This is a genomic window from Phenylobacterium sp., from assembly GCF_965284355.1.
GTDB lineage: Bacteria > Pseudomonadota > Alphaproteobacteria > Caulobacterales > Caulobacteraceae > Phenylobacterium.
In genome coordinates, this window is sequence record NZ_OZ260078.1 from 664,865 (window position 1) to 718,900 (window position 54,036).

At 66.5% G+C, this 54,036-nt stretch carries 63 protein-coding genes and 3 tRNA genes (2 of these 66 only partly in view); 3 read left to right on the forward strand and 63 right to left on the reverse strand.

What is annotated here, in order from left to right; genetic code table 11:
- From ACQ66R_RS03310 to rpsL, 39 genes are all read right to left on the reverse strand, one after another.
- Positions 1–645, reverse strand: the 5' portion of a protein-coding gene (locus ACQ66R_RS03310; protein WP_430419227.1) for an MFS transporter. Its footprint begins 600 nt before the window's first position; only the first 645 of its 1,245 coding nucleotides appear in the window; it begins with the start codon at positions 643–645; the stop codon falls past the left edge of the window.
- A gap of 24 nt (positions 646–669) precedes the next feature.
- Positions 670–1,140, reverse strand: a complete 471-nt coding sequence (locus tag ACQ66R_RS03315; protein WP_430419229.1) for an SRPBCC family protein — start codon at positions 1,138–1,140, stop codon at positions 670–672.
- On the reverse strand, positions 1,137–1,469 hold the full coding sequence (locus tag ACQ66R_RS03320) for an ArsR/SmtB family transcription factor (protein ID WP_430419231.1): 333 nt from the start codon (positions 1,467–1,469) through the stop codon (positions 1,137–1,139). Before ACQ66R_RS03320 ends, ACQ66R_RS03315 begins: the two co-directional genes overlap by 4 nt.
- Positions 1,469–1,843: a cupin domain-containing protein gene (locus tag ACQ66R_RS03325; protein ID WP_430419233.1), complete on the reverse strand. Its 375-nt coding sequence runs from the start codon at positions 1,841–1,843 to the stop codon at positions 1,469–1,471. Before ACQ66R_RS03325 ends, ACQ66R_RS03320 begins: the two co-directional genes overlap by 1 nt.
- Complete coding sequence (locus ACQ66R_RS03330; RefSeq protein ID WP_430419235.1) at positions 1,843–2,298, reverse strand: VOC family protein; 456 nt, start codon at positions 2,296–2,298, stop codon at positions 1,843–1,845. The genes ACQ66R_RS03325 and ACQ66R_RS03330 overlap by 1 nt, the downstream gene beginning before the upstream one ends.
- A 46-nt stretch (positions 2,299–2,344) precedes the next feature.
- Entirely contained in the window at positions 2,345–3,556 is a 1,212-nt protein-coding gene (locus tag ACQ66R_RS03335) for an ectonucleotide pyrophosphatase/phosphodiesterase (protein ID WP_430419237.1), read from the reverse strand.
- Between the two features lie 121 nt (positions 3,557–3,677).
- On the reverse strand, positions 3,678–4,097 hold the full coding sequence (rplQ, locus tag ACQ66R_RS03340; protein ID WP_293364404.1) for a 50S ribosomal protein L17: 420 nt from the start codon (positions 4,095–4,097) through the stop codon (positions 3,678–3,680).
- A gap of 239 nt (positions 4,098–4,336) precedes the next feature.
- A complete protein-coding gene (locus ACQ66R_RS03345) occupies positions 4,337–5,353 on the reverse strand; it encodes a DNA-directed RNA polymerase subunit alpha (protein WP_421935780.1) in 1,017 nt (338 codons plus the stop codon).
- 73 nt (positions 5,354–5,426) lie between these two features.
- Complete coding sequence (rpsK, locus tag ACQ66R_RS03350; RefSeq protein WP_293353380.1) at positions 5,427–5,816, reverse strand: 30S ribosomal protein S11; 390 nt, start codon at positions 5,814–5,816, stop codon at positions 5,427–5,429.
- Positions 5,817–5,828: 12 nt separating this feature from the next.
- Positions 5,829–6,197, reverse strand: a complete 369-nt coding sequence (gene rpsM / locus ACQ66R_RS03355) for a 30S ribosomal protein S13 (protein WP_430419239.1) — start codon at positions 6,195–6,197, stop codon at positions 5,829–5,831.
- 322 nt (positions 6,198–6,519) lie between these two features.
- Positions 6,520–7,089 carry an adenylate kinase gene (locus ACQ66R_RS03360; RefSeq protein ID WP_430419241.1) on the reverse strand — a complete coding sequence of 190 codons (570 nt, stop codon included), beginning with the start codon at positions 7,087–7,089 and terminating at the stop codon, positions 6,520–6,522.
- Positions 7,090–7,152: 63 nt separating this feature from the next.
- Positions 7,153–8,499 carry a preprotein translocase subunit SecY gene (gene secY / locus ACQ66R_RS03365; protein ID WP_430419243.1) on the reverse strand — a complete coding sequence of 449 codons (1,347 nt, stop codon included), beginning with the start codon at positions 8,497–8,499 and terminating at the stop codon, positions 7,153–7,155.
- 84 nt (positions 8,500–8,583) lie between these two features.
- Entirely contained in the window at positions 8,584–9,069 is a 486-nt protein-coding gene (gene rplO / locus ACQ66R_RS03370) for a 50S ribosomal protein L15 (RefSeq protein WP_430419245.1), read from the reverse strand.
- A gap of 134 nt (positions 9,070–9,203) precedes the next feature.
- Entirely contained in the window at positions 9,204–9,380 is a 177-nt protein-coding gene (rpmD, locus tag ACQ66R_RS03375; RefSeq protein ID WP_293364410.1) for a 50S ribosomal protein L30, read from the reverse strand.
- 4 nt (positions 9,381–9,384) lie between these two features.
- On the reverse strand, positions 9,385–9,978 hold the full coding sequence (gene rpsE, locus ACQ66R_RS03380; RefSeq protein ID WP_293364411.1) for a 30S ribosomal protein S5: 594 nt from the start codon (positions 9,976–9,978) through the stop codon (positions 9,385–9,387).
- Between the two features lie 9 nt (positions 9,979–9,987).
- Positions 9,988–10,344, reverse strand: coding sequence for a 50S ribosomal protein L18 (gene rplR / locus ACQ66R_RS03385; RefSeq protein ID WP_430419247.1), 357 nt, complete (start codon positions 10,342–10,344; stop codon positions 9,988–9,990).
- Positions 10,345–10,347: 3 nt separating this feature from the next.
- Positions 10,348–10,881: a 50S ribosomal protein L6 gene (gene rplF, locus ACQ66R_RS03390; protein ID WP_430419249.1), complete on the reverse strand. Its 534-nt coding sequence runs from the start codon at positions 10,879–10,881 to the stop codon at positions 10,348–10,350.
- Position 10,882: 1 nt separating this feature from the next.
- On the reverse strand, positions 10,883–11,278 hold the full coding sequence (gene rpsH / locus ACQ66R_RS03395) for a 30S ribosomal protein S8 (RefSeq protein ID WP_293364414.1): 396 nt from the start codon (positions 11,276–11,278) through the stop codon (positions 10,883–10,885).
- A 10-nt stretch (positions 11,279–11,288) separates the two neighbouring features.
- The gene (gene rpsN, locus ACQ66R_RS03400; protein WP_293364415.1) at positions 11,289–11,594 is read right to left on the reverse strand and encodes a 30S ribosomal protein S14; all 306 of its coding nucleotides are present in this window, start codon (positions 11,592–11,594) and stop codon (positions 11,289–11,291) included.
- Positions 11,595–11,615: 21 nt separating this feature from the next.
- Positions 11,616–12,182, reverse strand: a complete 567-nt coding sequence (gene rplE, locus ACQ66R_RS03405) for a 50S ribosomal protein L5 (protein WP_430419252.1) — start codon at positions 12,180–12,182, stop codon at positions 11,616–11,618.
- Positions 12,175–12,489, reverse strand: coding sequence for a 50S ribosomal protein L24 (gene rplX / locus ACQ66R_RS03410; RefSeq protein WP_430419254.1), 315 nt, complete (start codon positions 12,487–12,489; stop codon positions 12,175–12,177). Before rplX ends, rplE begins: the two co-directional genes overlap by 8 nt.
- Positions 12,489–12,857: a 50S ribosomal protein L14 gene (gene rplN, locus ACQ66R_RS03415; protein WP_111516382.1), complete on the reverse strand. Its 369-nt coding sequence runs from the start codon at positions 12,855–12,857 to the stop codon at positions 12,489–12,491. The genes rplX and rplN overlap by 1 nt, the downstream gene beginning before the upstream one ends.
- Positions 12,858–12,869: 12 nt before the next feature.
- On the reverse strand, positions 12,870–13,118 hold the full coding sequence (rpsQ, locus tag ACQ66R_RS03420) for a 30S ribosomal protein S17 (protein WP_293364418.1): 249 nt from the start codon (positions 13,116–13,118) through the stop codon (positions 12,870–12,872).
- Between the two features lie 13 nt (positions 13,119–13,131).
- Positions 13,132–13,326 carry a 50S ribosomal protein L29 gene (gene rpmC / locus ACQ66R_RS03425; protein WP_293364419.1) on the reverse strand — a complete coding sequence of 65 codons (195 nt, stop codon included), beginning with the start codon at positions 13,324–13,326 and terminating at the stop codon, positions 13,132–13,134.
- Positions 13,326–13,754, reverse strand: coding sequence for a 50S ribosomal protein L16 (rplP, locus tag ACQ66R_RS03430; protein ID WP_293364420.1), 429 nt, complete (start codon positions 13,752–13,754; stop codon positions 13,326–13,328). The genes rpmC and rplP overlap by 1 nt, the downstream gene beginning before the upstream one ends.
- A gap of 12 nt (positions 13,755–13,766) precedes the next feature.
- Positions 13,767–14,522 (reverse strand): 30S ribosomal protein S3, encoded by a 756-nt coding sequence (gene rpsC / locus ACQ66R_RS03435; protein WP_430419257.1) that lies wholly within the window; start codon positions 14,520–14,522, stop codon positions 13,767–13,769.
- The gene (gene rplV / locus ACQ66R_RS03440; RefSeq protein ID WP_430419259.1) at positions 14,522–14,902 is read right to left on the reverse strand and encodes a 50S ribosomal protein L22; all 381 of its coding nucleotides are present in this window, start codon (positions 14,900–14,902) and stop codon (positions 14,522–14,524) included. The genes rpsC and rplV overlap by 1 nt, the downstream gene beginning before the upstream one ends.
- Position 14,903: 1 nt before the next feature.
- Complete coding sequence (gene rpsS, locus ACQ66R_RS03445; protein ID WP_293364423.1) at positions 14,904–15,182, reverse strand: 30S ribosomal protein S19; 279 nt, start codon at positions 15,180–15,182, stop codon at positions 14,904–14,906.
- 3 nt (positions 15,183–15,185) lie between these two features.
- Positions 15,186–16,022 (reverse strand): 50S ribosomal protein L2, encoded by an 837-nt coding sequence (gene rplB, locus ACQ66R_RS03450; protein WP_430419261.1) that lies wholly within the window; start codon positions 16,020–16,022, stop codon positions 15,186–15,188.
- 4 nt (positions 16,023–16,026) lie between these two features.
- Entirely contained in the window at positions 16,027–16,323 is a 297-nt protein-coding gene (locus ACQ66R_RS03455) for a 50S ribosomal protein L23 (protein ID WP_293364430.1), read from the reverse strand.
- Positions 16,324–16,328: 5 nt separating this feature from the next.
- On the reverse strand, positions 16,329–16,967 hold the full coding sequence (gene rplD, locus ACQ66R_RS03460) for a 50S ribosomal protein L4 (protein WP_430419263.1): 639 nt from the start codon (positions 16,965–16,967) through the stop codon (positions 16,329–16,331).
- Positions 16,967–17,752 carry a 50S ribosomal protein L3 gene (gene rplC / locus ACQ66R_RS03465; protein WP_430419265.1) on the reverse strand — a complete coding sequence of 262 codons (786 nt, stop codon included), beginning with the start codon at positions 17,750–17,752 and terminating at the stop codon, positions 16,967–16,969. Before rplC ends, rplD begins: the two co-directional genes overlap by 1 nt.
- Before the next feature lie 13 nt (positions 17,753–17,765).
- A complete protein-coding gene (gene rpsJ, locus ACQ66R_RS03470; RefSeq protein ID WP_068876686.1) occupies positions 17,766–18,071 on the reverse strand; it encodes a 30S ribosomal protein S10 in 306 nt (101 codons plus the stop codon).
- A 316-nt stretch (positions 18,072–18,387) separates the two neighbouring features.
- A complete protein-coding gene (locus tag ACQ66R_RS03475) occupies positions 18,388–19,233 on the reverse strand; it encodes a GIN domain-containing protein (RefSeq protein WP_430419268.1) in 846 nt (281 codons plus the stop codon).
- An 87-nt stretch (positions 19,234–19,320) separates the two neighbouring features.
- Positions 19,321–21,366, reverse strand: coding sequence for a DUF3857 domain-containing protein (locus tag ACQ66R_RS03480; RefSeq protein ID WP_430419270.1), 2,046 nt, complete (start codon positions 21,364–21,366; stop codon positions 19,321–19,323).
- Positions 21,367–21,538: 172 nt separating this feature from the next.
- Positions 21,539–22,729, reverse strand: a complete 1,191-nt coding sequence (gene tuf, locus ACQ66R_RS03485) for an elongation factor Tu (protein ID WP_430419272.1) — start codon at positions 22,727–22,729, stop codon at positions 21,539–21,541.
- 109 nt (positions 22,730–22,838) lie between these two features.
- Positions 22,839–24,917 carry an elongation factor G gene (gene fusA, locus ACQ66R_RS03490; protein WP_430419274.1) on the reverse strand — a complete coding sequence of 693 codons (2,079 nt, stop codon included), beginning with the start codon at positions 24,915–24,917 and terminating at the stop codon, positions 22,839–22,841.
- A 105-nt stretch (positions 24,918–25,022) separates the two neighbouring features.
- Positions 25,023–25,496 (reverse strand): 30S ribosomal protein S7, encoded by a 474-nt coding sequence (rpsG, locus tag ACQ66R_RS03495; protein ID WP_293361953.1) that lies wholly within the window; start codon positions 25,494–25,496, stop codon positions 25,023–25,025.
- 11 nt (positions 25,497–25,507) lie between these two features.
- Complete coding sequence (rpsL, locus tag ACQ66R_RS03500; RefSeq protein WP_430419276.1) at positions 25,508–25,879, reverse strand: 30S ribosomal protein S12; 372 nt, start codon at positions 25,877–25,879, stop codon at positions 25,508–25,510.
- 397 nt (positions 25,880–26,276) lie between these two features.
- On the opposite strand from rpsL, the gene ACQ66R_RS03505 reads away from it, so the two are divergent.
- Entirely contained in the window at positions 26,277–27,002 is a 726-nt protein-coding gene (locus ACQ66R_RS03505; protein ID WP_430419278.1) for a hypothetical protein, read from the forward strand.
- Here ACQ66R_RS03505 and ACQ66R_RS03510 read toward each other — a convergent pair whose 3' ends face one another.
- The 20 genes from ACQ66R_RS03510 to ACQ66R_RS03605 all read right to left on the reverse strand — a co-directional run bounded on the left by ACQ66R_RS03510 (position 27,003) and on the right by ACQ66R_RS03605 (position 50,761).
- A complete protein-coding gene (locus tag ACQ66R_RS03510) occupies positions 27,003–28,109 on the reverse strand; it encodes a ferritin-like domain-containing protein (RefSeq protein ID WP_430419280.1) in 1,107 nt (368 codons plus the stop codon).
- Positions 28,110–28,217: 108 nt separating this feature from the next.
- On the reverse strand, positions 28,218–28,547 hold the full coding sequence (locus ACQ66R_RS03515; protein ID WP_430419282.1) for a zf-TFIIB domain-containing protein: 330 nt from the start codon (positions 28,545–28,547) through the stop codon (positions 28,218–28,220).
- 64 nt (positions 28,548–28,611) lie between these two features.
- Positions 28,612–30,558 (reverse strand): alpha/beta hydrolase family protein, encoded by a 1,947-nt coding sequence (locus tag ACQ66R_RS03520; RefSeq protein ID WP_430419284.1) that lies wholly within the window; start codon positions 30,556–30,558, stop codon positions 28,612–28,614.
- 161 nt (positions 30,559–30,719) lie between these two features.
- Positions 30,720–34,910 carry a DNA-directed RNA polymerase subunit beta' gene (gene rpoC, locus ACQ66R_RS03525; protein WP_430419286.1) on the reverse strand — a complete coding sequence of 1,397 codons (4,191 nt, stop codon included), beginning with the start codon at positions 34,908–34,910 and terminating at the stop codon, positions 30,720–30,722.
- 98 nt (positions 34,911–35,008) lie between these two features.
- The gene (rpoB, locus tag ACQ66R_RS03530) at positions 35,009–39,082 is read right to left on the reverse strand and encodes a DNA-directed RNA polymerase subunit beta (protein WP_430419288.1); all 4,074 of its coding nucleotides are present in this window, start codon (positions 39,080–39,082) and stop codon (positions 35,009–35,011) included.
- A gap of 426 nt (positions 39,083–39,508) precedes the next feature.
- On the reverse strand, positions 39,509–40,324 hold the full coding sequence (locus tag ACQ66R_RS03535; RefSeq protein WP_430419290.1) for a sterol desaturase family protein: 816 nt from the start codon (positions 40,322–40,324) through the stop codon (positions 39,509–39,511).
- Between the two features lie 90 nt (positions 40,325–40,414).
- The gene (locus ACQ66R_RS03540) at positions 40,415–41,488 is read right to left on the reverse strand and encodes a helix-turn-helix domain-containing protein (RefSeq protein WP_430419291.1); all 1,074 of its coding nucleotides are present in this window, start codon (positions 41,486–41,488) and stop codon (positions 40,415–40,417) included.
- A 66-nt stretch (positions 41,489–41,554) separates the two neighbouring features.
- Positions 41,555–42,172 carry a hypothetical protein gene (locus tag ACQ66R_RS03545; protein WP_430419293.1) on the reverse strand — a complete coding sequence of 206 codons (618 nt, stop codon included), beginning with the start codon at positions 42,170–42,172 and terminating at the stop codon, positions 41,555–41,557.
- A gap of 235 nt (positions 42,173–42,407) precedes the next feature.
- A complete protein-coding gene (gene rplL / locus ACQ66R_RS03550) occupies positions 42,408–42,794 on the reverse strand; it encodes a 50S ribosomal protein L7/L12 (protein ID WP_430419295.1) in 387 nt (128 codons plus the stop codon).
- Between the two features lie 42 nt (positions 42,795–42,836).
- Positions 42,837–43,352 carry a 50S ribosomal protein L10 gene (gene rplJ / locus ACQ66R_RS03555; RefSeq protein ID WP_430419296.1) on the reverse strand — a complete coding sequence of 172 codons (516 nt, stop codon included), beginning with the start codon at positions 43,350–43,352 and terminating at the stop codon, positions 42,837–42,839.
- Positions 43,353–43,642: 290 nt separating this feature from the next.
- Positions 43,643–44,074 carry a hypothetical protein gene (locus tag ACQ66R_RS03560; protein WP_430419298.1) on the reverse strand — a complete coding sequence of 144 codons (432 nt, stop codon included), beginning with the start codon at positions 44,072–44,074 and terminating at the stop codon, positions 43,643–43,645.
- 1 nt (position 44,075) lies between these two features.
- Entirely contained in the window at positions 44,076–45,272 is a 1,197-nt protein-coding gene (locus ACQ66R_RS03565; protein WP_430419300.1) for an acetyl-CoA C-acetyltransferase, read from the reverse strand.
- A gap of 63 nt (positions 45,273–45,335) precedes the next feature.
- Positions 45,336–46,160 carry an enoyl-CoA hydratase-related protein gene (locus ACQ66R_RS03570; RefSeq protein ID WP_430419301.1) on the reverse strand — a complete coding sequence of 275 codons (825 nt, stop codon included), beginning with the start codon at positions 46,158–46,160 and terminating at the stop codon, positions 45,336–45,338.
- On the reverse strand, positions 46,160–46,672 hold the full coding sequence (locus ACQ66R_RS03575) for a GNAT family N-acetyltransferase (protein WP_430419303.1): 513 nt from the start codon (positions 46,670–46,672) through the stop codon (positions 46,160–46,162). Before ACQ66R_RS03575 ends, ACQ66R_RS03570 begins: the two co-directional genes overlap by 1 nt.
- A 72-nt stretch (positions 46,673–46,744) precedes the next feature.
- Positions 46,745–47,434 carry a 50S ribosomal protein L1 gene (gene rplA / locus ACQ66R_RS03580; protein WP_430419305.1) on the reverse strand — a complete coding sequence of 230 codons (690 nt, stop codon included), beginning with the start codon at positions 47,432–47,434 and terminating at the stop codon, positions 46,745–46,747.
- A 4-nt stretch (positions 47,435–47,438) separates the two neighbouring features.
- Positions 47,439–47,870: a 50S ribosomal protein L11 gene (gene rplK / locus ACQ66R_RS03585; protein ID WP_293363011.1), complete on the reverse strand. Its 432-nt coding sequence runs from the start codon at positions 47,868–47,870 to the stop codon at positions 47,439–47,441.
- Positions 47,871–48,022: 152 nt separating this feature from the next.
- Positions 48,023–49,714, reverse strand: a complete 1,692-nt coding sequence (locus tag ACQ66R_RS03590; protein ID WP_430419307.1) for a hypothetical protein — start codon at positions 49,712–49,714, stop codon at positions 48,023–48,025.
- Between the two features lie 12 nt (positions 49,715–49,726).
- Positions 49,727–50,296: a transcription termination/antitermination protein NusG gene (nusG, locus tag ACQ66R_RS03595; RefSeq protein ID WP_421935790.1), complete on the reverse strand. Its 570-nt coding sequence runs from the start codon at positions 50,294–50,296 to the stop codon at positions 49,727–49,729.
- Positions 50,297–50,306: 10 nt separating this feature from the next.
- Entirely contained in the window at positions 50,307–50,609 is a 303-nt protein-coding gene (gene secE, locus ACQ66R_RS03600) for a preprotein translocase subunit SecE (RefSeq protein ID WP_430419310.1), read from the reverse strand.
- A gap of 76 nt (positions 50,610–50,685) precedes the next feature.
- A tRNA-Trp gene (locus tag ACQ66R_RS03605) sits at positions 50,686–50,761 on the reverse strand.
- 121 nt (positions 50,762–50,882) lie between these two features.
- Between ACQ66R_RS03605 and ACQ66R_RS03610 the strand changes: the two genes are divergently transcribed.
- Positions 50,883–51,176: a hypothetical protein gene (locus ACQ66R_RS03610; protein WP_430419312.1), complete on the forward strand. Its 294-nt coding sequence runs from the start codon at positions 50,883–50,885 to the stop codon at positions 51,174–51,176.
- Here ACQ66R_RS03610 and ACQ66R_RS03615 read toward each other — a convergent pair.
- The 4 genes from ACQ66R_RS03615 to ACQ66R_RS03630 all read right to left on the reverse strand — a co-directional run bounded on the left by ACQ66R_RS03615 (position 51,173) and on the right by ACQ66R_RS03630 (position 53,799).
- Positions 51,173–52,015: a GIN domain-containing protein gene (locus ACQ66R_RS03615; RefSeq protein WP_430419314.1), complete on the reverse strand. Its 843-nt coding sequence runs from the start codon at positions 52,013–52,015 to the stop codon at positions 51,173–51,175. The genes ACQ66R_RS03610 and ACQ66R_RS03615 overlap by 4 nt on opposite strands.
- 283 nt (positions 52,016–52,298) lie before the next feature.
- Positions 52,299–53,489 (reverse strand): elongation factor Tu, encoded by a 1,191-nt coding sequence (gene tuf / locus ACQ66R_RS03620; protein WP_430419316.1) that lies wholly within the window; start codon positions 53,487–53,489, stop codon positions 52,299–52,301.
- Positions 53,490–53,532: 43 nt separating this feature from the next.
- Positions 53,533–53,606 (reverse strand) — tRNA-Gly (locus ACQ66R_RS03625).
- Positions 53,607–53,712: 106 nt separating this feature from the next.
- Positions 53,713–53,799, reverse strand: a tRNA-Tyr gene (locus ACQ66R_RS03630).
- Positions 53,800–54,023: 224 nt separating this feature from the next.
- Here ACQ66R_RS03630 and rlmB point away from each other — a divergent pair.
- Positions 54,024–54,036, forward strand: the 5' end (the start) of a protein-coding gene (gene rlmB, locus ACQ66R_RS03635; RefSeq protein WP_430419318.1) for a 23S rRNA (guanosine(2251)-2'-O)-methyltransferase RlmB. 830 nt of this gene lie beyond the right edge of the window; only the first 13 of its 843 coding nucleotides appear in the window; its start codon is at positions 54,024–54,026; the stop codon falls past the right edge of the window.

Below are 54,036 nucleotides of genomic sequence, written 5' to 3' on the forward strand. Positions count from 1 at the left end.
CAGCGACCCCAGCGGATTGGCGCGTTTCCAGTCATAGGCCTTGGCCCGCCGCTCGGGCGGCAGCGACTCAGGCAGCACGAAGAGGCCGTACAGGAAGTTGACGAAGGTCAGCGCCGCCGCCGCCAGGAAGGGCAGCCGCAGGTCGTCGCCGCCCAACAGGCCGCCGAGAACCGGTCCGATCAGGAAGCCGAACGAAAAGGCCGAGCCCATCCAGCCGAACACCTTGGCTCGATCCTGCGGCGCGGTGACGTCGGCCAGATAGGCGTTGGCGGTCGAGAAACTGGCCGCCGTCGCCCCGTTCAAGAGGCGCCCCAGCAAGAGCCACCACAGCGTCGGCGCAAACGCCATGAACAGGAAATCGACCCCCAGCCCCAGCAGCGACAGCAACAGCACCGGCCGGCGGCCGAACCGATCCGAGAGCATGCCCAGCAGGGGACCGCAGAAGAACTGCATGATCCCCCACGAAGTGGCGAAGACCACGTTCCACTCCGACGCCGCGGCGGTGTCGCCCCCCGCCAGCGCCTTGATCAGGTTGGGAAGGATCGGGATCATGATGCCGAACGACACCGAGTTCATCACCGCCAGCGCGAAGATGAAGCCGAAGCTGGCGCGGCGGCCGGCGGCTGCTGTCGTCGGATCACTCACGGGGCAGGCGCTCCAGTCGGAATCTCATGGCGTGACCGTATCGCGGATCGCGCGCAGTTGCGCCTGCCAGTACTCGGCGAGTTTGGTGAGCAGCAGGGCGTTGGGGAAGCCATGGCGGGCGGCGCTGTCGGCGGGCGCCTGGTGGAAGCCGCGGTGCTCGACGCTGACCCGCGTCTCGTCGCCGACGGCCTCGAACGACACCTCGACCTCGGTGTGCATGTCCGGCGGGAAGTTCGCCTGGCGCCAGGACAACACCAGCCGCCCGGGCGGCTCCCAGATCAGCACCCGGCCGATCTCGAACACCTTGCCGTTGGCCAGCGTCTCGGTGAAGCGCCCGCCCTCGCCCGGCTCGATCGCCATCACGCCCGGCGCACGCGGGGTGGTCTGGAACAGCGCGCTGGGCCGCCACCAGGCGCCGATCTCCTGCGTGAACACCTCGAACGCCCTCTGGGGAGAGGCCTTCACGCGCAGCGCCACATAGACCTTGGACGTCATGCGCCCTTCTCGATGTGGGCCTTGAACGCGAGCAGCTGGGCGCTCCACAGCCGTTCGCTCTCTTCCAGCCAGCGCAGCAGGTGGACCATTGGTTCGGGCCTCAGGGCATAGATTCGGACGCGTGCGTCGAACTCGGGATGGCTCTCCTCGACCAGTCCGCTGGCCCGCAGGGTCCGCAGATGGCGGCTCATCGCCGGCGCCGAGATCTCCAGCTCCCGCGCCAGCTCGCCCGCCGCGCGCGGACGCTCCGCCAGCAGGTCGACGACGCGACGGCGGTGCGGATCGGCCAGGGCGGCCAGGGTCTGGTCCAGAGCTACGGCAGCGGCCATCACAGCGGCCTGTGGGTCGTACCGGGCCCATAGGTGATGGCGATGAAGCGGCTGGGCTGCGGGACCAGCGCCCGGTGCCAGACCCCCTTCGGCACGATGCAGGTGGCGCCCGGCGCCATCTCCACCCGCCGCTCCCCGCCCGGCTCGTCCAGGATCAGGGTCATGCCGCCGTCGATCAGCACCAGCGCCTCGTCGCCGCCGGGGTGCATCTCCCAATTCGGCCAGTCGGTTTCGCTGACATAGGCCGAGACCAGCGTGTCGAGCGCGCCGGGGTTGGTGTCGACGGTCTCCCAGAAGCCCTCGACGGCGTGGACGTTCAGGCCGCCCCTGCCGTCCAGGGTGAGGTAGGTGTGTTCCAGATCGAGCCGCGGCATCAAATCCAGCCCGTGATCTTCAGGCCGCTGACGACCTCGGCCTCCTCGCGCGTCACCGCCTGGACGTTCTGGGCCACGGTCCAGATGTGGCCCTCGGGGTCGCGGGCGCGGTAGGTTCGGTCGCCATAGAACTGGGTCGCCGGCTCCATCAGGATCTCGAAGCCCGCGGAGCGCGCGCGGGCGCAGTGGGCGTCCACGTCGCTGTCGATCTGGATGTGGACGGTCTGGGTGTTCTTACCGCCGAGCGACGACGGGCTCTTGTGGTCCTCGGACCATTCGTGGCCGATCATGATGGCGGCGTTTCCGAACCGCATTTCCGAGTGAACCAGGGCTCCCTGGTCGTCCTCGATCAACATGGCCAGCTCGAAGCCGAACGCTGCCTCCAGGAACGTCAGGGCCGCTTTGGGGTCGCGGTAACAGACTGCCGACATCAGCGGCGCACGCCAATCGCTCACGGGCGGCTCCCTTCTTTATTTCTGCAATATTTAACGCATATCGCAATTATCTCGTCAAGGCGTCCGCGACCTGCCGGAGGTCGCCGTCGTTCTCCTCCGGGGCGACGCCCAGCAGCTTCGCCAGCATCGGATAGACGCTGACGTTGTCGAACGGCGCCAACATCACGCCCGTCCGGATGCCCGGCCCATTCGCCACGAAGATCGCCGCCATCGCCGGGCTGTCGGGATCGAACCCATGGGCGCCGCGCTCGGGCTTCGACGGCTTGTAGTCCCGCGTGCTCAGTCGCCACCCTGTCTCCGGCAGGCAGACGTAGGGCGCGACGCGCGGATTCTTGCCGTAGTGGAAGCGCGCCGGAATCTCGGCCTTGCGCCAGCACTGGAAGTGCTCATGCGGCCGGATGAGCGCGCGGTCGAGCTCAGCCTCGCGGCCCTTCTCCGGGTAGAGGGTCACAAACGCCCCGCCCGCGAGCACCCGGAAAGCCTCCCGTGGCGCGACGTCGTCGAGGAACACCTCGCGCGCCGTAGACATCGGCGCCATCCCGTGATCCGCCACCACGATGACGTTCGCGACGATCCCCCTCGCCTTCAGACCGGCCGTCAGCCGTCCCAACGCGCCATCCACGCGGGCGACCGCGGCATTGAGCTCGGCGCTGTCGGGGCCGTAGTCGTGGCCGGCGGTGTCCACGTCGTCAAAGTACAGCGCCACCAGCCCCGGCCGTTGCGCCCTCGGCAGGTCGAGCCACCCTAGCACCTGGTCAACGCGGGCCTCGGGCGGGACCGATTGATCGAAACGCCGCCAGTAGCTGGGCCGCACGCCGCGCACCGCCGCCTCTGATCCCGGCCAGAACTGGGCGCCCGCCACGATCCCCGCCCGCTCGGCCGTCACCCATATCGGCTCGCCCTGATCCCACCAGCGCGCGTCCTGCACCGCCGGCACGTTCGACATCCTGAACGTGACGCCGGGAATCTCCGGGTCCTCAATGTTGTTCTCCACGATCCCATGCCGGTCGGGCCGCAGCCCCGTGACCAGGGTGTAGTGGTTGGGGAAGGTCTTCGAGGGAAACGACGGCCGCATCATGCCGCGCGCGCCGGTCTTCGCCAGCTGGGCAAGGACAGGCGAGCCGCCGCGGTCCAGGTAGTCGGCGCGGTAGCCGTCGATGGAGATCAGGATCACGAGCGGCCGGCTGGCCGGCCGCGGCGCCGACGTGGCGCAGGCCGTGAGCAACAGGGCGAAGAGCAGGATCAAGCAGCGACGCATGCCGCCACCCTACCGTCGCCGTGCGACAGCTTCACCGGGGGGAGACGTCTCACGGCCCTAATGCAAAGAGCCCCGGAAGCGGCGCTTCCGGGGCTCTTCAGAACCTTGGTGTCAGATCGGACTATTCGTCCGAGCCGAACATGCCTTCCGCGGTAGGGCCCGAGTCCTTGCCCTTTTCGGCTGGATCGCGGTCGACGAATTCGATCACCGCCATCGCGGCGTTGTCGCCGTGACGGTAGCCGGCCTTCAGGACGCGGATGTAGCCGCCGTTGCGGGTGGCGTAGCGCGGGCCCAGCACGCCGAACAGCTTGCCGACCTGCTCGACGTCGCGGACCTGGCTGATTGCCTGACGGCGGGCGTGCAGGTCGCCGCGCTTGGCCAGGGTCACCAGCTTCTCGACGAAGGGACGCAGTTCCTTCGCCTTCGGCAGCGTCGTGACGATCTGCTCGTGCTTGATCAGGCTGGCGGACATGTTGGCGAACATGGCCGTGCGGTGGGCGCTGGTGCGCCCCAGTTTGCGGTGGGCTTTGCCGTGACGCATCTCGTATCTCCCGGGTCACCTGGACCCACCGGACGCTCCCGATCTCCTGGAAGCCGTCCTGCCTAACCAAGTCCCAGCCCGTCCCCGCCTGGGTCACTGCGAAGCGCCGGGGCCCTCCACCGCGGTTGCGGCTTCAACGGGCCCAGACCGCCTCCCGAAGGAGGCAGCCCGGAATTGGCGCGTGGAGCACATGCTCCTTGTTTCAGATCCAGGACCCGCCAGGCGAATCCCGGGGCGTCCTACATCTGGTCTTCGAACTTCTTCGCGAGCTCTTCGATGTTCTCGGGCGGCCAGTTCGGCACGTCCATGCCGAGGTGGAGCCCCATCCCGGCCAGAACTTCCTTGATCTCGTTCAGCGACTTGCGGCCGAAGTTCGGGGTGCGGAGCATCTCCGCCTCGGTCTTCTGGATCAGGTCGCCGATGTAGACGATGTTGTCGTTCTTCAGGCAGTTGGCCGAACGGACGGAGAGCTCGAGCTCGTCCACCTTCTTCAGCAGCGCCGGGTTGAACGGCAGTTCCGGCTTGGCCTCGCCTTCGACCTTCTTCTTCGGCTCTTCGAAGGTGATGAAGATCTGCAGCTGGTCCTGGAGGATGCGCGCGGCGTAGGCCACGGCGTCAACAGGGCTGATGGCGCTGTTGGTTTCCACTTCCATGATCAGCTTGTCGTAGTCGAGCGACTGACCCTGGCGGGTGGGCTCGACGCGGAACGCGACGCGCTTGACCGGCGAGTAGAGGGCGTCGACGGCGATCAGGCCGATCGGGGCGTCCTCGGGACGGTTCATCTCGGCGGCGACATAGCCCTTGCCGGTCTGGACCGTGAATTCCATGCGCACGTTGGCGCCCTCGTCCAGCGTGCACAGCACGTGGTCGGGGTTCAGGATCTCGATGTCCGACGGGGCTTCGATCTGGCCGGCGGTCACCGGGCCAGGGCCGGTGGCGCGGAGCGTCATGCGCTTCGGGCCTTCGGCGTGCATGCGCAGCGCGAGCGCCTTGATGTTGAGGACGATGTCGACAACGTCTTCGCGCACGCCTTCCAGCGAGGAGAACTCGTGGACGACGCCGTCGATCTGCACCGCGGTCACCGCCGCGCCTTGCAGAGAGGAGAGAAGCACGCGACGCAGGCTGTTGCCCAGGGTCACGCCGAACCCGCGTTCGAGCGGCTCAGCCACCAGACGCGCCTTGCGGCTGGCGTCGGCGCCGGTCTCGATTTGCGGCTTCTCGGGACGGATTAGTTCATTCCAGTTTCGTTCGATCACGTGTGTCCCTCGAAAACGCAGGATCGCCGGCCGTAAATCCACGGCCGGCGTCAGGGAATTGTAGCTCTAACGGCTAGACGCGCCGGCGCTTGGGCGGGCGGCAGCCGTTGTGCGGGATGGGGGTCACATCCCGGATGGTGGTGATCGTCATACCGACCGCCTGCAGGGCGCGGAGCGCGGACTCACGACCCGAGCCGGGGCCCGAGACGTTGACTTCCAGCGTACGCACGCCGTGTTCGGCGGCTTTACGGCCGGCGTCTTCCGCCGCCATCTGAGCGGCGTAGGGCGTCGACTTACGCGAACCCTTGAAGCCCATCAGACCCGCGCTCGACCAGGAGATCGTGTTCCCCTGCGCGTCGGTGATGGTAATCATCGTGTTGTTGAACGAGGCGTTCACGTGCGCCACGCCCGAAGTAATGTTCTTACGCTCGCGACGTTTGACGCGCGCCGGTTCCTTGGCCATCGACTAGCTCTCTTACTTCTTCTTGCCGGCGATCGGCTTGGCCGGGCCCTTGCGGGTGCGGGCGTTGGTGTGCGTGCGCTGGCCGCGGACCGGCAGCCCCTTGCGGTGACGCAGGCCGCGATAGCAGGCCAGGTCCATCAGGCGCTTGATGTTGACCGCGGTCTCGCGACGCAGGTCGCCTTCGACCAGATAGTCGCGGTCGATCGTCTCGCGGATCTGCAGCACTTCCTGGTCGGTCAGCTGGTTGACGCGACGCGCGTCCTCGATGCCGACCTTCTTGACGATCTCGGCGGCCTTCGCCTGCCCGATGCCATGGATGTACTGCAGCGCGATGATCACGCGCTTGTTGGTGGGGATGTTGACGCCAGCGATACGGGCCACGTGAGGTATTCTCCTAGGATCACACGACAGAAGCACAGAAGGCGCCCCGGCCCCTCACTGCCATAGGCATAGGCCGGCGCGTCTTTCGCGCTCTTTCGCGGAAGCGCTTCGTTATATGGATCGCTATACCCGCGTCAATGCCGGAAACGCGGAAATGTGAACGAATTGCTGCGCGCGGAAGGGATGAACACATCCGCGCGAGACATTGGGATCGCCGAGCGAGGCCAGCGATGGCGAAAGGAAAGCACGGTCGAGCCCTCTGCGCAACGGACCGCGCACCCCGGGACGCTTAGACGCCCCTCCCCTGCCTGGGAATCAGGCGCTACCGCTTCGCGTCGAGCGCCTGGTCGATGCCGGCGGCCACGACGTCGATCGCGCCCATGCCGTCCACTTCCACCAGCTTGCCCTGGCCCTCGTAGTACGGGAGCAGCGGGGCGGTCTGGGTGTTGTAGGCGTTCAGCCGGATCACGAAGCTTTCCGGGTTGTCGTCCGGGCGGCCCGACTCGGCGAAGCGGCCGGCGATGCGCTTCTTCAACGCTTCGTCGTCGACCTTGAGGCGCAGGACCAGGTCGATCTGGCGGCCGCGACCGGCCAGCATTTTGTCCAGGGCCTCCGCCTGCGGGATCGTGCGCGGGAAGCCGTCGAAGATAGCGCCCCCCGACGCCTCGGCCTCGGGCAGGCGGCTCTCGATCAGCTCGATGACGATCTCGTCCGAGACCAGCTCGCCGCGCTGCATGATGCCTTCGACGCGCTTGCCCAGCTCGGAGCCCGACGCGATCGCGGCGCGCAACATGTCGCCGGTCGACAGCTGGACCATGTTTCGGGTCTCGACCAGGCGCTTGGCCTGGGTGCCCTTGCCCGCCGCCGGCGGTCCGAACAGAATCAGATTCATCGCAGGTCCCCTTACGCGGCGCTCTTTGTTGGCGCCGTCCCCCCAGGTCAGCCGAGCAGGCGGCTAGCGCCGACCGCCCCGCAGCTTCGACTTCTTGATCAGCCCTTCGTACTGGTGCGCCAGCAGGTGCGACTGGATCTGGGCCACCGTGTCCATGGTGACGCTGACCACGATCAGCAGCGACGTGCCGCCCATGTAGAACTGCGTCCCGGTGAAGCGCATCAGGCCTTCGGGCAGCAGGCACACCAGAGCGATGTAGCCGGCGCCGATCACCGTCAGGCGGGTCAGCACGAAGTCCAGGTACTCGGCCGTCCGCTTGCCCGGGCGGATGCCCGGCAGGAAGCCGCCGTACTTGCGCAGGTTTTCCGCGGTGTCCTCGGGGTTGAACACGACCGAGGTGTAGAAGAAGCAGAAGAAGACGATCAGGCCGCCGTACAGCAGCATGAACAGCGGCTGGCCGTGCTGGAGCTGGCCGGTGGCGTAGGGCAGCCACGACAGCCAGTCCGGCAGATCCGCCGTCGCGAACGCCGCCATGGCCGTGGCCGGCAGCAGCAGCAGCGAGCTGGCGAAGATCGGCGGGATCACCCCCGAGGTGTTGATCTTCAGCGGCAGGAACGAGGTGTCGCCGCCGAACATGCGGTTACCCACCTGGCGCTTGGGATACTGCACCAGCAGACGGCGCTGCGAGCGCTCCATGAACACGATGGCGACGGTCACGCCCACCACCAGCAGGATGATCAGGATCAGGGTGCCGGCGTTCATCGACCCGACGCGCGCCTGCTCGAACATCTGCAGCAGCGACTGCGGCAGCACCGCCACGATGCCGGCGAAGATCAGCAGCGAAATGCCGTTGCCCACGCCACGGCTGGTGATCTGCTCGCCCAGCCACATCAGGAACATGGTGCCGCCGGTCAGCGTCACGACGGTCGAGATGACGAAGAAGACGGGATTGATGTCGATGAGGTTCGGGGTCTGAACCATGCCGGTCGCGATGAAGAACGACTGCACGATGGCCAGGGCCACGGTCAGGTAGCGGGTATACTGGTTGAGCGTTTTGCGCCCCGCCTCGCCGCCTTCCTTCCGCAGCTTCTCCCACGGCGGATACACCGTCCCCAGGAGCTGCACGATGATCGACGCCGAGATGTACGGCATCACGTTCAGGGCGAAGACGGCCATCCGCTCGACGGCGCCGCCCGAGAACATGTTGAACATGCCCAGAATGCCGCCGGCCTGGCTCTGGAAAGCGGCCTGGAACTGGGCGGCGTCGATCCCCGGGATCGGGATGTAGGTGCCCAGGCGATAGACGATCAGCGCCCAGAGCGTGAACCAGATGCGCTTGTGAAGCTCCGTCGCCTTCGAGAAGGCTTCGAAGTTCATGTTTGCGGCGAGCTGTTCTGCGGCCGAAGCCATTCAGCAAATCCCCTGACTCGTAGTCGTGCTCAGATAGGACGCGCCGCCCCCAGAAGCGAGAGCGGCTGCGTCACAGTCCGCGCTTTAAGCCTCGGCGGCGGCAGCTTCCGGCTTGGTCGTCGTCAGGGAGCCGCCGGCCTTTTCCACGGCCGCGCGGGCCGAGGCGGTGGCGGCGTAGACGGTCAGGTTGAGCTTGGTCTTCAGCTCGCCCTCGCCCAGCAGCTTCACGCCGTCCTTCACGCGGCGGATGACGCCGGCCTTGATCAGCGCTTCAGCATCGATGGCTCCCTTGGCGTCGAGCTTGCCGGCGGCGACCGCCTGCTCGATGCGCCACAGGTTCACCTCGGCGAAGTCCTTCTTGTTGCGCGAATTGAAGCCGCGCTTCGGCATGCGCATGTGCAGCGGCATCTGGCCGCCTTCAAAGCCGTAGATCGACACGCCCGAGCGCGCCTTCTGGCCCTTCACGCCGCGACCGGCGGTCTTGCCCTTGCCCGAGCCCGGGCCGCGGCCGACGCGCATGCGCCCCTTGGTGGAGCCTTCGCGCGGGCTGAGTTCGTTGAGCTTCGTCATATGTGCCTCTCCTTGGAGATCTGGCGCCGGAGGAAACCTCCGACTCGGCGTGGATGTGGTCGGCGCTAGAAACGCCGATGGGCGAGGCTCGCGCCTCGCCCTGCAGTTTCGTGCCTATGGCACGAAGCCGATGGCTATTCCACCACCTCAACGAGGTGATGGACCTTGGCGATCATGCCGCGCACCGAGGGGGTGTCCTCGAGCTCGGAGACGCGACCCACACGGTTGAGGCCCAGGCCCACGAGCGTGGCGCGCTGGTCGCTCTTGCGGCGGATCGGGCTGGCGGTCTGGCGAACTTTGACTTTGGCCATGTGCTTAACCTTCCGCATCCGCGGCCGCGGCCTGAGCCGAGGCGCCGTCGGCGCGGCGGCCGATCACGTCCGAGACCTTCTTGCCGCGCTTGGCCGCAACCTGGCGGGGCGAGGACTGGGCCTTCAGCGCTTCGAACGTCGCGCGCACCATGTTGTAGGGGTTGGACGAGCCGACCGACTTGCCGACGACGTCCTGGACACCCAGGGTCTCGAGCACCGCACGCATCGGGCCGCCGGCGATGACGCCGGTGCCGGGAGGCGCCGCGCGCACCATCACCTTGCCCGCGCCCCAGCGGCCGTTGCCGTCGTGGTGCAGGGTGCGGGATTCGCGCAGCGGAACGCGGATCATCGACTTCTTGGCTTCTTCGGTCGCCTTGCGGATGGCTTCCGGCACTTCACGCGCCTTGCCATGACCGAAGCCCACGCGGCCCTTCTGATCACCGACCACCATCAGGGCGGCGAACGAGAAGCGACGGCCACCCTTTACGGTGGCGGCGACGCGGTTGATGTGCACCAGCTTCTCGACGATTTCGCTGTCGCGCTCTTCTTCGTTCGAGCGGTTGCGACGATCGCCACGCTGTTCGTCTCTGCGAGCCATGATCGTTCCTTAGAAATCCAGGCCGGCTTCGCGCGCGGCGTCGGCCAGGGCTTTCACCCGGCCATGGTACAGGTAGCCACCGCGGTCGAACACGACCGCCTTGACGCCCTTTTCGATCGCGCGCTGGGCCACGAGAGCGCCCACCTTGGCGGCGGCGTCCTTGTCCGAGCCCTTGGCCTTCTTCTCGCCTTCCAGCGAGGAGGCCGCGGCCAGGGTCACGCCGTTCTCATCATCGATGACCTGGGCGTAGATGTTCTTGGCCGAGCGGAAGATCGACAGGCGCGGACGACCGTTGGCCACCTTCTTGAGGTGGTTGCGGACGCGACGCGCGCGGCGAAGGGTGGAGTCACGGGGAGAAAGGGCCATGGCTTACTTCTTCTTGCCTTCCTTGCGCCGGACCGTCTCGCCCTGATAGCGCACGCCCTTGCCCTTGTAGGGCTCCGGCGGACGGATGCGGCGGATCCGGGCGGCGATTTCACCGACCATCTGCTTGTCGATGCCCGAGATCTTGATCTCGGTCTGCTTCGGCACGGCGAACGTGATGCCCGACGGCGGCGGGATGTCCACGTCGTGGCTGAAGCCCAGCTGCATGGAGAGCGCCTGGCCCTTCATCGCCGCGCGATAGCCGACGCCGACCAGTTCGAGGGTCTGCTCATAGCCCTGGGTCACGCCCTGGACCATGTTGGCGACCAGCGTCCGGGAAAGACCCCACATCGCTTGCGCGCGCTGGGTTTCCTGGCGCTTGGCGAGCGTGAGCTCTCCGCCTTCCTGCTTGACCTCGATCTCTTCGGCCACGGTCCAGGCGAGCTGACCCTTGGGGCCCTTCACCGTGACCGTCTGGCCTTCGATGGTCACCGTAACCCCACTGGGGATGGCGACCGCCTTCTTTCCGATGCGCGACATCTTAGTAGACCCGGCAGAGGACTTCGCCGCCCACGTTGGCCTCACGGGCCGCGGTGTCCGACATGACGCCCTTGGGCGTCGACAGGATCGAGATCCCGAGGCCGTTCTTCACGGGCTTCAGGTCCTTGATCGACGAATAGACGCGACGGCCCGGCTTGGAGACGCGGCTGATCTCGACGATGACGGGAGCGCCGTCAAAGTACTTCAGCTCGATCTCGAACTCGGGGAAGGCGCCGGGCTTTTCCACCAGGTGGTAGCCGCGGATGTAGCCTTCATCGAGAAGCACATCCAGCAGACGGGCGCGCATCTTGGATGCAGGCGCCATCAGCTTGGACCGGCCGCGCATGGCGGCGTTTTTGATACGGGCGATCAGATCGCCGATGGGGTCGTTGACCATGAGATCCCCCTTACCAGCTCGACTTGACGAGACCGGGGATCAGGCCTGCGGACCCGAGGTCGCGCAGAGAGATCCGGCTCATCTTCAGCTTGCGGTAGTAGCCGCGCGGACGGCCCGTGACTTCGCACCGGTTACGGATGCGGACCGGGGACGAGTTGCGCGGCAGCTCAGCCAGCTTCAGGCGGGCGTCGAAACGCTCCTCCAGCGGCAGGCTTTCGTCATTGGCGATCGCCTTCAGCGCGACGCGCTTGGCGGCGTGCTGCTTGACGAGCTTCTTGACTCGTTCGTTGCGGTTGACAGCGCTTTTCTTGGCCATGTGTCTGTTCCTTCCCGCCGCTTAAGCTTGCGCTTGGACGAACGGGAACTGGAATTCCCGAAGAAGCTCACGCGCTTCGTCGTCGGTCTTCGCAGTCGTGGTGACGATGATGTCCATGCCCCAGATCTGGTCGATCTGGTCGTAGTTGATCTCCGGGAACACGATGTGCTCCTTCAGACCCATGGCGTAGTTGCCGCGGCCGTCGAAGGACGTGGGCTTCAGGCCCCGGAAGTCCTTCACGCGCGGCAGCGCGATGGTGATCAGACGGTCGAGGAACTCGTACATCTGATCCTTGCGCAGGGTGACCTTGCAGCCGACCGTCATGCCTTCGCGCAGCTTGAAGCCGGCGATCGACGTGCGGGCCTTCGTGGCCACCGGCTTCTGCCCGGCGATCTTCGCCAGGTCAGCCATCGCCGAGTTGATCTTCTTGGAGTCGGCGACAGCTTCGCCCACGCCCATGTTGATCACGATCTTCTCGAGCTTCGGGATCTGCATCTCGTTGGTGTAGCCGAACTTTTCCTTCAGCTTCCCACGGATGCGCGAGCGGTACTCAGACTTGAGCCGCGGTTCGTAAGCTTGATCAGCCATTGATCACCTCGCCCGTCGTCTTGGCGATACGGACCTTCTTGTCGCCCTCGATCTTGAAACCGACGCGGGTCGGATTGCCCTTCGAGTCGACGATGGCCACGTTCGACAGGTGGATCGACGCTTCCTTGTTCTTGATGCCGCCTTGCGGGTCGAGCTGGGTCGGGCGGGTGTGGCGCTGAACCATGTTCAGGCCTTCCACGACGACGCGTTCGTCCTTGGGCAGAACCTTCAGGACGGCTCCTTGACGGCCCTTGTCCTTCCCGGCGAGGACCACGACGCGGTCCCCCTTCTTGATCTTCGCGGCCATCACAGCACCTCGGGCGCGAGCGAAATGATCTTCATGTGGTTCTTCGCGCGCAGTTCGCGGGGAACCGGGCCAAAGATCCGCGTGCCGATCGGCTCGGATTGCTTGTTCACGATCACCGCCGCGTTCTTGTCGAAGCGGATGACCGAACCGTCCTTGCGCTTAATGGCCTGGCTGGTCCGAACGACGATGGCTTGCAGCACATCGCCCTTCTTCACCCGGCCGCGCGGGATCGCTTCCTTGACGGAGACGACGATCTTGTCACCGACGCTGGCGTAACGACGCTTCGCGCCGCCCAGCACCTTGATGCACATGACCCGGCGGGCGCCGGAATTGTCGGCGACGTCCAGGTTAGTTTGCATCTGGATCATTGTTTTCGATCCTTACGCTTGGGCCGCGCCGCCGGCAGGCAGCACTTCCCAGGTTTTCGTCTTCGACTTCGGCGCGCATTCGATAATGCGGACGATCTCGCCAGCCTTGCAGGCGTTGGCTTCGTCGTGGGCGTGGTACTTCTTCGACCGGCGGACGGTCTTCTTCAGCACCGGGTGCAGGAAGGTCCGTTCGACCTTCACCACGACCGTCTTGTCGCCCTTGTCGGAGACGACAACGCCTTCGAGAATTCGCTTCGGCATCTGTCTATGCTCCTCAGGCCTGGGCCTGCTTCGCGCGCAGAACGGTCTTGATGCGCGCGATATCCTTGCGCACCGCGTCCACGCGATGGGTCTTCTCGATCTGGCCGGTCGCCTTCTGGAAGCGCAGGTTGAACTGCTCCTTCTTCAGCGAGACGAGCTGCTCGGCCAGTTGATCGGGGGTCAGGCCCCGGACGTCTTCGATCTTCATCAGGCGTGCTCCACCGGCGCGTCGATGCGGGTCACGATGCGCGTCTTGACCGGAAGCTTCGCCGCGCCGAGGCGCAGGGCTTCACGGGCGACATCGTCCGGCACGCCGTCGATTTCGAACATGATCCGGCCGGGATGCACGCGGGCGGCCCAGAACTCGACCGAGCCCTTGCCCTTACCCATCCGCACTTCGGCCGGCTTACCGGTGACCGGAACGTCGGGGTAGATCCGGATCCACACCCGGCCCTGACGCTTCATCTGACGCGTGATCGCGCGGCGGGCCGCCTCGATCTGACGCGCGGTGATCCGCTCAGGCTCGACCGACTTCAGGCCATACGAGCCGAAGTTCAGCGTGAAGCCGCCCTTCGCCAGGCCGTGGATGCGGCCCTTGAACTGCTTGCGGTACTTGGTTTTCTTCGGAGACAGCATCTCTTCGGATCCTTAGGCGTTCGCCGGTTCGCGGCGATCGCGACGGGGGCCGCGGTCCGGACGGTCGCGGTCACGACCGCCACCCTCACCTGCCGGGCCGCTTTCGCTGGCGAGGCGCTTGTCGAGGGCCATCGGGTCGTGGTCGAGGACCTCGCCCTTGAAGACCCAGACCTTCACGCCAATGATGCCGTACGTGGTCTTCGCCTCGGTGATGCCGTAGTCGATATCGGCCCGGAGGGTGTGACGCGGCACGCGGCCTTCCTGATAGGACTCGGCCCGGGCGATTTCCGCGCCGCCGAGACGACCCGAAACCTCGATGCGCATGCCCTTGGCGCCCAGACGCATGCCGCTCTGCAGCGACCGCTTCATGGCGCGGCGGAACGCGACCCGGCGCTCAAGCTGCTGGGCGATATTCTCGGCCACCAGCTGGGCGTCGGTTTCCGGCTTGCGGATTTCGACGATGTTCAGGTGGATCTCGCCGTCCGTCATGGCGGCGATGTCCTTGCGCAGCTTGTCGATGTCCGCGCCCTTCTTGCCGATGATCACGCCGGGGCGCGCGGCATAGATGGTGATGCGGCACTTCTTGTGCGGACGCTCGATGATGATCCGCGAGACGCCGGCCTGGTACAGGCGCTTCTTCAGCTGACGGCGCACCTTGATGTCTTCGTGCAGCAGACGGCCGTACTCGGCGCCGTCGGCGAACCAACGGCTGTCCCAGGTGCGGTTGATGCCGAGGCGAAGCCCGACCGGATTGACTTTGTGACCCATCAGGCGGCCTCACCCACTTCGCGGACCACGATGGTGATCTCGCTGAACGGCTTCTCGACACGCGACGCACGACCGCGGGCGCGGGCGTGGAAGCGCTTCATCACGAGGTTCTTGCCAACGTAGGCCTCGGCGACGACCAGCGAGTCGATGTCGAGGTTGTGGTTGTTCTCGGCGTTGGAGATCGCCGAGTAGAGCGCCTTGCGCACGTCGTTGGCGATGCGCTTGGAGCTGAACTCGAGCTCGTTGAGGGCGCGTTGCACCTTCAGGCCACGGATGGACTGAGCGACGAGGTTCAGCTTGCGGGGGCTGATGCGGATCGTCCGCACCTTGGCCACCGCTTCGGCCTCCGTATACCGGCGAGCCTTGGCTTGCTTGCTCATCTTACTTCCTCTTGGCCTTCTTGTCGGCCGCGTGACCGGGGAAGAAGCGGGTGGGCGCGAACTCGCCCAGCTTCATGCCGACCATGTCTTCCGAGATGAGCACAGGGACGTGCTTCTGGCCGTTGTGCACGCCGAACGTCAGGCCCACGAACTGGGGCATGATGGTCGAGCGGCGCGACCAGGTCTTGATCACGTCCTTGCGGCCAGAGGCTTGCAGCCCTTCGGCCTTCTTCAGCAGATACCCGTCGACGAACGGGCCTTTCCAGACGGAACGGGTCATGGCTTAGCGAGCCTTCCGAGCGTGACGCGAGCGGATGATGAACTTATCCGTCGCCTTGTTCTTGCGGGTCTTGCGGCCCTTCGTGGGCTTGCCCCAGGGCGTGACCGGGTGACGGCCGCCCGAGGTGCGGCCTTCGCCGCCGCCGTGCGGGTGGTCGATCGGGTTCATGGCGACACCGCGGACGTGCGGGCGGCGGCCTTTGTGACGGGCGCGACCGGCCTTGCCGAGGTTCTCGTTCATGTGGTCCGGGTTCGACACCGCACCGACCGTGGCCATGCAGCCGTCCGGCACCATGCGCAGCTCGCCCGAATTCAGGCGGATCTGGGCATAACCGGCGTCACGGCCGACCAGCTGGGCGTACGCGCCGGCCGAGCGGGCGATCTGGCCGCCCTTGGCCGGCTTCATCTCCACGTTGTGGATGATGGTGCCGATCGGCATGCCGCGGAGCGGCATGGCGTTGCCCGGCTTCACGTCGGCCTTCTCGGAGGCGACGATAGTGTCACCGGCCTTGAGGCGCTGCGGAGCCAGGATGTAGCTGAGCTCGCCGTCGGCGTACTTCACCAGCGCGATGAAGGCCGAGCGGTTCGGGTCGTATTCCATGCGCTCGACGGTCGCGGGAACGTCGAACTTGCGGCGCTTGAAATCGACCACGCGGTAGAGGCGCTTGGCGCCGCCGCCACGGAAACGAACGGCGACGCGGCCATTGCCGCCACGACCACCCGACTTGGTCAGACCCTCGACGAGGGTCTTCTCCGGGCGGCCCTTGTGGAGCTCGGACTTGTCAACCAGGACCAGCTGACGGCGGCCCGGCGACGTGGGATTGAATTGCTTCAAGGCCATCGGTTTAGAGCCCCGTAGTGATGTCGATCGACTGGCCGTCGGCCAGCGTCACGATCGCTTTCTTGACGTCGGAGCGCCGGCCCACGATGCCGCGGAACCGCTTGGTCTTGCCCTTCACGTTGATCGTATTGACCTTCGTGACGTTGACCTTGAACAGCGCCTCGACCGCAGCAGCGATCTCGTCCTTGGTGGCGTCGCCGGCCACGCGGAAGACGACCTTGTTGTGCTCCGAGAGCAGGGTCGCCTTCTCCGTGATGATCGGAGACAGGATGGTGTCGTAGTGACGAGCGGTGGGTTCCACGGCCATCACGCGGCCTCCTCAGGCTGGAAGCGCGCCTGAATCGCGGCCACCGCGTCCTTGGTCAGGACGAGGGTCTGGCGACGCAGCACGTCGTAGACGTTCAGGCCGGCGTTCGGCAGCACATCCACGTTGGGGATGTTGCGGGCGGCCAGGCCGAAGTTCTTGTCCACCTCGGCGCCGGCGATGAACAGAGCGTTCGAGACGCCCAGGTTCGACAGCTGAGCGCGCAGGGCGGCAGTCTTGGGGTCGGCGATCGAGACCGTGTCCAGCACGATCAGCGAGCCGTCCTTGGCCTTCGAAGACAGCGCATGGCGCAGGGCCAGGGCGCGGAGCTTCTTGGGCAGGTCGAACGCGTGGCTGCGGACGACCGGACCGTGGGCCCGGGCGCCGCCGACGAACTGAGCCGCCCGGCGCGAGCCGTGACGGGCGCCGCCGGTGCCCTTTTGCTTGTACATCTTCTTCGAGGTCCGGGAGACCTCGTTGCGGACCTGGACCTTGTGGTTGCCCGAGCGGCGCTTGGCCAGCTGCCAGGTGACGACGCGTTGCAGGATGTCGCCGCGGATCTCTTCGATGCCGAAGATATCGTCGGCCAGCTCGATCGAGCCGCCCTTCCCGCCGTCGAGCTTGATGACGTCGAGTTTCATTACGCTTGATCCCCAGCTTCGGTCGCCGCGGCCTCAGCGGCCGGGGCTTCGGTCACCGCGGGTTCGTCGGCCGGCGTTTCCGCGGCGGCTTGAACCGGGGTCGGCTGACCGGCGGACTTGAAGGCGCCCGGCTTCGGGGCTTCGGCCGGCAGCGCCGACTTCACCGCGTCGCGGACCTTCACGTAGGTGCCTTCGGTGCCGGGAACGGAGCCCTTCACCAGGATCAGGCCGCGCTCGACGTCGACGCGCCAGACGGTGACGTTCAGGGTGGTGACGGTTTCCGAGCCGAGGTGGCCCGCCATCTTCTTGCCCTTGAAGGTACGACCCGGGTCCTGACGCTGACCGGTAGAACCGTGCGAACGGTGCGAGACCGACACACCGTGCGTGGCGCGAAGGCCGCCGAAGTTCCAGCGCTTCATGGCGCCGGCGAAGCCCTTACCGACCGTAGTGGCCGTGACATCGATCTTCTGGCCCGCGACGAAGTGGTCGGCGGTGATTTCCGCGCCCACGTCGATCAGGTTGTCCTCAGACACCCGGAACTCGACCAGCTTGTGCTTCGGCTCGACTTCGCCCTTGGCGAAGTGGCCGCGCATGGCCTTGGAGGTGTTCTTCGGCTTCTTGGAGCCCGCGCCAAGCTGGAGGGCCACGTAGCCGTCCTTGTCCTGGGTGCGCTGGGCGACGACCTGGCAGCCCTCGAGGCTGAGCACGGTCACCGGTACGTGGGCGCCGGCTTCGTCGAAGAAGCGGGCCATACCGAGTTTCTTGGCGATTACGCCGGTACGCATCGGATCAATCCCCTTAGAGCTTGATCTCGACGTCCACGCCGGCGGACAGGTCGAGCTTCATCAGCGCGTCCACGGTCTGCGGGGTGGGGTCGACGATATCGAGCACGCGCTTGTGCGTGCGGATTTCAAACTGCTCGCGCGACTTCTTGTCGATGTGCGGCGAACGGTTGACGGTGAACTTCTCGATGCGCGTGGGCAGCGGAATGGGACCACGCACAGCGGCGCCGGTCCTCTTGGCCGTGTTCACGATCTCGCGGGTGGAATGGTCCAGCACGCGGTGATCGAAGGCTTTGAGCCTGATGCGAATGTTTTGAGCCATATCGCTCTTACGTTTCCCTACAGACGGCGGGCGCCCGCGTGACCTTGACCATTTCAAAGACCAGCCCGAACCCTCAGATGAGAGCCCGTACGCGAAAGTCCGCACAAACGAATTGGGCCCCACGCGAAACCCGCGAGGGCCTTTCCCGAAACGCTAGAATTTAGCACTGTCTCAGGTCGTTCCGCGGTCCGCGTCTGTACTTCAAATCACTTCGAAGCACACAGCCGGTCCAACAGGAGGCGCGGTAATACCGATGCGACTCGGCCCCGTCAAGGGGCGCGAGTGCGGCGAACGGTGCTCTGGCGGCCCTCCGAAGCTAACCCCCGACGCGGACCGAGCCCGAGCCCATGATTGTTTTCGAGATCTCGCCTTTGACCTCGCTGGCGTGGACGTCGCCCGATCCAGCGATGCGGGCCCGCAGGCTGTCGGCCGAGCCGCGGAAGTCCACGTCGCCAGAGCCGGCCACCGACACCTTCATGGTGGTGGCCCGTCCTCCGGCGATCTCGACGTCGCCTGAGCCGGCGATGCTTACCTCCAGGGGGCCATTGACCGAACGCACGCTGGCCGAGCCCGAGCCTGCGATATTGACGTCCAGGGCGCCCCTGACGTCGGCGGCGGCGACATCCCCGGACCCGGCGACGCGGACCCGCAGCTGTCCCGAGGCGCCCATGCGGGTGTCGCCCGATCCCGCCTGGCTTACCCGCGCCGCGCCTTCGACGTTGGCGATCGTCCAGTCCCCACAGCCAGCGTTGCCCAGCTCCAACGTGGCCGAGCGGCCCACCGATCCGAAGACGGCGCCGCCGGCCTCGACCTTCACGTCTCGCGGCGTGCGGATAACGACCTGCGGCATCTCGGACCAGCTCACGTCCCCTACCCCGCGGACATGGACGTTGGCGGTCTCGCCTGAGCTCTTGCAGGACCGGATCTTCCGGTCGAGATCGCCGTCCACGATCGTTCGGTCCCCCATCGTCCTCACCTTCAATGGCAGACGGGGGTTGGCCGAGATGATCTCGACCTTGATGTCCTTGCGGTTCTCGGGAACGACCGTGACGCGCGCCACCGCGTCCTCGATCTCGACCGTGGCGGCCTGAGCCGAGGTCGCGGCAGAGCCGGCGGCGAAGGTGGCGGCCACAGCGGCCAGCAGGGTCGTCTGAAGACGCATCGTCCTCTCCCAAGTCGAAACGTTGTGAGGGGAAGCTAGTCGCGGCGTGCTCGGGCCACAGCTTAATTCGAGGTCATGACAGAGACGTCACGACGGCGCGGCCCCCGCGGACATGACGCGAGCCAGCAGCCCCAGGACCCAAAGCCCGCCGACGATCCACCAGAAGACGGACCAGAAGCCCCCGCTCTCCGAGGCTGACGCAGCGGCCGCCACGATCCGCCCTGCTCTGACAGGGTGATGCACGCGCACATTGGAGTTGCGCAGCACGTCATCTCGGAACGCGGCGTACTTCCCCACAAGCTCCGGGGCCACGATTGGCTGTTCGAAAACGAGGCTGCGCTCCAGTCGCAGAACACCCTTCGCTGTGTCGACCGCCATGAACTTTGAAGCCGCCGAGATGCCCGGGCCGGCTACAGCGATGTCCCACTCCGAGGCCGGCGCGGCGACGGGGGATCGAATCTCGATCGTACTCTTCGCCCGGAGAGGCATTCCCAGATCGATTGGCCACCGCCGCTGATCGCCTGCAAGGCCGGGCAGAAAAGGACTGAACGCGTCGTCGAATGTCTCGAATACAGCGTAGTCTCGGCCAGAGTTCACGCCCCAGATCTGTGGTGCCTGGTACCGCTCGACGATCCGGATGCTGTTTCCCTCCAGGTCGTCCGTGACCTCAAGCGGCGCGATTGCAGTCACGGCGCCATATCGCCGCTCGTAAAACGCCAGGAACTCCCGCGTCACCACTCCGATGCCGCCGGCCAGTCGACGACGCATGAGATCGGCCCGCCAGCCGTGGTGGATCGTATCGATCGTAATCTCTCCCAGCCCATCGGCGAGGATGGGAAGGGTGTAGATCTCGGACGTGGTGAGACTGTCGCTGACCGCATCACGACCCATGTCTTCGAGCTCGGCGTCCGCAACGAGCGGGAGCGCTTTACCCAGCCGGGGCTGGCACACGACCGCCAGTCGGCCGCCCTGAGGGTAACTGGTCGGGTCGAGCCAGTAACGCGCCCCATCCAGAGTGAGGCGGACGATGCAGTGATCAAACGACACGAGACTGGGCGCCTCATCGCCCAACACTTCGCCTTTGTAGATGTTGACGAGCGCAGGCGTTGCCTCCAGCCCCAGTCGACCCAGCAGCGCAGCCAAAAGGCGCGAGGAGTCCTTGCAATCGCCGGCGCGGGAGGACCAAACCGCCGCGATATCGCGCGGCACGAACCCTCCGTCGCCGATCGTGACGGACTGATAGCGCAAGGCCCCCTGCACAAGGCGGAGCGCCAGGACGGCCCGGACGGCCGGGTCGTCGCTCTGCGCCTTGATCGCAGCGACCTCTTCCTCGAGCTCGGCCGGCAACGGCTGGGCCTCGTAGTAGCCGCGGAAGGCGTTCGCGACGTCGCCCCAAGACATCAGATCGCTGACCCGGACCGTCGCCAATTGCCGCGCCCAGCTCGGAGCGACCGGCTCCAGCGTGGCCGGCTCAGTGGCCAACGCCCGCCAGGTCCTGGCGATCACCCCGCCCGGTAGCTGCTCCACGACGCACTCAGGCGCTTGGTTCCAGGACTGGATGTGAAAGGTCCGGTGGTCCGGAGCCAGGAGACGAACCTGCGTCTCGCCAACCCAGCACGTCCAGTTGAACCGCCATTCCGCTGCGAAGCGTCCGGCGAGCACCGGGTTTTGGCCACGCACGCTGTGACAAAGATCCAAGATGTCGCCGACCCGCACATCCGGGATCGACACGTGTCCCGTCAGGCGTCCATCGAACATGGCCCGCTCCATGTCCCGCTCACGCCGCAAGACTTCGAGACTCGCGCTGACATCGATCTCACGAGCGACGCCATCGCGAATGATGCGCACGAAGTGGAACGACAACTTCTGGAAGGCGGGATCGAAGTCCTGGCTAAGGCTCCCTGCCCCCTGCAGCCCAGCCGGGCTTGTCACCTCGAACGCCGAGCGTGACAGCCAGGTTTGACCGTCATCGGAGAGCTGCAGCTGCGAATCGCTAAGCCAGTGGTAGCGTCCCTCTTCGCTGCGCTCGGGGGGCGGCCGAAGGGTGGTGTCGATGGGTGGTAGAAGCGCCCACTCAGGCGCAGGCTCGAACCCCACCCGCGCCGCCGCGGAGGCCCATGGAACTTCAGACACGCAGATCGCCCCCCAGCGGTCGCGGCCCCTACGCCGGGCCGGTCGGGCACGACTAGAGAACATCAGCGTTTGGGTTGCAAGACGTCGCTGAACGCCTTCGGGTTGAAAGAAAAGGGCCGCTGGATTGCTCCAGCGGCCCTCTCGTTCGTCTGTGTTGTGAGCGCTAGGGCGCTTACTTTACGATCTTGGTGACGACGCCCGAACCCACCGTGCGGCCGCCTTCGCGGATGGCGAAGCGCAGGCCCTGGTCCATGGCGATCGGCGTGATCAGCTCGATGTTCAGCTCGGCGTTGTCGCCGGGCATGATCATCTCCACGCCTTCCTTCAGCTTGATGATCCCCGTCACGTCCGTCGTGCGGAAGTAGAACTGCGGACGATAGTTGGTGAAGAACGGCGTGTGACGGCCACCCTCTTCCTTCGTCAGGATGTAGGCTTCCGCCGTGAACTCGGTGTGCGGCGTGATCGAGCCCGGCTTGCAGAGCACCTGGCCCCGCTCGACGTCTTCACGCTTGGTGCCGCGCAGCAGCACGCCCACGTTGTCGCCCGCCTGGCCCTGGTCCAGCAGCTTGCGGAACATCTCGACGCCCGTGCAGGTCGTCTTCTGAACGTCGCGGATGCCGACGATCTCGACTTCCTCGCCGACCTTCACCACGCCCTTCTCGATACGACCCGTCACCACCGTGCCGCGGCCCGAGATCGAGAACACGTCTTCCACCGGCATCAGGAACGGCTGGTCCACCGGACGCTCCGGCTGCGGAATGTACGCATCCACCGAAGCCATCAGCTCCAGGATCTTCGTCTCGCCGATCTCCGGGTTGCGACCCTCGACCGCCGCCAGCGCCGAGCCCTTCGTGATCGGGATGTCGTCGCCCGGGAACTCGTAGCTCGACAGAAGTTCGCGAACTTCCATCTCCACCAGCTCCAGCAGCTCCTCGTCGTCGACCATGTCCACCTTGTTCATGAACACCACCAGCGCCGGCACGCCCACCTGACGGGCCAGCAGGATGTGCTCACGCGTCTGCGGCATCGGACCGTCCGCCGCCGACACCACCAGGATCGCGCCGTCCATCTGCGCCGCACCCGTGATCATGTTCTTCACGTAGTCGGCGTGACCCGGGCAGTCCACGTGCGCGTAGTGACGGTTGTCCGTCTCATACTCCACGTGCGCCGTGTTAATCGTGATCCCACGCGCCTTCTCTTCCGGCGCCGCGTCGATGTCCGCGTACGACATCGCCTTCGCATGACCCGCCTTCGCCAGCGTCATCGTGATCGCCGCCGTCAGCGTCGTCTTCCCATGGTCAACGTGACCAATCGTGCCGATGTTGCAGTGCGGCTTGTTACGTTCGAACTTCTCTTTGGCCATTTCAAGCTCCAGCCCTGTCCGGGCTTGTCCTCTAAACTAGGGTTGGGGCCCAGACGATCTCCGGGGAGATCGTCCAAACTCTGGGTTGGCGTTTCTCGGACGAGAAACGCTAGGCGTACTTCTTGATCACTTCGTCGGCGACGACTTGCGGCACCGGGTCATAGTGATCGTATTGCATCGTGAACTGCGCGCGCCCTTGGGAGAACGACCGCAGGGTATTGATGTAGCCGAACATATTGGCCAGCGGCACGAAGGCCGTGACCACCTGCGCGTTGCCGCGGGTCTCAGTGCCCTGGATCTGGCCACGACGCGAGTTCAGGTCGCCGATGACGTCGCCCATGTACTCGTCGGGGGTCAGAACCTCGACCTTCATGATCGGCTCGAGCAGCTTCGGGGCGCCCTTTTCGCGGAGCTCCTTGAAGGCGGCGCGGGCGGCGATTTCGAAGGCCAGGACCGAGGAGTCCACGTCGTGGAAGCCGCCGTCGTACAGCGTCGCCTTGAAGTCGATGAGCGGGAAGCCGGCCAGCAGGCCGTTTTCCTTGGCCGACTCCAGGCCTTTCTGAACGCCGGGAACGTATTCCTTCGGCACCGAGCCGCCGACCGTGGTGTTCTCGAAGACGAAGCCCGACCCGGGCTCGCCCGGCTCGAACTTGATCTTCACGCGGGCGAACTGGCCCGTACCGCCGGTCTGCTTCTTGTGCGTGTAGTCGATATCGGTCGCCTTACCCAGGCTCTCGCGATAGGCCACCTGCGGCGCGCCGATGTTGGCTTCGACCTTGTAGGTCCGCTTCAGGATGTCGACCTTGATGTCGAGGTGAAGCTCGCCCATGCCCTTCATGATCGTCTGGCCCGACTCCTGGTCGGTGAAGACGGTGAAGGACGGATCCTCCGCGACCATCTTGGCCAGGGCGACGCCCAGCTTTTCCTGGTCGGCCTTAGACTTCGGCTCGATCGCGATCTCGATCACCGGCTCGGGGAAGTTCATCTTCTCGAGGATGACCGGCGACTTGGTCGGGTCGCACAGCGTGTCGCCCGTGCGGGTGTCCTTGAGGCCGGCCAGCGCGACGATGTCGCCGGCGTGGGCTTCCTTGATGTCTTCGCGGTTGTTCGAGTGCATCAGCAGCATGCGGCCGACACGCTCGCGCTTGTCGCGCGTCGAGTTCAGCAGGCCCATGCCGGTCTCGAGCTTGCCCGAGTAGATGCGGCAGAAGGTGAGCGAGCCCACGAACGGGTCGTCCATGATCTTGAACGCCAGGATCGACAGCGGCTCGTCGTCCGACGCCTTACGGACCACGGGCTCTTCGGTCTTGTAGTCCAGGCCCGGCGTCGGCGGGATGTCCACCGGCGACGGCAGGTAGTCGACCACGGCGTCCAGCAGCGGCTGCACGCCCTTGTTCTTGAAGGCCGAGCCCGCGAGGATCGGGTAGAACGCGCCGCTCAGCACCGCCTTACGGAGGCACTTCTTGATCACCTCTTCCGAGGGTTCCTCGCCCGACAGATAGGCTTCCATAGCGTCGTCATCGAGCTCGACGGCGTTCTCGATCATGTAATTGCGGGCCTCTTCGGCCTCCGCCTTCATGTCGGCCGGGATCTCTTCGTCGTGGTAGTTCGCACCGAGGCCTTCCGAGTCCCAAACAACGGCCTTCATGCGGACCAGGTCCACAACGCCCTTCAGGCTCGCTTCAGCGCCGATCGGCAGCTGGATCGGCACGGCCTTCACGCCCAGACGCTCGCGGATGGTCTTCAGGCACATCTGGAAGTCGGCGCCGATCTTGTCCATCTTGTTGACGAACACGATCCGCGGGACGTTGTAGCGGTCGGCCTGGCGCCAAACCGTCTCGGTCTGCGGCTCCACGCCCTGGTTCCCGTCCAGCACCGCGACGGCGCCGTCGAGCACGCGCAGCGAGCGTTCGACCTCGATGGTGAAATCGACGTGCCCGGGGGTGTCGATGATGTTCAGGCGCTTGCCGTTCCAGATGGCGGTCGTCGCGGCCGACGTGATCGTGATGCCGCGTTCCTGCTCCTGCTCCATCCAGTCCATGGTCGCGGCGCCGTCGTGGACTTCGCCGATCTTATGGGACTTGCCGGTGTAGTAGAGGATCCGCTCGGTCGTCGTCGTCTTCCCGGCGTCGATGTGCGCCATGATGCCGAAGTTGCGGTAGTCTTCGATTTTATGCGTGCGGGGCATAGCGGATGCCTTGCGAAAAGGGGCTGTTCGGGGAGCGGCTGAACGAACGGCGCGGGCGGTTTATCTCAAACCGCCCGCGCCGGAAAGCTCACTTGGTGGTCGGGCTTACCAGCGGTAGTGCGAGAACGCCCGGTTGGCTTCGGCCATCTTGTGCGTGTCTTCACGCTTCTTGACGGCCGAACCGCGGTTGGACGAGGCGTCCAGCAGTTCGCCGGCCAGCTTTTCCGTCATGGTGTTCTCGCCGCGCTTGCGCGCCGCGCTGATCAGCCAGCGGATGGCCAGCGCCTTGCGGCGTTCGGGGCGAACTTCGACCGGCACCTGGTAGGTGGCGCCGCCGACCCGGCGGCTGCGCACTTCGATGGCCGGAGCCACGTTTTCCAGGGCAGTGTGGAAGGTGTCCAGCGGGGCCAGATCCTTGCGGCGGGCTTCGAGGATATCGAAGGCGCCATAGACGATGGTTTCGGCCACGGCCTTCTTACCTTCGTACATCACGTAGTTCATGAACTTCGTAACGACGAGATCCCCGAACTTCGGATCGGGAAGGACGACTCGTTTGTCTGCGCGACGGCGACGGGACATCTCTGAATTCCTTACTTCGGACGCTTGGCGCCGTAGAGCGAACGGCGCTGGCGACGATCCTTGACGCCTTGCGTGTCGAGCACGCCGCGCAGGATGTGATAACGGACGCCGGGCAAGTCCTTCACGCGGCCGCCACGGATCAGGACCACCGAGTGTTCCTGAAGGTTGTGGCCTTCGCCGGGGATGTAGCACACAGCTTCGATGCCGGTCGTCAGGCGCACCTTGGCGACCTTACGCAGAGCCGAGTTCGGCTTCTTCGGGGTCGTGGTGTAGACCCGGGTGCACACGCCGCGGCGCTGCGGGCAACCCTTCAGGGCCGGGACCTTGTTCCGCACCGGCTTGTTCTGCCGGGGCTTGCGGATGAGCTGGTTGACTGTCGGCATCTAATCTCGCTTCGTGGAGGCGTGTGCCGTTTGGCCGGGGCGCCTCGGTTGGATCGTTGTGGTTCTTCGGCTTCGAAACCGACCGACGAAACGCGAACAATCGCCGGATCGCCATTGCGGGCGTTCCGACGGGAGCGGCTCATCGGAGCTGGGAAGAATCCCCGGCCTCGAAAGAGCGCGCTACATAGTCGGGAAGGGGCGGCGCGTCAATCTCGTGCGCTGCACTGCGGCCGGATGCGCCATGGCCATCAATTCGCCTCGCCGCAGCCCTTTCCCTAAGGCCTAGCTCCGGCGCGCCGCCGGATCACGTGTATGCGGATGCGCCACCCGATGGCGCGCCCGCGGGTTGGAGCAGTCGCTGTCTTTTGGGCGGCGCCTCGGGGAACAGGGAGAAGCGATGCCGGCGGCGCGTCCGAGCCGGAAGTACGCGATCGTGGCGGCCTCGGTGGCCGTTCACGCCGTGCTGCTGGCCGCCGTAGCCCTGCACGCGCCCAGGCTGCGCGCGCCGACCGAGGACTCCGGCCCGCCTGAAGCGGTGATCCCCGTCCTGATCCTGCCCCGCGTGCCGCCGGCGAACGCCGCGCCGGGCGCCAAGGCGACCCCGATCCGCCTGCATCGCCGCCCGCAGCCCTACGCCGACCAGGCGCCGCCGATTGCGCCTCTGGTTGCGCCTGTCGAGGCGGCGCGGCCGGCGCAGGAGCGCGCCGCGCCCGCAACTGGCCCCCGCGTCCTGACCCTGCCCAGCCAGGAAGACGCCTTTGCGGCGAATGCCCGCAACGCCCTGCGTTCGCGGCTGAACTGCGACGACTCCAACCTCACCCGCGCCGAGCGCGAGGGCTGTCTGGACCGCTTTGGCGCCGCGGGCCGCAGCGCGCCGGTGCTGGGCCTGGGCGTGGACCGCGACAAGGCTTCCGCACTCGAGGCCGCCGCGCGCCGCAAGGAGCAGGACTACGGTTACAAGCGCTCGGCCGCGCCGACCGGCAGCGGCGCCGCCAGTACGGGCCGCAACGCCGGAGCGATCGAGCGCCCCGGCGACCCGAACAAGGGCATGGGCGCCTCCAGCGACGATCTGGGCCGCATGACTGGCAACGACGCCCGCCGTGAGCTCAGGGTTCCGTTCTGATCAGGCCGCGATGCGCGCCTTCATTTCCAGCGGCGCTTCAAGGACGGCCCAGTCGATGGCGCCGTCATGCTGCAGGTTCTCGAACTCGAGCACGCCCAGCTCCTCGAACCTCGGCCGGATGGCGTCGGTCAGCAGGCCCACCCGCTTCAGGTTGGGGATCATCCGTTCGAAGAGGAACTTGCGGAACGCCTGTCCGCCCTGACTCCTGGCATTGATCTCGAGCGCCTCCTCGCGGGTGAAGCCGAACTCTTCGGCGACGTTGGTGGAGATCAGCCGGTTCTTCATCACGACGCAGGCCTCGTAGGCGAACTGCGCGCGCTCCTCGATCTGTTCCTGCGGCAGAGCCCGGATCCAGTCTTCCAGATAGTTCACGCCGAACGCCACGTGCCGGCCTTCGTCACGCATCACCAGGCCGACGACCTGCTTCAGCAACGGGTCGGGCGTGGTCTCGTGGATCGTCTGGAACGCCGCCAGCGCTAGTCCCTCGATGAGGATCTGCATGCCGATGAACTTCAGATCCCAGCGCTCGTCGGTGAGCACCTTGTCGAGCAGGAACTTCAGGTTGGGGTTGATCGGATAGATCATGTGGCACCGCTCCATCAGGTAGCGGTGGAAGACCTCCACGTGGCGCGCTTCGTCGAAGGTCTGCGAGGCGGCGTAGAGTTTGGCGTCGTGCGTCGGCGCGCAGCTCACCAACTGGGACGCCACCATGAGGGCGCCCTGCTCTCCGTGCAGGAACTGCGACAGCGTCTGGGCCGACGTGCGGCGCATGAAGTCCGCGCGTTGTTCCGCCGAAAGCGCCTTCCATTTCGGGTGGTCCTTGAATCCTTCCGGCCCCTCGCCGTCCGCCGGTTGGCGCGGCTCGGCCTTCAAAGTCCAATCGACGTCCAGTTCGGAGTTCCAGTTGAACCGCTTCCCCAGCTCATAGAGCCGGCGGATCCGACTGTTGGCGGCCTCGTAGTCCCAGTTGTACGAGCCCGTGAGCGGCGTGCGGAAGATCTCGCGGATCACCTCGACGTCGTGGTCGCTCAGGCGATGGGCGAGTTCGTCCTCATCGAAGTACTGGACGTCGGATGGGGGCCCTTTGACCTCTTGCACCTGTAGCATCGCGATCTCCCTTGCCCGCCTCATGCGGGTTTCCGGAGATCATAAAAATGACGCAGGCGTCATCTTTGATGCAGATCAAGAGCGAGGCATCGTCGCCCTCAAGCCTCGTCAGTCGAAAATGTCGAAGATGTCGAAGCCCTTCTTCTTCTTCCGATAGTGATAGTCGTCATCGTAGCGGTGGCCGCCGTACTTCTGGTCATAGGGATGCCTGCGCTTCCAATCGTCGGGGTCACGGTGGAAGTCCGAAATCTCGCGTTCGAAGCGCTGCCGGTCATGCTGCTGGCCGCTTCGCTCCTCGCGTTGGCCTTCGAGCAACTTTTCCAGCTCGCCGCGATCCAGCCACACGCCCCGACAGCTGGGGCACATGTCGATGTCCACGCCGGAACGGTTCACGTTCTGCATCGAGGTGTTGCAGTTCGGGCAGAGCAGCAGGGGCACCAGCGGTCTCCTTTGGGTGTACGCGTGATCTAGTAACTCATACGCGTATGCCAAGGGGGCCATGTCAATTCAGAGGCAGGTTCTTCGCCAGGAACCGCTCGATCGACTCGAGAGCCTGCGTGCGCGTCGCCGTCCGGGTGAGGTAGTGGTTCTCGTCGGCCAGCATCACCAGCTCATGGGGCTTGCCGGCCGCCTTGAGCCGATCAGCCATCAGCTGCGACTGGCTCGGCAGCACGACTGTGTCCTTGTCGCCGTGGATCAGCAGGATCGGCGCCTTGATGGCCCCCACCTGGCGAGCCGGCGACATCGCGAGGATCTTGTTGCCGTCGCTGGCGCCCAATTGGCCGCGAAGATCCTCGAAGCCCGCGCTGGCTCGACCGTAGAGGCGCGCCTCCTCCGATAGGAACTGCCCCAGGTCCCCGATCCCGGCGATCGAGGCTGCGCACCGGTAGGCGTCGGGATGCAGCGCTACGCCCGAGAGGGCCGAGTACCCGCCGAAGCTCGCGCCGACGATGCACACCCGCGAGGCGTCGATCTCGCCCGCTGCGGCCAGAGCCGCGACACCATCCAGCAGGTCGGTCTGCACCTTGCCGCCCCACTCCCCTCGCCCGGCCTCCTGGAAGGCGTCGCCGAAGCCGGCCGAGCCCCGGAACTGCGGCTGCAGCACGACATAGCCACGGGTCGCCAGGAACTGCGCAAGGTAGTCGAAGTCGTAGTCGTCGCGGGCCGCCGGCCCCCCGTGCGGCAGCACGATCAGGGGCAGCCTGGCGTCGGGCGCCGCACCAGGCGGACGCGTCACGTAGGCGGGGATCTCCAGGCCGTCGCGGGCCTTGTAGGTCATCCATCGCGTCGTGCCGAAGGTGGCGTCCTTCAGCTCGGGATACTCCTCACCCAGCGGGGAGACCTCCTTGCGGGCGCGGTCATAGAGGTACCAGCCTCCCGGCGCCGCCGGTGAGGACACCCGCGCCATGAAGCGCGTGCGATCCGCGGACCAGCCGGCCAGCGTCACCTGACGGCCCTTGAAGGCGCGTGACAGCACGCCGTGGGCCGCGCCGACCTCGGGATCCAGCCACTGCACGGCGGACTTCTCCGCGCCGGTCGCGATCCCCGCCACGCCGTTGCGGTGAACATCCCAGATCAGGCCCATGGAGGGTCCGCCGTCGCTGACCGCCTCTTCAACGCCGTCGGCCAACCGGCGGCGCAACAGCTTGCCCTCGCGTTCGAAGTAGACCGCGTCCTCGGGCTCGGAATAGCCCAACATGTGGGGCTCCGGCCCACCGGACGTCTGGGTCCAGAATTGCGCCCACTGCGACTTGCCCTTGGCGCGGGCGTAGAACGCAGCCTTGTGCGTCAGTTCATCCACGTCGACGCGCACCCGCGCCTCGCCGGAGAGGTCGACATCCCAGCTCACGGTGTCGTAGTCGCCGCGTTCGACGATCCGACCCTTGCCCGTCGCCGGATCGATGCTCCAGATCGCCCGCACGCTCGCGTTCTCGAGCCCCTTGCGCTTCATGCGCGTGTTCATCGAGTCCGAGCCCATCCCCTCGGCGAGGTCATTGACCAGCACGCGGGCGGGAGAGCCGGACGTGACGCCCACGATGGGCTGCCCGCCCACCAGGTACTGGCTGGTCGTGGCGTTCTCGAAGAAGCGGGCGATGGCCTTCGCCTGCGGCGTCACCGTGACGTGGCGCTCGATGCGGTAGAACTGCTTCGGCCCCGCGTTGTGCCAGAAGGCGATGCTTGCGATCACGTTGTCGTCGCCCGCCCACCGCAGCCGGGTGGCCTCCACTTCGCCCAACTGGAGGATCGGCAGACCGGGCTGGTCGATCGTGGCGATCGAGATGACCCTTTGCTCGGAGGTGCCGCCCAGGATCGCGACACGCTGGCCGTTCGGCGAGATCGCTGCATCGACGACCGCAGGGACCCGCCCGAAGGCCGAGGCCGGCGGCGGCGCGGCGTGCGCAGGCGTGACGATGCAGGCGGCCACGGCCGCCAGCCACAGAGACTTCATGAACGCTACCCCCGGATGCTCCCCAACGAGTCGCATCCTAACCGCGCAACTTGGGGCCCGACTAGATCAAGCTTGGCCGGTGATGAGCGCTCGTTCGCAAAACAAAGCGGCCCGGGATTGCTCCCGGGCCGCTCGCTACGCGTGACTGTTACTGGAGAGGTTTAGGATTCGACCGTCTCGGCCTCGGCGGCGTCGGCGATCTCGATCGGGAGCGGCTCCATGGCCTCCTCGCGGCTGGCCGTCAGCGCTTCGTCGCGCTTGGCGGCGATCCGCTGCAGGTTGCGCAGGTACGAGCCCGTGCCCGCCGGGATCAGGCGGCCCACGATCACGTTCTCCTTCAGGCCCTCGAGGGTGTCGCTCTTGCCCTGGACCGCGGCCTCGGTGAGGACGCGGGTGGTTTCCTGGAACGACGCCGCGGAGATGAAGCTGCGGGTCTGCAGCGACGCCTTCGTGATGCCGAGCAGCACCGGCTGGGTGATCGCCGGACGACCGCCACGGGATTCCGCCTTGGCGCTTTCGTCTTCGACGTCCAGCTTCTCGAGGTGGTCGCCCTTCAGCAGGCCGGTGTCGCCCGCGTCGAGGATTTCCACCTTCTGCAGCATCTGGCGCACGATCGTCTCGATGTGCTTGTCGTTGATCGGCACGCCCTGCAGTCGGTAGACCTCCTGGATCTCGTTCACCAGGAACTCGGCCAGCGCCTCGATGCCCTGGATGCGCAGGATGTCGTGCGGATCCGGGTTGCCGTCGATGATGTACTCGCCCTTCCGGATCACGTCGCCGTCGTGGACCGCGATGTGCTTGCCCTTCGGGATCAGGAACTCGACCGCCTCGCCACCGTCTTCCGGGGTGATCTTGATGCGGCGCTTGTTCTTGTAGTCGCGGCCGAACTCGACGCGACCGTCCATCTCGGCGATGACCGCGCAATCCTTCGGACGACGGGCTTCGAACAGCTCGGCCACCCGCGGCAGACCGCCGGTGATGTCGCGGGTCTTGGCGCTCTCGGTCGGGATACGCGCCATGATCTCGCCGGGCTTCACCTCGTCACCGTCGCCGATGGAGAGAATGGCGCCCACCGGGAGCAGGTATCGGGCCTCGCCGCCGTTCGACAGGCGCTTGTAGGCGCCGTTCTCGTCCAGCACCGACATGGCCGGACGCAGGTCCGAACCCTTCGAGCTGGCGCGCCAGTCGATGACCACGCGGTTGGAGATGCCCGTGGCCTCGTCGGCCTCCTCGCGGAACGAGAAGTTCTCGACCAAGTCCTCGAACCTCACCTTGCCGCCGACTTCGGTAATGATCGGCGTGGTGTAGGGGTCCCAACTGGCCAGGCGCTGGCCGCGCTTGACCTTGTCGCCGTCCTTGACCTGCAGGCGGGCGCCGTACGGCACCTTGTAGGACTCGCGGTCCTTGCCATCGACCTGGACGGTCAGGGTCAGGTTGCGGCTCATCGAGATCAGGCCGCCGTCGGCTGCGACCACGGTGTTGCCGCCCGAAATCCGCGCGATGCCTTCGTTGGCGCTTTCGAAGAACGACTGCTCGGCCACCTGGGCGGTGCCGCCGATGTGGAAGGTCCGCATCGTCAGCTGGGTGCCGGGTTCGCCGATGGACTGGGCGGCGATGACGCCGACCGCTTCACCGATGTTCACCGGCGTGCCGCGGGCCAGGTCGCGACCGTAGCAGGCGCCGCAGACGCCGACCTTGGTGTCGCAGGTCAGCACCGAGCGGATCTTCACCGACTGGACGCCGGCGTTCTCCACCAGGTCGCACATGTTCTCGTCGAGGTAGGTGTCGGCGGGAACGATGACGTCGTTGGTGCCCGGGTCCTTCACGTCCTCGGCCGCGAAGCGACCCAGGATGCGCTGGCCCAGCGAGACCAGCACGTCGCCGCCCTCGACCACGGCGCGCAGCGTGATGCCGCGCGTGGTGCCGCAGTCTTCCTCGGTGATGATGCAGTCCTGCGCCACGTCGACGAGGCGGCGGGTCAGGTAGCCCGAGTTCGCCGTCTTCAGCGCGGTGTCGGCCAGGCCCTTACGGGCGCCGTGGGTGGAGTTGAAGTACTCCTGGACGGTCAGGCCTTCCTTGAAGTTCGAGATGATCGGCGTCTCGATGATCTCGCCGGACGGCTTGGCCATCAGGCCGCGCATCCCGCCGAGCTGCTTCATCTGGGCCTGCGAACCGCGGGCGCCCGAGTTGCTCATCATAAAGATCGAGTTGATCTCCGACTGGCGACCATTGATCACCGGCGCGGAGCTGACCTCGGCCATCATCTCGTCGGCGACGCGGTCGGTGGCCTTGGCCCACGCGTCGACGACCTTGTTGTACTTCTCACCCTTGGTGATCAGACCGTCGGCGTACTGCTGCTCGTACTCTTCCACGAGCTTGCGGGTCTCTTCGACGATCGGGGCCTTGCGAGCCGGGATGACGATGTCGTCCTTGCCGAAGGAGATCCCCGCCTTGGCCGCCTCGCGGAAGCCCAGGCCCATGATCTGGTCGGCGAAGATGACCGTCGCCTTCTGACCGCAGTGGCGGTAGACGGTGTCGATCAGATTGCCGATTTCCTTCTTGGTCAGGTTCTTCTCGAGAAGCCGGTGACCGACCGCCGGATGGTGCGGGAACAGGGCGGCGATCTTCATCCGACCCGGCGACGTCTCGATCACCTTGCGGATCAGGTTGCCCTCGGCGTCCATCTCGGAGTGCCGCGCACGGATCTTGGTGTGCAGGGTCACGATCCCGGCGTCGAGCGCCTGGTCGATCTCGTTCAGGTCGTTGAACGCCTTGCCCTCGCCCGGCTCGCCGTCCTTGACCAGGGACAGGTAATAGAGACCCAGGACGATGTCCTGCGACGGCACGATGATCGGACGGCCGTTGGCCGGCGACAGGATGTTGTTCGTGCTCATCATCAGCACGCGCGCTTCCAGCTGGGCTTCCAGCGAGAGCGGCACGTGGACGGCCATCTGGTCGCCGTCGAAGTCCGCGTTGAAGGCGGCGCAGACCAGCGGGTGAAGCTGGATGGCCTTGCCCTCGATCAGCTTGGGCTCGAACGCCTGGATGCCCAGGCGGTGCAGCGTCGGCGCGCGGTTCAGCAGAACCGGGTGCTCGCGGATCACCTCGTCCAGGATGTCCCAGACCGCGGGCTGCTCACGCTCCACCATGCGCTTGGACTGCTTCACGGTGCCCGACAGGCCCTTGGCGTCCAGGCGCGCGTAGATGAACGGCTTGAACAGCTCGAGCGCCATCTTCTTGGGCAGGCCGCACTCGTGCAGCTTCAGCTCGGGACCCACCACGATGACCGAACGGCCCGAGTAGTCGACGCGCTTGCCCAGCAGATTCTGGCGGAACCGGCCCTGCTTGCCCTTCAGCATGTCGGCCAGCGACTTCAGCGGACGCTTGTTGGCGCCCGTGATCACGCGGCCGCGGCGGCCGTTGTCGAACAGGGCGTCGACGGCTTCCTGCAGCATCCGCTTCTCGTTGCGGATGATGATGTCCGGCGCGCGCAGCTCGATGAGGCGCTTCAGGCGGTTGTTCCGGTTGATGACCCGGCGATAGAGGTCGTTCAGGTCCGAGGTCGCGAAGCGGCCGCCGTCCAGCGGCACCAGCGGGCGCAGTTCCGGCGGGATCACGGGGATCACCGTCAGCACCATCCACTCGGGCTTGTTGTTGCTCTCGAGGAAGCTCTCCATGAGCTTCAGGCGCTTGGACGCCTTCTTGAGCTTCATTTCCGAGGTGGTCGTCTTCAGCTCCTCGCGGAGCTGCTCGGCCACCTTCTCGAGCTCGATGCCCTTCAGCAGGCCCTGGACCGCCTCGGCGCCGATCTCGGCGGTGAAGCTGTCGTCGCCGAACTCTTCCTGGAAGCGCAGGTAGTCGTCCTCGCTCAGCAGTTGGTGCTGCTTCAGCGGGGTGAGGCCCGGCTCGGTGACGATGTAGTGCTCGAAGTACAGGACGCGTTCGATGTCCTTCAGCGCCATGTCCAGCATCAGCGCGATGCGGCTGGGCAGCGATTTCAGGAACCAGATGTGCGCGACCGGCGAGGCCAGCTCGATGTGGCCCATCCGCTCGCGGCGGACGCGCGCCAGGGTCACTTCGACCCCGCACTTCTCGCAGATGATGCCCTTGTACTTCATGCGCTTGTACTTGCCGCACAGGCACTCGTAGTCCTTCGTCGGACCGAAGATGCGGGCGCAGAACAGGCCGTCACGTTCCGGCTTGAACGTGCGGTAGTTGATGGTCTCGGGCTTCTTGATCTCGCCGAACGACCACGAGCGGATCTTCTCCGGCGAGGCCAGAGCGATGCGGATGCGGTCGAAGGTCGGAGCGGCCTGGACCGGGTTGAAGATGTTCAGGACTTCCTGGTTCATCTTGGTTCCTTCTGCGGCGTGCGCCGCGAAATTTCGTCAGAGCTGGGCGGAGTGGCGGAGCGCCCTCCCCCGTCACCGAGGGAGGGCTCTGCAAACCGTCAGCTGTTCTCCAGCTCCACGTTCAGGCCCAGGGAGCGCATCTCCTTGACCAGCACGTTGAAGCTTTCCGGGATCCCGGCCTCGAAGGTGTCGTCGCCACGGACGATGCTTTCGTAGACCTTGGTCCGGCCGGCCACGTCGTCCGACTTCACCGTCAGCATTTCCTGCAGGGTGTAGGCGGCGCCGTAGGCTTCCAGAGCCCAGACTTCCATTTCCCCGAAACGCTGACCGCCGAACTGGGCCTTACCGCCCAGCGGCTGCTGGGTGACGAGGCTGTACGGGCCGATCGAGCGAGCGTGGATCTTGTCGTCGACCAGGTGGTGCAGCTTCAGCATGTAGATGTAGCCGACCGTGACCGGACGCTTGAACCGCTCGCCCGTCTGGCCGTCGTACAGGTACGACTGACCCGACCGGTCGAGGCCCGCCTTCTCCAGCAGGTTTTCGATGTCGTCGATGTGGGCGCCGTCGAAGACCGGGGTCGCGAACGGAATGCCCTTCGAGAGGTTCTTGGCCAGCTCGATGAGTTCCTCGTCCGTGTCCGGCAGCTCCTCGTCGGGACCGTAGGCGTCGCGCAGGTAGTCGAGCAGCGCCTGACGCTGGCCGCCGCCGTATTGCCACGCCTCCAGCAGGTCGGCGACCTGCTTGCCCAGGCCGGCCGAAGCCCAACCCAGGTGGGTCTCGAAGATCTGGCCCACGTTCATGCGCGACGGCACGCCCAGCGGGTTCAGCACGATGTCGACGTGCTGGCCGTTCTCCAGGTACGGCATGTCCTCGATCGGCAGGATCTTGGAGATGACGCCCTTGTTGCCGTGACGGCCGGCCATCTTGTCGCCCGGCTGCAGCTTGCGCTTCACCGCCACGAACACCTTGACCATCTTCATCACGCCCGGGGGCAGTTCGTCGCCGCGCTGCAGCTTGTCGACCTTGTCCTCGAAGCGGCGATCCAGGCGCTTACGGCCTTCGTCGAACTGCCGGCGCATGGCCTCCAGCTCGCCCATCGCCTTCTCGTCGTCGAGGGCGATCTGCCACCACAGGCCCGGCGAAATCTCTTCCAGCTTGTCGGCTTCGATCTTGCCGCGCGCCAGGCCCTTGGGGCCCGACACGGCGTTCTTGCCCACGAGCAGCTCGCGCAGGCGGCTGGTCATGTTGCGGTTCAAGATGCCGAACTCGTCGTCGCGGTCCTTGCCCAGACGGTCGATTTCCGCCCGTTCGATGGCCAGGGCGCGTTCGTCCTTGTCGACGCCGTGCCGGTTGAAGACGCGGACTTCGACGACCGTGCCGGCGACGCCCGGGGGCAGACGCAGAGACGTGTCGCGGACGTCCGAAGCCTTTTCGCCGAAGATGGCGCGCAGCAGCTTCTCTTCCGGGGTCATCGGGCTCTCGCCCTTCGGCGTCACCTTGCCGACCAGGATGTCGCCCGGCATCACCTCGGCGCCGATGGCCACGATGCCCGCCTCGTCGAGGTTGCGCAGGGCTTCCTCGCCCACGTTCGGGATGTCGCGGGTGATTTCTTCCGGGCCCAGCTTGGTGTCGCGGGCCATGACCTCGAATTCCTCGAGGTGGATCGAGGTGAAGATGTCGTCGCGCACGATGCGCTCCGAGATCAGGATCGAGTCCTCGAAGTTGTAGCCGTTCCAGGGCATGAACGCGACGAGCGTGTTCCGGCCCAGAGCCAGTTCGCCCAGCTCGGTCGACGGGCCGTCGGCGATGACGTCGCCGGCCTTGATCTTGTCGCCCACCTGAACCAGCGGACGCTGGTTGATGCAGGTCGAGGTGTTCGAGCGCTGGAACTTCTGCAGGCGGTAGATGTCGACGCCCGGCTTGGTGGGGTCGAGTTCGTCCGTCGCACGCACGACGATCCGGGTCCCGTCGATCTGCTCGACCACGCCGGTGCGGCGGGCCACGACCACGGCGCCGGAGTCGACGGCCACGATGCTCTCCATGCCGGTGCCGACCAGGGGCGCATCCGACTGGATGAGCGGCACGGCCTGCTTCTGCATGTTCGAGCCCATGAGGGCGCGATTGGCGTCATCGTTTTCGAGGAACGGGATCAGCGAGGCGGCCACCGAGACGACCTGCTTCGGCGACACGTCCATCAGGTCGACCTGCTCCTTGGGCAGCAGCGAGGGCTCGCCGTTCACCCGGCCGGGGACCAGGTCGTCGACGATCGAGCCGTTGTCGAGCTTGATGTTGGCCTGGGCGATGACGTGCTTCGCCTCTTCCATGGCCGACATGTAGACGACCTCTTCGGTCGTCTTGCCGTCACGGATGCGCCGGTAGGGGCTCTCGATGAAGCCGTACTTGTTCACCACCGCGTGGGTGGCGAGCGAGTTGATCAGGCCGATGTTCGGGCCTTCCGGCGTTTCGATCGGGCAGATCCGGCCGTAGTGGGTCGGGTGCACGTCGCGGACTTCGAAGCCGGCGCGCTCGCGGGTCAGACCACCCGGGCCAAGGGCCGACAGGCGGCGCTTGTGGGTGATTTCCGACAGCGGGTTCGTCTGGTCCATGAACTGCGACAGCTGCGAGGAGCCGAAGAATTCACGGACGGCGGCGGCCGCCGGCTTGGCGTTGATCAGGTCGTGCGGCATGACCGTGTCGATATCGACCGAGCTCATGCGCTCCTTGATCGCGCGCTCCATGCGGAGCAGGCCGACGCGGTACTGGTTCTCGAGCAGTTCGCCAACCGAACGGACCCGGCGGTTGCCCAGGTTGTCGATGTCGTCGATTTCGCCCTTGCCGTCCCGCAGGCCGACCAGGGTCTCGAGCACCGCCAGCACGTCTTCCTTGCGCAGGATGCGCACGTCGTCGGGGCAGTCCAGCTCCAGACGCATGTTCATCTTCACGCGGCCGACCGAGCTCAGGTCGTAGCGCTCGCCGTCGAAGAACAGCGACTTGAACATGGCCTCGGCGGCTTCCACCGTCGGCGGCTCGCCCGGACGCATGACGCGATAGATGTCGAACAGGGCGTCCTCGCGGACGGTGTTCTTGTCGACCCGCAGGGTGTTGCGGATGTAGGCGCCGATGGTGACGTGGTCGATGTCGAGCACGTCCATGGTGGTGAAGCCCTGCTCTTCCAGGCTCACCAGCAGGCCCGCGTCCAGCTCGTCGCCGGCTTCGGCGTAGATCTCGCCGGTCTGGTAGTTCACGAGGTCGCGCGCCAGATAGCGGCCGTTCAGGGCCTCGGGCGGCAGCAGCAGGGTCTTGAGGCCCGCGTCGGCGAACTTCTTGGCGTTGCGGGCCGAGATCTTCGTGCCGGCCGGAGCGATCTCTTCGCCGCTGTCGGCGTCGATCAGCGGGAACTCCGGCTTCACGCCGCGCCAGCGCTCGGGGATGTAGGCGGTCGACCAGCCGGCCGTCTTCTTCTCGTAGGCGACGGTCTTGTAGAACGTCGAGAGGATCTCCTCGCCGTCCATGCCCAGGGCCATGAGGAAGGTCGTGGCCGGCAGCTTCCGGCGACGGTCGATGCGGACGTAGACGATGTCCTTGGCGTCGAATTCGAAGTCGAGCCACGAGCCGCGGTACGGGATCACGCGCGCGGCGAACAGCAGCTTGCCCGAGGCGTGGGTCTTGCCCTTGTCGTGGTCGAAGAAGACGCCCGGCGAGCGGTGCATCTGCGAGACGATGACGCGCTGGGTCCCGTTGACGATGAAGGTGCCCTTCTCCGTCATGAGCGGGATATCGCCCATGTAGACGTCCTGCTCCTTGATGTCCTTCACGGAGCGGGCGCCCGTCTCTTCGTCGGTTTCAAAGACGATGAGGCGCAGCTTCACCTTCAGCGGCGCGGCATAGGTCATGTCGCGCTGGACGCATTCCTCGACGTCGTACTTCGGCTCTTCGAACTCGTACGAGACGTACTCGAGCACCGCGCGTTCGTTGAAGTCCTTGATCGGGAAGACGGACTTGAAGACCGCCTCGATGCCCTCTTCGCGCCGTTCGCCGGCGCGGACTTCGCGCTGCAGGAACTGCTCGTAAGATGAGCGCTGAACCTCGATCAGGTTCGGCATCTGCACAGCTTCAGGAATGCGGCCGAACGAGAACCGAATCCGCTTCTTGCCGGTGAAGGATTGCGCCATTTTGATCCCTTGAGGACGCCAGGAGACGGACTCCGGGCGTCGAGTGTTTATCCTGCGTCCACCCTCGGATCTCCCTTACGGGAGCCGGACGCTGGAATGCTCCCTGTATCGTCGGGAGCGCCCCTTCGCATGGTCGGAGGGCTAGGGACCATGCCTCGGGGCCTGCACGCGCGAAGGCCGCATCGAATGGATGTGAATCGGGAGGTGTTTTCGCGAACGGCGGGAAATAGGCCCTTTCGGTTCGCTCGTAAAGAGCCCGGGGCCAAGAAAATGAACGTCAGACGGCACGCCGCCTGACGAAAGGCGGCGCGGAGGGGTGCAGTCTCCGCGCCGCCCAACGTTCATCCTCGGCTAGAACCCGAGGAGTGCGCTGACTTCCGGTCTCGCAAGTCGTCAACCAAGTCAACGAACGGATAGTTCCCGGATTCAACGCGACCTGTCGAGTACCAGCTTCACCTTATTTTTTGCGGCGAATGGACGCCATGCGGCGGCGGCGTACCGGTTCAGGTATTCAGGATGCTCTGTTCCCATCCAGCGGTCCCACCAGGTGAACCAGGCGCCGTAGTTCCAGCCCGCTTGGGCGTGGTGCAGATCGTGGTGGGTGGTGGTCACGATGAAATCCAGCATCGGCCGGCCGTCGCGACGCGCGGGCATCAGCTCATAGCCCGAGTGCAGCAGCGTGTTGGTGGCGATCTGGTACAGCATGACCCACTGCATGCTGTAGCTCGGCATCGGGAAGATCATCGGCCACACCACCACGAAGCCGAACAGCAGAAGCGCCTCGCCGATATCGAAGCTGTAGGCCGTGAACGGCGACGGGTTGTTGCTTCGGTGATGTCGGCGGTGGAAGCGGCGGAACAGCCGCGGATCGTGCATCAGTCGATGGGTCCAGTAGAACCACGCATCCAGCCCAACGACGCCGGCTACGATAGAGACGCCGAACCAGACGGGGCCCCAGCCGTCGGCCAGGCCTGTGAGCGGGTACAGGCCGGCTCGGTACATGAACGTCACCGCCACGCCGGCGGTGGCGAAGATGACCATCGAGCGCAACGAGAAGCCCAGTTCCACCAGCATCTGCCGCGCCGGCGGCGTCTCCTGGCGGATCTTGCGCGCCTTCAGGAATGGGCGAAGCAGGATCCAGAGGGCCAGCCAGACGGCGAGCGTAAAGAGCATGTAGCGCGTCAGCGTGGGCTCAAGTTCACGCAGCCAGATATGGGTTGCGTCCGAAAGCAGGGTTTCCATGGGCGATCCTCGCGTTGGCGACCACCCAGTCACAGCCTGCCCGCCCGTTTACGTCTCGCCGAGGCCGACAGAGCCTCGCCGATTCCGAAATCAAACGGCTTCTTGCAGTTCCGGCGAGGCCTGCAGCGCCTGCCTGCGCCACTCGGTGGGCGTCGCGCCGGTGGCCGCGCGGAAGGCGCGGTTGAACGGGCCCAGCGAGCCGTAGCCCAGGTCGAACGCGATCGTCGCCACCGTCGTCCGCGCTTCGCTCGGGTCCCCGAGCCGCGCCATCGCCGCCTCGATCCGGAAGCCGTTCACGAAGTCGGCGAAATTGCGGTGCCCCATGCGCTGATTGATCAGCCGACGCAGACGGTACTCAGGCTCCCCCAACTCGCGCGCCAGGGCGCCGATGGTCAGCCCTTCACGCCGCCACGCGCCGCCGGTCATGAGGTCGTTCAGCCTGCCCGCCAGCACCCGGTCGGCAGCCTCGGCCCGCGCGTCGGCGCTGACCGCCTCGCGACGCACCCCGCCGAACAGCGTCGGGCGCGCCTGCAGGAAGACGACAGCCCCGGCGACCACGATGACCGCGAAGATCGCCCCGCCGTAGGGCCATCCTGCCGTCCAGAGCAGCCAGCTCTCGTGCGGCTCGACGCGATTGATCAGGCCGATGGCGACATTGGTGATGCCGTAGAAGGCCGCGAAACCCAGGATCGGGGCGCGCAGTCGCCGCCGCTGCTCGAGCAGGTCGCCCGGCCAGCTGCGGAGCACCACATAGGTCGCGTGAAGCAGGAGCAGCCCACTGAAAGCGTTGCGGGCCATCCAGATCGGCTGGCGCTCATCAGGCGGCATCAGCTCACATGCGATCCCGCTGACGACCAGCAGCGCGATAGGAGCCCAACTCAGCGGCGCGATCGGACGGTCATCGAAGACCGTAAGCACGAACAGCCAGAAGCAGGCGCCAACGGCGTAGGCCGGCAGCACCAGCGGATAGAAGCGGTCGAGGGCGGCCCAGAGCGTGCTCGATTCCGTCATCAGCCAGCAGGCGATGGACAGCGCCAGCAGGCCGCCGCTCAGTCGGACCTGACGGCTCAGGGGCCCGGCCGCCAGCGCCAACCCGGTGACCAGCATCGCGCCGCTCGCGATGCCGCGGACAAACATGTCGATCAGAGTGAGGGAGTCGGACACGACCGCGAGTTTATCAAGCCGAGCGCCCTCGCCCAGTGAAGCTCCGGTCATCTACCAGGACCGCGACTACCGGGCCTGGCCGCCGTTCAGTAGCGGCAGGCAGCTCTGCCAGTTGCTCGGGTTGGCCGCCGCGCAGGCCTGATAGCTCTGGCCGGCCTGGTGGATGCCGACCGCTGCGTTCTGTCCCATGCCCGGCTGAGGCAGGAGCGGCTGCGCCATCAAAGGCTGGCCCAGGCGCGGAACGGAAGGCAGGGGCGCCGCAGCCGCCACGCGCGGCGCGCTCGCCGTGTTCAGGCAAGCCTGAATCGCCGCCGTGTTCCCGGCCGCAGCCCGCACGCACTCGGCGATCAGCTGCGGATTGGCGGCCGGCGCGCTCGGGGCCGCGGGCGCCGGCGCTTGGCGGGCGTTCATCGCCGCACCCAGCGCTCCGAGAAGGGCGCCTGATGTCCCGCCGCCACCCCCGCCGCCCCCAACGCCGCCGAGCCCCTGCGCTCGACCCATGCCCAGTTGCCCGCGCAGCTTGGCGCACTCGGCCATGCCGGCGCCCATCGGCGAGTTGCAGATCTGGATCGCCGCGTTCAGGCGGTTGATGTCGCCCGCGGTCTGCGCCCCGGCTGGCGCCGGCAGCGCCGCCAGGCACGCGAGCCCCGCCAACCCTGCGAGCGTCGGAAGAGTTCTGGCCAAGATCATGCCCCCATGGATCGCGCCCTATCGATCCCAGCATGCCGCGCCAGGCCCGCCCTGCCCTCCCCCGATCGGGGGCGCCCCCTTTCATCCGCGTCGCGTAGCGACGGCGCCAAAGAAAAGGGCCGGGATCTCTCCCGGCCCTCGATCTTCAGAAGCGCTGATCCAGCGCGTCCCGCCTTTCCGCGGAAAGGCGTGAGCAAGAGGTAGACGCGCAACCTTGTCGCGCTTCGGCCTACTTGATCTGGACGGTCGCGCCGGCTTCTTCCAGCTTCTTCTTGATCTCTTCCGCTTCCTGCTTGGAAACGTTTTCCTTCACGTTCTGCGGAGCGCCTTCGACGAGGTCCTTGGCTTCCTTCAGGCCGAGGTCCGGACGGACGCCGCGGACTTCCTTGATCACGTTGATCTTCTTGTCGCCACCGGCGGTCAGAACAACGGTGAACTCGGTTTGCTCTTCGGCGGCTTCGGCCGGAGCGGCGCCGCCGGCGGCCGGAGCGGCAGCCACGGCGACCGGAGCAGCGGCGCTCACGCCCCACTTTTCTTCCAGCAGCTTGGAGAGCTCAGCGGCTTCCAGGACGGTCAGAGCCGACAGGTCGTCGACCAGCTTTTCGAGATTGGCCATGTGATGTGGTCCTTAAGAGAGAGGTTTGTCGGGAAGTGACGATCAGGCGGCGTCTTTGGCGGCGTAGGCGCCGACGACGCGAGCCAGCTGACCGGCGGGAGCCTGCAGGACGCCCGCGATCTTGGTCGCAGGGGCTTGCAGAAGGCCGACGATCTTGGCGCGGAGCTGATCCAGCGACGGCAGGGTGGCCAGAGCGGTCACCGAGGCCTTGTCCAGCACCTGTTGACCCATGAAGCCGCCAATGACCGTGAACTTGTCATTGTCCTTGGCGTACTGGGTCGCGACCTTGGCGGCAGACACCGGGTCGGCGGCGAAGGCGATGGCGACGGGACCCTTGAAGAGGGCGTCGCCCGCTTCGCCGATCGAGCCACCGAGCGCCTTCTGGGCCAGGGTGTTCTTCACCACCTGCAGCTGGGCGCCTTCCTTGCGAAGACGGCCCCGCAGATCGGTCATTTCCGCAACGGTCAGACCCATGTAGTGGGTCACGACCACGGCGCCGGAGTCGGCGAAGACGCCCTTGAGCGTCTCGATCGATTCCTGCTTTTGAGCGCGGTCCATTGCGGTCTCCATACTCAGGTTCCGCGCACGCGCGAATGCGCACGCGGGTAAGCACCTGTCCGATGAGGAAAGCCGCAGCCTCGCGCCCGATCCGCGTTGCGGAGAGGCGACGTGCCGTCATCTTCCCGTCTCCCTGCGCCGGAAGAGGGGCCCCTCTTCGCGTTACGGCCCCCGGCGACCCCGGCGGCTGCACAGTTCTTGGACAGGATGGAAAGGTCGAAACCCTTCCGTCCTCGCCTCCCCCGAGGGAGCGGCGAAGCGCGGGCGTATATAGGAAGGTTCGCTGGAACTCAACCCGCCGTCAGCCAGGCCTCCAGCCGGGCGGCCTTGTCCAGGTCCTTCGGCCGGCCGAAGAGCTTCAGGATGCGAAGCTGGTCGGCGGCGGACGGGATGCCCGCGGGCACGTCCAGAAGCCGTCCGCGCACCTTCAGACCGCCCATCACCTCGACCGGCCCCCAGGGCGTGACGTAGCGGGCGAAGTCCGCGGATCGAAACGGACCGTCGGGCGCCTTCGCCTTACCCGGCTCCAGCCACCCGCTCCAGACCGCCCGCAGGCGCTGCGCTCCGTCGACTCCGGTCACGACGTCGAGGTCAGCCGCGTCCTCGATCGGCACGCCCAACAGGATGAGGGCGCCGCTGCCGATCAGGCTCCACGGCGCGGCGAAGGCGTCCAGGTCGGGCGCCAGCCGTTGGACCAGCGCCTCGACCTCGACCGGGGTCACGTCACGCCGCCTCGAAGATCGCCGCGATGCCCTGGCCGCCGCCGATGCACATGGTCTCCAGGCCGTACTTGCCGTCGCGGCGCTTCAGTTCACGCAGCAGATTGGCCAGGATCCGGCCGCCGGTGGCGCCGATCGGGTGGCCCAGGCTGATGCCCGAGCCGTTGACGTTCAGGCGGTCGCGCTCGTCCCAGCCCCAGCCCTTCAGCACGGCCAGCACCTGCGGCGCGAAGGCCTCGTTCAGCTCGACCAGATCGATGTCGTCCCAGCCCATGCCGGTCCGCTCGAACAGCCGCTTCACCGCCGGCACCGGGCCGATGCCCATGCGCGACGGATCGCAGCCGGCAGCGGCCCAGCTCACGAAGTAGCCCATGGGATCGAGGTTCAGCTCGGCCAGCTTGTCCTCGGCCACCACCAGGCAGGCCGCGGCGGCGTCGTTCTGCTGGCTGGCGTTGCCGGCCGTCACCACGCCGTCCTTCTCGATGGCGCGCAGCTTGCCCAGCGTCTCCATGCTGGCGTCGGCGCGGACGCCCTCGTCCTTGGCGAAGACGACCGGGTCGCCCTTCTTCTGCGGCACCGAGACCGGCACCAGCTCGTCGTCGAACTTCCCTTCGGCCCAGGCCTTGGTGGCGCGCTGGTGGCTCATCACCGCGTACTCGTCGGCCTGCTCGCGGCTGATCTGATAGTCGCGCGCCAGGTTGTCGGCCGTCTCGATCATGCCCGAGATGACGCCGAACCGGCTGATCGGCTGACTCATCACCCGGCCGCGGGCCAGGCGGTCGTGCATGGTCACCGAGCCCGCCCGCGCCCCATTGCGCATGTCCAGCGAGTAGTACTCGGTGTTGCTCATGCTCTCGACGCCGCCGGCGATCACCACGTCGGCCACGCCAGTCTGCACCATCATCGCCGCGTCAATCACCGCCTGCAGGCCCGAGCCGCAGCGGCGGTCCAGCTGATAGCCGGGCACCTCGATGGGGAAGTCCGCCGCCAGCAGCGACCAGCGGGCGATGCAGGGCGCCTCGCCGTTGCCGTAGCCCTGGGCGAAGATGACGTCGTCCACCTTGGCCGGGTCCAGCTTCGTGCGCTCGATCAGCGCCCGAAGGATCACGGCGCCCAGCTCGCCGGCGGTCATGGACGCCAGGCTCCCCTGGAACTTGCCCACAGCGGTGCGGATGGGGCTGACGATGGCGGCGCGTCTCACGTGGGCTTCCTCCGAACGAACGTTTGTCGTCCCCTGAAGCCGGGCGCGCCGGGCGTCAAGCGCTTAGCCGTTCCACGCCGGCGTCCGCTTCTCCATCCAGGCCTTCACGCCCTCCCGGTAGTCGGGCGTCTTCGACATCTCGACCAGCAGGGCCTCGGCCTCTTTCACAGACGTCGCGGCGTCGCGGTGCAGGTCACGGTAGATCTGGCGCTTGGTCTCTCGGGCCGAGCCCGGCGCGACGGTGCGGGCCAGGTTGCGGGCATAGGCCACAACCTCGTCCATTAGCGCCTCGGCCGGCACGATCCGGTTGAGGAAGCCCATGCGGTCGGCCTCCTCCGCCGTGAACACGCGGCTGGACAGCAGGATGTCGTTGGCGTGGGTCAGGCCCACGATCCGGGGCAGCAGCCACGACAGGCCGTACTCCGCCGGGAAGTTGAACCGCCCGTGTGCGGCCGTGAACTTGGCCCCCGGCACGCAGAACCGCAGGTCGGCATAGGCCGCCAGCACCAGGCCCACGCCCGCCGCCGCCCCGTTGATCGCCGCGATCACCGGCTTCCCGACGCCGAAGTGGTAGGCGAACGTCGCGTCGAAGGCAGGGTCCACGCCATAACCGGGCTCGGCGATGTCGTCGGGCGTCCCGGCGTCGTACTGGCCGCGCTCGGAATGCCCCTCCAGCGCCTGCAGGTCGGCCCCGGCGCAGAAGGCGTTCCCCTCGGGGTCGCCCGTCACCACGATCACGCGCACAGCCGGATCGTTGTCGGCCTCGCGCAGGATCCAGCGGTACTCGGTATGCATCCGCCCGGTCCACGCGTTGCGGCGCTTGGGGCGGGCCAGTGTCACCAGGGCGATGCCGTCGGTGACCTCGTAGCGGGTGGCTTTGAGTTCCATCACGCCACCATGAACCGCAGGATCAGGCCGTTCCAGAGGTCGTCGTCCTGTTCGCGCGCCTCGACCGTGCCCGGGACACCCAACTCATCCGCTACGCCGCGCCAGAACGCCTGGGCTCCGACATTCCGGCGAGCCACGGCCAACTCCCACTGCCCGGGCCGGCCGGCGATAGCCGCGCGCGCCGCCGCCTTCCCCACCCCGCCGCGACGATGTTTCCGCACCACGAAGAACTCGGCGACGCTGAAGTCCACCGGTCGGCCCGAGTGGGCGACGTCGTTGATCAGCACGAACCCGGCTAGATGGCCGTCCACCCGCACAAGGTAGGGCCACCGCTTGAGCTCGGACCAGTAGCTGTCGAGGTACGGGTAGTCTGCAAAGCGCCCGTCTTCCTGCAGCTCGCCCCGGTCGGTCCCGGCCCAGAAGTCGCTGAAGTCGTGGGTGTAGAACTGGAAGAGCGCGTCCAGCGCACCGCGCCGTTCCGGTCCGGCCAGCTGGAGTTCCACGTTCGGCATGACCCGCCCCAACGAAAAAGGGAGCGGCGTGTCCGCCGCTCCCTCGATCTCTAGCACGCGTCGGTGAGACGCTTAGGCGCCGACCGAACCGGTTTCCACCTTGAAGCCCGGGCCCATCGTCGACGAGAGGCTGATCTTCTTGATGTAGGTGCCCTTGGCGCCCGACGGCTTGGCCTTGTTGAGCGCGTCCACCAGCGCCTTCACGTTGATCGCGAGGGCTTCCTCGGTGAACGAGGCCTTGCCGATGCCGGCGTGGATGATGCCGGTCTTCTCGGTGCGGAACTCGATCGAGCCGCCCTTGGCGTCCTTCACGGCCTGGCCGACGTTCGGCGTCACGGTGCCGACGCGCGGGTTCGGCATCAGGCCGCGCGGGCCCAGAACCTTACCCAGACGGCCGACGAGGGCCATCATGTCGGGGGTGGCGATCACGCGATCGAAGTCCATGAAGCCGCCCTGGATCTTCTCGACCAGGTCTTCGGCCCCGACGATTTCCGCGCCGGCGGCGGTCGCTTCGGCGGCCTTGGCGTCCTTCGCGATGACCGCGACGCGGACGTCACGGCCGGTGCCCGACGGCAGAGCCACGACGCCGCGGACCTGCTGGTCGGCGTGACGCGGGTCGACGCCCAGGTTGACGGCGATCTCGATGCTTTCGTCGAACTTGGCGTTGGCGTTGGCCTTCACCAGCTTCACGGCGGCTTCCAGCGGATGAGCGACGGTGGTGTCGCCGGTCCAGGACTTGGTGCGCTTGGGTTGCTTAGCCATCGTCTCAGGCCTCCACGATCTGAAGACCCATCGAACGGGCCGAGCCCTCGATGATCTTGGCGGCGGCCTCGACGTCGTTCGCGTTGAGGTCCTTCATCTTCTTTTCGGCGATCTCGACCAGCTGGGCGCGCGTGATCTTGCCGGCGCTGTCGCGGCCCGGCAGCTTCGAGCCCGACTTGATGTTGAGCGCCTGCTTGATGAAGTACGACGCGGGCGGGGTCTTCGTGATGAAGGTGAAGGACTTGTCCTGGTAGACCGTGATCACGGTCGGCAGGGGCGTGCCCTTGGCTTCCTTCTCGGTGCGGGCGTTGAACTCCTTGCAGAAGCCCATGATGTTGACGCCGCGCTGACCCAGCGCCGGACCGATCGGCGGCGACGGGGTGGCGGAGCCCGCGGGCACCTGCAGCTTGATATAGCCCAAGATCTTCTTGGCCATCTTTGCTCCTCATGGCCGGAAACCCGGCCGGTTATGAGCCGTGGTGCGAGGTTGCGGTGGCCGCCCTCTCCCACGGATTTGAAATCGCGGCGAACCGCGAAGCGGGCGCGTTTAGCAGCTATGCCCTCCAGGGGCAACCGCGGCGCCCAGTCTCATGCCATCGTCACGGTGCGCCAAAAGTCCAGCGCAAAGGCGCGCGCATCGCCGAGGGGTGATGCGCGAAGGCGCTCACGGCACTTGGCGCGCCAGGCCAGGCGGGCCTCGCGGTCGGCGGCCAACGCCACCGCGCGCGCGACAAAGCCGTCCGTTGTGGCCGTGCTGAAGTCACTCAGACCCGCATTGGTGAGCAGCGAGTGGCTCAAGCGCTCGAAAACGCTTTGACCGGCCAGCGAAACGACAGGCACGCCGCTCCAGAGCGCCTCGCAGGTGGTCATGCCGCCCGTCAGCGGGAAGGTGTCCAGGGCGATGTCGATGTCGCCGTAGACGCGCATGTGGCCGGCACGGATCGGCGCCACCGCCAGCCTGTCGGACGCAACGCCGAGACGGGCGAAGTGAGCTAGGACATTCGCGCGGAACACGGCCGATCCGGTCTCCGGTCGCACGATCACCAGTCGCGATCCCGGAACAGCGGCCAGCACCCGCGCCCAGGCGTCCAGAGTCTCAGGTGTGTACTTGTACGGGCTGCCCGCCGACCCGAACGTGATCTTGCCCGAGCGCGCCTCAGGCAGGGCGCCGTTGAACGGCTGGCCGTCGTGGAAATAGGCCGGCGACAGCGAAAGCCATGTGGCAGGCAGCAGCCGCGGGCGCTCCTGCAGCAGGTCCGGGGCGCTGGGCATCAGATGCGGATCCAGCAGGATCTCGTCGATCGTCGAGAGGCCGGTGGATTGCGGATAGCCCAGCCAGCTGATCTGCCGCGGCGCCAGCCGGTGCGCCATGGCCTCCAGGCGATTGGAGTTGGTGGAGCCGCCGATCTCCACCAGCACGTCCGGCGCATCGGCAGCGATCGCCTGGGCCAGTTCGCGCGCGCCTGCGCCCGGCGCATGAAAGAACTTCGCCACCCGGGCCGCATAGTGCTGCTGCGCACGGTCGGGCGCGCCAGGGTGGGCCGAGTAGCAGAACACCTCGACGCCGGCCTCAGCTGCGTAGTCCGCCAGCGGGTCGGTCAGCGCGCCGACACCATGGTTGCGCAGGTCCGACGATACGATCGCCACCCTCGCCTTCGAACGCGGTCCTCGAGGCGCCGGGCGGATCGGGTCGGCGGCGGCGCGCCGCTCGGCGGCACGGCCCCAAGTGCGATGCTGGGCGACCAGCTCGCGGCGGTCCTCTTCGGTCTTCACCCGAGGCAGCTGATAGATCAGGCTGGGATGCTCGCCGCGCTCGGCCAGCCGTCGGCCGACCTCGGCGAAGGGCCAGCGCCGGTCGGCCTCGTGGTGAGCCGCCAGGCGCAGGAAGACACCCAGCGCCGCGCCCTCGGCGTCGGGCTCAAGCACGCCCGCATCGTGGGCGGCGGCGACGGCGTGATAGGCGGCCTCTAGCCGCTCAGCCTCGTTGGCGAGGTCGCCCAGCGAGGCCAACATCGCCCGACAGCGGACGCGCAGTGTTTCCTGCGCCGCGGCCAGATTCTGCGCGAGGTCGCGCGCGGTCGGGTCGATGGCCAAGCCTCGGCGGGCCGCGTCGACGGCGCCCACCGCGTCGCCGGCCATCAGGCGGGCCACCGCCAGCAGGTTCAGAAGCGGCGCGGACGAGGGCGAGTCGGCGAGCGCAGCCTCAGCCGCGGCGACGGCGTCCTCATGACGGCCTGTGGCGAGAAGCGCCGAAACGCCGGACTCGACCGCCGTGGGCATCGACCCGCTGCCTTAGCCGACCTTCTCGACCTGACCGTATTCCAGCTCGACCGGCGTGGCGCGGCCGAAGATGGACACCGTGACCCGCAGGCGGGCGCGCTCTTCGTCGACCTGTTCCACCGAGCCGTTGAAGCTGGCGAACGGACCGTCGGTGACGCGAACCTGCTCGCCGATCTCGAAGGAGATGGTCGGCTTCGGCCGCTCCACGCCCTCTTCGATGGCGCCCACGATGCGCTGGACTTCCTTTTCCGAGACCGGGATCGGCTTGGAGCCCGAACCCAGGAAGCCGGTGACCTTCGGGGTGTTCTTGATGAGGTGGTAGGCCTCGTCCGACAGCTCCATCTTCACCAGCACGTAGCCCGGGAAGAACTTGCGCTCGGAGTTCACCTTGCGGCCGCGACGGATCTCGACCACGTCCTCGGTCGGCACGAGGATCTCGGAGAAGAAGTCCTCGAGGCCCTGCTGCTTGGCCTGCTCGCGGATGCTCTCGGCCACCTTCTTCTCGAAGTTCGAGTAGGCGTGGACGATGTACCACTTGTGGCGCGGGTTGCCCTTCGGGGCGGAGACGGCTGCTTCAGACATGTTGTTCTTCTTATCCGCCGGTCGCGAGCTTCAGGAGCTGGGTGATCCCGAAATTCAGGATCGAGTTGACGATCCAGAAGAAGATCGCCGCCAGCGTGACCATGATCGCCACCATGACCGAGGTGATCCAGGTCTCCTTGCGGCTGGTCCAGGTGATCTTGCGCGCTTCGGCGCGAACCTCGCGGGCGAACTGCGCCAGCGAGGTCTTCTTCTTGGGGGCCGCAGCGGCAGCCGCGCCCGACGGCGAAGCCATGACGGCCGCAGTCTTGGCGGCGCGCTCGCGCATCGCTTGCGGGGAGGGTTTCCTGGCCATTCGGCTCTCAGACTCTCAAGTGGAGCGGCTGGGACCCGCCCGCGCTCCGGTTCAACACTTCAGACTATATAGGTGGTGGCAGGAGTGGAGGGACTCGAACCCACGACTTTCGGTTTTGGAGACCGACGCTCTACCAGCTGAGCTACACTCCTTCAGCACCCCTATCCGACCCGTCTCGTCCCGTTTTCCCAGGCCCGGGGCTAAGCACCCGTCGTCCGCGCTTCGGCGGCTAGAAAACTGAGACTCCAACGATGTCGGGTAGGACGCAGGCGTATGACTGAACCCGCCCCGGTTTTCAAGCCTCTTGCCGGATCGAACCTGCGGCTGAGCCGTTTGGCGGGCATGACGCAAAATCACGACCAGGCCTACAACCGCGACCAGGACCAGAAGCCGGGCTCGCCCCAGCGCATGGCCCAGGAGCCCAAGGGCGCCCAGGGCTCGGCGCGCTCCGGCAAGACCGCGACCGATCCAGCCAGCGGCGAGCACCGCACGGACGCGCCCGCGCCCAATCAGGCCGAGACTGACCAGATCGACGGCGCGAAGACTCGCCCGGGGTCAGGCGCCTAGGACGGCCGGTTGCCCACGCGCACGGAGCCGCCGCCCGACACCGACTTGGTCAGCGAGCCGGTGACTTCGCGCACCCGGATCGAGCCCAGGCCCGAGATCAACGCGTCGAGATCGTCGGCCGAGCCGTCGAAGTTCACCTTTCCGATGCCTGAGATCGATGCGCGCACCCGCGGGGCGCGCCCGCCGTCGACGGCGATCTGACCCACGCCCGACACGCGCGCCTCCACGGGGCCGGTCACTTCGCCCACCCGAACGTTCCCGGCGCCGGACAGATGGGCCTCGAGCCCGCCCTGCCCCACGCGCGTGGCCCGAATGCCGGCCGCACCCGACAGACGCACGTCGAGCCGCTCGGCCGCGCCCATGCGGACCTCGCCCGCGCCGGATTGGTGGACCTCGGCGGCGCCCGCGACATCGGCCACCGTCCACGCCGAACATCCCGAATTGCTGAGCTTCAGCGTTCCGGAGCGACCGATGGCGCCCTGCACCGCCCCGCCCGCCGTCACGTCGACGCCCCTCGGCGTGTAGATGACGATCTGGGGCATATCCTCGTAGGCCACCCGGCCTACGCCCCCGACCTTGACGCGGCGCCCTTCGCCCATCCCGTTGCAGTCGTGGATGCGGCGGCGCAGGTCGCCGTCGATGGTGGTCTGGCCTCCGCTCGTCGTGATCTGCAGCGGCAGTTCCGGGTGGGCCTTGATGATATCGACCTTGATGTCGGCCCGGTCCTGCGGAACCACGGTGACCCGGGCGACGGCGTCGCGGATCTCGACCGACGCCGCCTGCGCGCCGCCCGCGGTGAATGCGGCGACCGCCGCGAGGATCGCCATCGAAAGTCGCATGTCTTCAGCTCCCAACCTGGCCGGAAGCTAGTCGCGGCGTACGCGGGCCACAGCTTAATTCGAGGTCATGACAGAGACGTCACCTTCCCTCGCTCCAGAGGGACAGGCGGCGAAGCCGCCAGGGTGAGGCCGTGTGGGCCAGAACTCAGAGGCAGGTGAGGATCAAGACTCCCTCACCCTGCCGCTGACGCGGCCGGTCCCTCCCCATCAAGGGAGGGAATGAGAAAGGGCCGCCGGATTGCTCCAGCGGCCCTCTGTCCGTCGGTGATGTGAGCCCTGAGGCTTACTTCACGATCTTGGTGACGACGCCCGAACCCACCGTGCGGCCGCCTTCGCGAATGGCGAAGCGCAGACCCTGGTCCATGGCGATCGGCGTGATCAGCTCGATGTTCAGCTCGGCGTTGTCGCCGGGCATGATCATCTCCACGCCTTCCTTCAGCTTGATGATCCCGGTCACGTCCGTGGTCCGGAAGTAGAACTGCGGACGATAGTTGGTGAAGAACGGCGTGTGACGGCCCCCCTCTTCCTTCGTCAGGATGTAGGCTTCCGCCGTGAACTCGGTGTGCGGCGTGATCGAGCCCGGCTTGCAGAGCACCTGGCCCCGCTCGACGTCTTCACGCTTGGTGCCGCGCAGCAGCACGCCCACGTTGTCGCCCGCCTGACCCTGGTCCAGCAGCTTGCGGAACATCTCGACGCCCGTGCAGGTCGTCTTCTGGACGTCGCGGATGCCGACGATCTCGACTTCCTCGCCGACCTTCACGATGCCCTTCTCGATACGACCCGTCACCACCGTGCCGCGGCCCGAGATCGAGAACACGTCTTCCACCGGCATCAGGAACGGCTGATCCACCGGACGCTCCGGCTGCGGAATGTAGGCGTCCACCGAAGCCATCAGCTCCAGGATCTTCGTCTCGCCGATCTCCGGGTTACGACCCTCGACCGCCGCCAGCGCCGAACCCTTCGTGATCGGGATGTCGTCGCCCGGGAACTCGTAGCTCGACAGAAGTTCGCGAACTTCCATCTCGACGAGCTCCAGCAGCTCCTCGTCGTCGACCATGTCCACCTTGTTCATGAACACGACCAGCGCCGGCACACCCACCTGACGGGCCAGCAGGATGTGCTCGCGCGTCTGCGGCATCGGACCATCCGCCGCCGACACCACCAGGATCGCGCCGTCCATCTGCGCCGCACCCGTGATCATGTTCTTCACGTAGTCGGCGTGGCCGGGGCAGTCGACGTGCGCGTAGTGACGGTTCGCCGTCTCATATTCCACGTGCGCCGTGTTGATCGTGATCCCGCGCGCCTTCTCTTCCGGCGCCGCGTCGATGTCCGCGTACGACATCGCCTTCGCACCACCAGCCTTCGCCAGCGTCATCGTGATCGCCGCCGTCAGCGTCGTCTTCCCATGGTCAACGTGACCAATCGTGCCGATGTTGCAGTGCGGCTTGTTACGTTCGAACTTCTCTTTGGCCATCTGGGTCCTGCCGGCGTTCTCTAAAACTTGCGCTTCAAGGAGCTGGAGCGGGTAGCGGGAATCGAACCCGCATCCTCAGCTTGGAAGGCTGCTGCACTACCATTGTGCTATACCCGCCAAAGCCCGAAGCGGACATAGTCCGGTTCAGATCCTCGCTTAGCTTCCGATCGCAAGCGATCGGAGGGCGGGAGCCGCCGCAACTCCTCAGTGAACTTCAAGCGCGTGGTGGGGGAAGTAGGACTCGAACCTACGAAGCCATTACAGCAGGGGATTTACAGTCCCCCCCCTTTGCCACTCGGGACATTCCCCCAGCGCGCTCAGAGCCCCTACGCCTCTGCCATCGGCAGAAACGCAAGGTCCGACCTAGGATCATGACGACTGCCGGACCGGCTTCCACCGCTTCGGTTGTCACGCTCCGGCGGGGCCTTCTGAGAAAAGGCTTCCGCCTTGGGACGCGAGGGGCGTAATGCCCGCAACTCTCGTCCTAAAAGCGGCTGCCCACCGAGGGGGCCCCAAATCGGAGCGCGTCTTATAGTGGCCTCGCCTC

What these genes read in the sequence shown, in the direction of transcription:
- rplV (WP_430419259.1), bottom strand. Translation starts at nt 14,902, where the DNA reads ATGAGCAAGCAAGCCAAGGCTCGCCGGTATACGGAGGCCGAAGCGGTG.
- rplE (WP_430419252.1), bottom strand. Translation starts at nt 12,182, where the DNA reads ATGGCTGATCAAGCTTACGAACCGCGGCTCAAGTCTGAGTACCGCTCG.
- rplQ (WP_293364404.1), bottom strand. Translation starts at nt 4,097, where the DNA reads ATGCGTCACGGCAAAGCCCACCGCAAACTGGGGCGCACCAGCGCCCAC.
- rplK (WP_293363011.1), bottom strand. Translation starts at nt 47,870, where the DNA reads ATGGCCAAGAAGATCTTGGGCTATATCAAGCTGCAGGTGCCCGCGGGC.
- ACQ66R_RS03615 (WP_430419314.1), bottom strand. Translation starts at nt 52,015, where the DNA reads ATGCGACTTTCGATGGCGATCCTCGCGGCGGTCGCCGCATTCACCGCG.
- rpsJ (WP_068876686.1), bottom strand. Translation starts at nt 18,071, where the DNA reads ATGGCTCAAAACATTCGCATCAGGCTCAAAGCCTTCGATCACCGCGTG.
- rplF (WP_430419249.1), bottom strand. Translation starts at nt 10,881, where the DNA reads ATGTCGCGCATCGGAAAGAAGGCGGTCGCCATCCCCAGTGGGGTTACG.
- rpsK (WP_293353380.1), bottom strand. Translation starts at nt 5,816, where the DNA reads ATGGCCAAGGAACCGGCGCGCGTCAAACGTCGCGAGCGTAAGAACATT.
- tuf (WP_430419316.1), bottom strand. Translation starts at nt 53,489, where the DNA reads ATGGCCAAAGAGAAGTTCGAACGTAACAAGCCGCACTGCAACATCGGC.
- rplO (WP_430419245.1), bottom strand. Translation starts at nt 9,069, where the DNA reads ATGACGAAGCTCAACGAACTCAGCCCGCGCGAAGGCTCCACCAAGGGG.
- rplC (WP_430419265.1), bottom strand. Translation starts at nt 17,752, where the DNA reads ATGCGTACCGGCGTAATCGCCAAGAAACTCGGTATGGCCCGCTTCTTC.
- ACQ66R_RS03325 (WP_430419233.1), bottom strand. Translation starts at nt 1,843, where the DNA reads ATGCCGCGGCTCGATCTGGAACACACCTACCTCACCCTGGACGGCAGG.
- rplB (WP_430419261.1), bottom strand. Translation starts at nt 16,022, where the DNA reads ATGGCCTTGAAGCAATTCAATCCCACGTCGCCGGGCCGCCGTCAGCTG.
- ACQ66R_RS03505 (WP_430419278.1), top strand. Translation starts at nt 26,277, where the DNA reads ATGCCGGCGGCGCGTCCGAGCCGGAAGTACGCGATCGTGGCGGCCTCG.
- ACQ66R_RS03590 (WP_430419307.1), bottom strand. Translation starts at nt 49,714, where the DNA reads ATGCCCACGGCGGTCGAGTCCGGCGTTTCGGCGCTTCTCGCCACAGGC.
- fusA (WP_430419274.1), bottom strand. Translation starts at nt 24,917, where the DNA reads ATGCCCCGCACGCATAAAATCGAAGACTACCGCAACTTCGGCATCATG.
- rpsC (WP_430419257.1), bottom strand. Translation starts at nt 14,522, where the DNA reads ATGGGTCACAAAGTCAATCCGGTCGGGCTTCGCCTCGGCATCAACCGC.
- rpsL (WP_430419276.1), bottom strand. Translation starts at nt 25,879, where the DNA reads ATGCCGACAGTCAACCAGCTCATCCGCAAGCCCCGGCAGAACAAGCCG.
- rpmD (WP_293364410.1), bottom strand. Translation starts at nt 9,380, where the DNA reads ATGGCCAAAGTCAAAGTTCGCCAGACCGCCAGCCCGATCCGCCGCAAG.
- ACQ66R_RS03510 (WP_430419280.1), bottom strand. Translation starts at nt 28,109, where the DNA reads ATGCTACAGGTGCAAGAGGTCAAAGGGCCCCCATCCGACGTCCAGTAC.
- rplJ (WP_430419296.1), bottom strand. Translation starts at nt 43,352, where the DNA reads ATGGACCGCGCTCAAAAGCAGGAATCGATCGAGACGCTCAAGGGCGTC.
- rplN (WP_111516382.1), bottom strand. Translation starts at nt 12,857, where the DNA reads ATGATCCAGATGCAAACTAACCTGGACGTCGCCGACAATTCCGGCGCC.
- rpsN (WP_293364415.1), bottom strand. Translation starts at nt 11,594, where the DNA reads ATGGCCAAGAAAAGCGCTGTCAACCGCAACGAACGAGTCAAGAAGCTC.
- rpsH (WP_293364414.1), bottom strand. Translation starts at nt 11,278, where the DNA reads ATGGTCAACGACCCCATCGGCGATCTGATCGCCCGTATCAAAAACGCC.
- ACQ66R_RS03360 (WP_430419241.1), bottom strand. Translation starts at nt 7,089, where the DNA reads ATGAATCTGATTCTGTTCGGACCGCCGGCGGCGGGCAAGGGCACCCAG.
- rpmC (WP_293364419.1), bottom strand. Translation starts at nt 13,326, where the DNA reads ATGAAGATCGAAGACGTCCGGGGCCTGACCCCCGATCAACTGGCCGAG.
- rpoB (WP_430419288.1), bottom strand. Translation starts at nt 39,082, where the DNA reads ATGGCGCAATCCTTCACCGGCAAGAAGCGGATTCGGTTCTCGTTCGGC.
- secY (WP_430419243.1), bottom strand. Translation starts at nt 8,499, where the DNA reads ATGGCTTCGGCCGCAGAACAGCTCGCCGCAAACATGAACTTCGAAGCC.
- ACQ66R_RS03610 (WP_430419312.1), top strand. Translation starts at nt 50,883, where the DNA reads ATGACTGAACCCGCCCCGGTTTTCAAGCCTCTTGCCGGATCGAACCTG.
- rplP (WP_293364420.1), bottom strand. Translation starts at nt 13,754, where the DNA reads ATGCTGTCTCCGAAGAAAACCAAGTACCGCAAGCAGTTCAAGGGCCGC.
- rpsQ (WP_293364418.1), bottom strand. Translation starts at nt 13,118, where the DNA reads ATGCCGAAGCGAATTCTCGAAGGCGTTGTCGTCTCCGACAAGGGCGAC.
- rplA (WP_430419305.1), bottom strand. Translation starts at nt 47,434, where the DNA reads ATGGCTAAGCAACCCAAGCGCACCAAGTCCTGGACCGGCGACACCACC.
- ACQ66R_RS03475 (WP_430419268.1), bottom strand. Translation starts at nt 19,233, where the DNA reads ATGCGTCTTCAGACGACCCTGCTGGCCGCTGTGGCCGCCACCTTCGCC.
- secE (WP_430419310.1), bottom strand. Translation starts at nt 50,609, where the DNA reads ATGGCCAGGAAACCCTCCCCGCAAGCGATGCGCGAGCGCGCCGCCAAG.
- nusG (WP_421935790.1), bottom strand. Translation starts at nt 50,296, where the DNA reads ATGTCTGAAGCAGCCGTCTCCGCCCCGAAGGGCAACCCGCGCCACAAG.
- ACQ66R_RS03335 (WP_430419237.1), bottom strand. Translation starts at nt 3,556, where the DNA reads ATGCGTCGCTGCTTGATCCTGCTCTTCGCCCTGTTGCTCACGGCCTGC.
- rplR (WP_430419247.1), bottom strand. Translation starts at nt 10,344, where the DNA reads ATGGCCCTTTCTCCCCGTGACTCCACCCTTCGCCGCGCGCGTCGCGTC.
- rplL (WP_430419295.1), bottom strand. Translation starts at nt 42,794, where the DNA reads ATGGCCAATCTCGAAAAGCTGGTCGACGACCTGTCGGCTCTGACCGTC.
- rplD (WP_430419263.1), bottom strand. Translation starts at nt 16,967, where the DNA reads ATGAAACTCGACGTCATCAAGCTCGACGGCGGGAAGGGCGGCTCGATC.
- tuf (WP_430419272.1), bottom strand. Translation starts at nt 22,729, where the DNA reads ATGGCCAAAGAGAAGTTCGAACGTAACAAGCCGCACTGCAACATCGGC.
- rpoC (WP_430419286.1), bottom strand. Translation starts at nt 34,910, where the DNA reads ATGAACCAGGAAGTCCTGAACATCTTCAACCCGGTCCAGGCCGCTCCG.
- ACQ66R_RS03320 (WP_430419231.1), bottom strand. Translation starts at nt 1,469, where the DNA reads ATGGCCGCTGCCGTAGCTCTGGACCAGACCCTGGCCGCCCTGGCCGAT.
- rpsE (WP_293364411.1), bottom strand. Translation starts at nt 9,978, where the DNA reads ATGGCTCGCAGAGACGAACAGCGTGGCGATCGTCGCAACCGCTCGAAC.
- rpsG (WP_293361953.1), bottom strand. Translation starts at nt 25,496, where the DNA reads ATGTCCCGTCGCCGTCGCGCAGACAAACGAGTCGTCCTTCCCGATCCG.
- rplX (WP_430419254.1), bottom strand. Translation starts at nt 12,489, where the DNA reads ATGGCCGCGAAGATCAAGAAGGGGGACCGCGTCGTGGTCCTCGCCGGG.
- ACQ66R_RS03535 (WP_430419290.1), bottom strand. Translation starts at nt 40,324, where the DNA reads ATGGAAACCCTGCTTTCGGACGCAACCCATATCTGGCTGCGTGAACTT.
- ACQ66R_RS03570 (WP_430419301.1), bottom strand. Translation starts at nt 46,160, where the DNA reads ATGGAACTCAAAGCCACCCGCTACGAGGTCACCGACGGCATCGCCCTG.
- ACQ66R_RS03315 (WP_430419229.1), bottom strand. Translation starts at nt 1,140, where the DNA reads ATGACGTCCAAGGTCTATGTGGCGCTGCGCGTGAAGGCCTCTCCCCAG.
- ACQ66R_RS03575 (WP_430419303.1), bottom strand. Translation starts at nt 46,672, where the DNA reads ATGCCGAACGTGGAACTCCAGCTGGCCGGACCGGAACGGCGCGGTGCG.
- rpsS (WP_293364423.1), bottom strand. Translation starts at nt 15,182, where the DNA reads ATGACCCGTTCCGTCTGGAAAGGCCCGTTCGTCGACGGGTATCTGCTG.
- ACQ66R_RS03520 (WP_430419284.1), bottom strand. Translation starts at nt 30,558, where the DNA reads ATGAAGTCTCTGTGGCTGGCGGCCGTGGCCGCCTGCATCGTCACGCCT.